Below are 56,727 nucleotides of genomic sequence, written 5' to 3'. Positions count from 1 at the left end.
CGAGGACGCCGCGCTCCTCCAGCGCCCCGACGGTCAGCCGCATGGACTGCGGGCGGACCCGCTCGGCGCGGGCCAGGGCGGCGATGGTCGCCTCACCGTCGGTGTCGATGCGGCCGATCACCGCGCGCTGGGTCGGGGAGAGCTCGCCATGGGGCGAGGCGGCGCGCATCTGCCGCATGAGCAGCGAAACGGCGGCGCCCAGCTCCGTCGCGAGATGTTCGTGGTCCTTTTCCGGCATACCTTCAGCGTAGGAGATTGACAGGCAAACTTGCAAGCTTGCCTGTCGATATTCCCGGAAGGCGCCCGGGCGCGCCACAGTGGAGATGGTCTTGCCACGGTGGGTGACGGGGCTTACGGTCACCTCCACACGCGTAGATCGCGCCGTGCACCGGGTCGTGGATCCCGCGTGGCCGCAGGCTGACGCATCGACAAAGGAGCAGCTCATGGCCGATGTTGTGCGTGCCGCACTGGTCCAGGCGACCTGGACCGGCGACACCGAATCGATGATCGCGAAGCATGAGGAGTACGCCAGAGCGGCGGCCGCGCAGGGCGCGAAGGTGATCGGCTTCCAGGAGGTCTTCAACGCTCCGTACTTCTGCCAGGTCCAGGAGCCCGAGCACTACCGCTGGGCCGAGCCGGTGCCCGACGGCCCGACCGTCCGGCGGATGCAGGACCTCGCCCGCGAGACCGGCATGGTCATCGTCGTCCCCGTCTTCGAGGTCGAACAGTCCGGCTTCTACTACAACACCGCGGCCGTCATCGATGCCGACGGTACGGTCCTGGGCTCCTATCGCAAGCACCACATCCCGCAGGTCAAGGGCTTCTGGGAGAAGTACTACTTCAAGCCGGGCAACGCCGGCTGGCCGGTCTTCGACACCGCCGTCGGCAAGGTCGGCGTCTACATCTGCTACGACCGCCACTTCCCGGAAGGCTGGCGGCAGTTGGGCCTCAACGGCGCCCAGCTGGTCTACAACCCCTCCGCCACCTCCCGCGGCCTGTCCGGCTACCTGTGGCAGCTGGAGCAGCCCGCCGCCGCGGTCGCCAACGAGTACTTCATCGCGGCGATCAACCGGGTCGGTGTCGAGGAGTACGGCGACAACGACTTCTACGGCACCAGCTACTTCGTCGACCCCCGGGGCCAGTTCGTCGGCGCCCTCGCCAGCGACTCCAAGGAGGAACTGGTCGTCCGCGACCTCGACTTCTCCCTGATCGACGAGGTCCGCCAGCAATGGGCCTTCTACCGCGACCGCCGACCCGACGCGTACGACGGGCTGGTGCAGCCATGACCCAGCACCCCCAGGACGCGGCGAGCCTGCACGCCCGCCACCAGGCCGCCCTGCCCTCCTGGCTGAGCCTCTACTACGAGCGGCCGCTCGAACTCACCCACGGCGAGGGCCGGCACGTCTGGGACGCCGAGGGCAACCGCTACCTCGACTTCTTCGGCGGCATCCTCACCACCATGACGGCCCATGCGCTGCCCGAGGTGACCAAGGCCGTCAGCGAGCAGGCCGGCCGCATCATCCACACCTCGACGCTCTACCTCTCCCGCCCCATGGTCGACCTGGCCGAGCGGATCGTGGCGCTCTCCGGCATCCCCGATGCCCGGGTCTTCTTCACCACCTCCGGCACGGAGGCCAATGACGCGGCCCTGCTGCTGGCCACCGCGCACCGCCGCTCCAACCAGGTCCTGGCGATGCGCAACAGCTACCACGGCCGGTCGTTCTCCACCGTCGGCATCACCGGCAACCAGAGCTGGTCGCCCACCAGCCTCTCGCCGCTCCAGACGCTCTATGTGCACGGCGGGGTGCGCACCCGCGGCCCGTACTCCGAGCTCGGCGACCGCGAGTACATCGCCGCCTGCGTCGCCGACCTGGAGGACATGCTCCAGCAGACCGCGGGCGGCGTCGCCGCGCTGATCGCCGAACCGGTCCAGGGCGTCGGCGGGTTCACCATGCCGCCGGACGGGCTGTACGCCGCCTTCCGCGAGGTGCTCGCCCGGCACGGCATCCTCTGGATCAGCGACGAGGTACAGACCGGCTGGGGCCGTACCGGCGACCATTTCTGGGGCTGGCAGGCGCACGCCGACAACGGCCCGCCGGACCTGCTCACCTTCGCCAAGGGCATCGGCAACGGCATGGCCATCGGCGGCGTGGTGGCCCGTGCGGAGGTGATGAACTCGCTCACCGCGAACTCCATCTCCACCTTCGGCGGCAGCCCCGTCACCATGGCCGCGGGCCTCGCCAACCTCAACTACCTGCTCGAACACGATCTGCAGGGCAACGCCCGACGGGTCGGCGGACTGCTCATCGAACGGCTGCGGGCGGTGACCGCCGGCCTCGACCTCGTACGCGAAGTGCGCGGCCGCGGCCTGATGATCGGCGTCGAACTCGTCCGTCCCGGCACCGACGAGCGCGCCCCGGAGGCCGCGTCACTGGTGCTGGAGGCCGCCCGCGAGCGCGGCCTGCTGATCGGCAAGGGCGGCCAGGGCGGCGCCTCGCTGCGCATCGCGCCCCCGATGACGCTGACCGTCGCCGAGGCGGAAGAGGGCGCGACGCTGCTCGCGGACGCGCTCCAGGCGACGCAGGGGGTGCTGGCGCCCTCGTAGGTGCGGCGCTCCGGAAGCGTGCGGCCGGGGCCGGGTTCCGAGCTCCGGCTCCGGCCGTTGCGCGGGGCGGGCCGGGCGGAACCCTGCGGACACGACCTACGCCCGACCCGCCGCCGCCCGCACCGTCTCCGCCACCAGGCGGAAGAAACTTGTGTGCGCCCGCCGGCTGCACGGGGCCTCCGGGTTCCACGGCAGCAGCCGGGCCCGGGCCTCGATCGCGCGCCAGTGCTCGTCGGTCCGGAGCTGCTCGGGCCGGGCGGCGTTGACCCGTACGTCCATCAGCACGATGTCCGGGTCCATCGCCGCAGCGTCCGCCCAGCCGACCGTGGACCAGTTCAGACCGGCACCGGCCGCCGGCGCCAGCAGGCCGACGCCGTGTTCGGCCAGCGCCCGCAGCTCCGGCCAGGAACCGGGCCGGGCCAGATGCACCCGCTCGGGGCCCGCGGGCGACAGCGCCAGCACCCGCGGCCGTACCGCACCGCCGGCCGCTTGCCGCAGGGCGTCCTCCGCGGCGTCCAACTCGCGGGCGGCGCCCAGGGGTTCGCCCCGGCCGAGCGAGCCGGCCAGCGCCGCGAACCGTTCGCGCACCTCGGCCAGGCTGCGGCCGGGGCCCACCGCGACCGTGGCGAGCGGGACATGGGCCTCCAGCTCCTCCGCCGCCTTCTGCGCCAGCCCGTAGACCTGCTCGCCGTCATAGGTCACCGCCACCACCAGGTCCGGCTCCGCCGCCAGCAGGGCGTCCGGGTGCAGGGCGTGGCCCGCACCGAGGTAGGGGATCTCGGCGAGCGGCAGCTCCCCGCTCTTGGCGGGGTCGGGGGCGGCGCCGTCGTGCGCGGACCCGAACAGCCCGACGGGCCGTATGCCGTGGTCCCACAGCGTCGCCCCCGCCTGTATGTACGCCACGATCCGGTACGGCCGCTCCCCGGCCACCGCGAGGCGCCCCCGGTCGTCGGAGAACTCCCACGGTGTGCTCTGCTCCATGACCTGCCGCCTTCTGCGTCGTCCGTCCGGGTGCCGTACCGCTGCTCGCGAGGGTCCCCGCCCGCGTCGGCGGATATCTGCCCATCGCGCCACCCCCGCACCCCTCGGGGCCCGGCCGCGGGCCCGGCGGCCGGCCCGCGTTCAACCGTCCAGCTGATCGTGGGCGCAACACGAAAGTCTCCACTGATCAACGGTCACGGTATTGCCACCGTGGGTGACATGCTTCTACGGTCTCCCTCTCGGCCGGAATCTACGGGTGTAGACGGGGCAGTGGCTCGGTGGCTGCCCCGGCTCACGCCCCAAGTTCGGATGGGCCAGGCGATGCCGGGCTGTCTGGCAGTCCTGCTGTCCTTCGAATGCGATGTGAAGGGACTTCTCGGGAATGACTCGGACTCTCATCACCGGCGGCCTTGTGATCACTGCCGCTGAGGAGATGCATGCGGACGTGCTGGTCGAGCATGGTCGTGTGGAGGCGGTGGCGACACCGGGCAGTCAGCAGTGGACCGCCGATCGCGTCCTCGACGCTTCGCAGAAGTATGTGATCCCGGGCGGGGTCGACGCGCACACGCACATGGAGTTGCCGTTCGGCGGCACCTTCGCGTCGGACACGTTCGAGACCGGTACGAAGGCGGCGGCGTGGGGCGGGACGACGACCATCATCGATTTCGCGGTGCAGTCGAAGGGCACGGCGTTGCGGTCCGGCCTGGACGCCTGGCATGCGAAGGCCGACGGCAACTGCGCGATCGATTACGCCTTCCACATGATTGTGTCCGACGTAAATGAGTCGACGCTCAAGGAAATGGACGGTCTGGTCGCCGAAGGCGTGAGCTCGTTCAAATTGTTCATGGCGTATCCGGGGGTCTTCTACTCCGACGACGGGCAGATCCTGCGCGCCATGCAACGGGCCGGCGAGAACGGCGGCCTGATCATGATGCACGCCGAGAACGGCATCGCGATCGATGTGCTCGTGCAGCAGGCCCTGGCGCGGGGCGAGACCGACCCGCGGTATCACGGAGAGGTCAGGAAAGCGCTCCTGGAGGCCGAGGCGACGCATCGCGCGATCAAGCTGGCCCAGGTCGCGGGGGCGCCGCTGTATGTCGTGCACGTGTCGGCGCAGGAAGCCCTCGCCGAGCTGGCGCGCGCTCGCCACGACGGCCTGCCGGTGTTCGGCGAGACCTGCCCTCAGTACCTGTTCCTGTCGACGGAGAACCTCGCCGAGCCGGACTTCGAGGGCGCGAAGTACGTCTGCAGCACGCCGCTTCGGCCGCGCGAGCACCAGGCGGCGCTCTGGCGGGGCTTGCGTACGAACGATCTCCAGGTGGTGTCGACGGACCACTGCCCGTTCTGCTTCGCCGGGCAGAAGGAGCTCGGTCGTGGCGACTTCTCCAAGATCCCCAACGGGATGCCCGGCGTCGAGAACCGTATGGACCTGCTCCACCAGGCGGTCGTCGACGGCCATATCTCCCGCCGCCGCTGGATCGAGATCGCCTGCGCGACACCGGCCCGGATGTTCGGCCTGTACCCGAAGAAGGGCACCATCGCGCCGGGCTGCGACGCCGACATCGTGATCTACGACCCGCACGCCGAGCAGACCGTCTCGGCGGCCACGCACCACATGAACGTCGACTACTCGGCATACGAGGGCAAGCGCCTGACCGGACGGGTGGAGACGGTCCTCTCGCGCGGCGAACTCGTCATCACCGAGCGGGAGTTCACGGGCAGCGTCGGGCACGGCGCGTACACCCCGCGCGGAACCTGTCAGTACCTCAACTGAGGAACCACGGAGGGGACCACCATGGACTTCGGACTCGTTCTGCAGACCGACCCGCCGGCCTCCGAGGTCGTGAGCCTCATGAAGCGCGCGGAGGCAGGGGGATTCACGCACGGCTGGACGTTCGACTCGTGCGTGCTGTGGCAGGAGCCGTTCGTCATCTACAGCCGCATCCTGGCCGAGACGAGCCGCCTCACGGTAGGCCCGATGGTCACGAACCCGGGCACCCGTACCTGGGAGGTCACGGCCTCCACCTTCGCCACCCTCAACGACATGTACGGCAACCGCACCGTGTGCGGCATCGGCCGCGGCGACTCCGCGATGCGGGTGGCGGGCCGCAAGCCCCACACGCTCGCGCGGATCAGCGAGGCCATGAAGGCCATCCGGGCGCTCGGGCGCGGCGACGAGGCAGACCTCGGCGGCGGCACGATCGTGAAGTTCCCCTGGGTGCGCGAAGGCGCCCAACTGCCCGTCTGGATGGCGGCGTACGGTCCGAAGGCGCTCAAGATGGCCGGCGAGGAGGCTGACGGCTTCATCCTGCAGCTTGCCGACCCGTTCCTCACGGAGTGGATGGTGAAGGCGGTGCGCGAAGCCGCAGCGGCGGCAGGCCGTTCCCCCTCCGATGTCAAGATCTGTGTCGCGGCCCCCGCGTACGTCACCGAGGACTCGCCCGAGGCGCTCGCGCACGCGCGCGAACAGTGCCGCTGGTTCGGTGGCATGGTCGGTAACCATGTAGCCGATCTGGTGTCCACGTACGGCGCGGACTCCGGCCTGGTCCCGCAGGAGCTGACGGACTACATCAAAGCCCGCGAGGGCTACGACTACGCTCACCACGGCCGCGCCGGCAACCCTGACACCACGTTCGTCCCCGACGAGATCGTGGACCGCTTCTGTCTCGTCGGCCCGGCGTCCGCGCACGTGGAAAAGTTGCGCCGGCTGCGGGAGCTGGGCGTCGACCAGTTCGCGCTGTACGCGATGCACGACGCGAAGCGAGCAGTGATCGACGCGTATGCCGGTGACGTCATTCCCGTGATGCAGGCACCGACGGCGAGTCGGGACTCGGGCCGTCCTCGGGCCCGAAAAGGGCGTGCAGGGTGACCAGGCGATTGACCCTCACGTGTTGCAGCGCAACTGCCGTGGCCCGGTTCGCATCTCCCGAGGCGATCGCCTCGTAGAGCCGCTGGTGCTCCTCCAGCAGGTGGCTCCACTCACGGTTCTGCCTGGTGATCCACCGCATACGGCCTTCAGCGGTGTGCAGGGCCTTGGCGATCGCGCTGTTGTCCGCCAGCGCCAGGATCTGCTCGTGGAATCGGTTGTTGATCTCAAAAATCTCGGCCATCGCCTGCCGCTGGGTAGCCTTCGCCGCCTGGTCCAGCAGAGCCCGCAACGTCTCAAGATCGTGGGGGGACGCGCGGTCCGCGGCCAGCCCGGCGATGTAACCCTCCAGCGCTTCCCGGAGCTCGAAGAGCTCATCCACGTCCTTGCGGGTGAGCCGGCGTACGACAACACGGCGCGCGGACTCCGCGGTGAGAAACCCCTCCGCCGTGAGGATCCGGATGGCTTCCCGGACGGGCAGGCGCGAGACGCCGAAGAGCTCGGCGACTTCCCGCTCGACCAGACGGCTGCCCGGCTCCAGCTCACCGTTGATGATGCGCTCTCGTAGCTCGGTGTGGACGCGTTCGCGGACGGCCGCCAAGGGCTGCGGCGGCTGTGCAGCAGCGGACACCTCTCACTTCCCGTCGATGGTGCGGTGACCCTCAGGTCCGTTACCACATGGTAGTTGCCGCGTGGCGGCCACCACGAGGCCGGGGCGCCCCGAAATCGCCGGACGACTCCATTGACCGGCTGCCGTGAGGGGTGCATCATCGGCCTAAGTTTGGGATCCCAAAATTCGCCAAGGTGACGCCTTGCGCCCATGTGACATCCTCGATCCGCTCTGCACGGAGGCGTTCGTCCATGAATCCCATCGAAGGTGCCGTGCCCGGCACCGCCACCCCGCCCCCCGACCCGAGACTCCACAACGCGGACCTGGCTCCTGCGACAACAGGCCAGCGCAAGTGGAAGGTCTTCGACCTGTTCGCCATGTGGATGTCCGATGTGCACAACCTCGGCAACTACACCTTCGCCGCCGGTCTGCTGGTGCTGGGCATGAGCGCGTGGCAGATCTTCTCCTCGCTGCTGGTCGGCTTCGTGATCATCTACATCGGCATGAACCTCATGGGACGCCTGGGCCAGCGCACCGGTGTGCCCTTCCCCGTGGTGGCCCGTATCAGCTTCGGCGTCTGGGGCGCCAATATCCCCGCACTGATCCGAGCCGTCATCGCCATCATGTGGTACGGCATCCAGACCTACCTGGCTTCCGTGGCCGTCAATGTCCTCCTCCTGACCGCCGACCCTTCCCTGAGGTCATTGACGACGCGCAGCTTCCTCGGCCTGAACGAGCTCGGCTGGATCTCGTTCCTCGCTCTCTGGGTCCTTCAGGCGCTGATCATCAGCCGCGGCATGGAGGCCGTCCGTAAGTTCCAGGACTTCTGCGGACCGGCCATCTGGCTCGTGATGATCGTGCTGGCCGTGTGGATCATGATGAAGGCGCACTGGCACATCTCGCTGACCAGCAGCCTCAAGCACATCTCGACCGGTGAGCAGGTCCGGATGTGGTTCGGCGGTGTCGGGCTGATCCTCTCCACCTACGGCACCCTGATGCTCAACTTCTGCGACTTCGCACGCTTCGCCCCGGACGAGCGAACGGTGCGGCGCGGCAACTTCTGGGGCCTGCCGATCAACTCCTCGGCCTTCGCCCTGGTGTCGGTGATCGTCACGGCGGGCAGCGTGCAGGTGTTCGGCACGGCCATCACGGATCCCGCCGAGTTGATCGCCAAGGTAGGGAACCCCGTCGTCCTGGTCATCGGCGCGCTGACCTTCGCGATCGCCACCATGGGTGTCAACATCGTGGCCAACTTCGTTTCGCCCGCCTACGACCTGGCCAACGTCTATCCGAAGCGGATCTCCTTCAAGGTCGGCGGCATGATCAGCACAGTGGCCGCGCTCCTCGTCCTGCCGTGGAACCTGTTCTCCAACCCGGTCGTGATCAACTACTTCCTCGGCGGCCTGGGCGCCTTCCTCGGCCCCTTGTACGGCGTGATGATGGTGGACTACTACCTGATCAAGCGCGGCCGGGTCGACGTCGACCGACTCTTCGTCGCTGACGCCTCGTCACCGTACTTCTACCGCAAGGGCTTCAACCCCAGGGCGCTGATCGCCTTCATCCCCACCGCCGTCCTCAGCGCGGTGATCGCCCTGGTACCGGTCTTCTCTCCGATAGCGGCTTACTCCTGGTTCATCGGCGCGGCCAGTTCCGCGCTGCTGTACCGGCTGGTGGCCGACCGTCAGCCCGCCACGGTTCCTCTGGTCCCGGCGGTGGAGAGTGAGCATGCCTGACAAGACGCGCATCCTGGTCACCAACTGCAATACCACGGTCGCGATGACCGAGGAGATCTGCGCCGGTGCCCGGGCGGCAGCCGGCCCAGGCACCGAGATCGTCGGCCTGACCCCGTTCTGGGGGCCGGAGTCGGCCGAGGGGTGGGTGGACAGCTATCTGTCCGCCGCCGCCGTGCTCGATCTGCTGCGCGACGTCGACGAACCCTTCGACGCGCTGGTCATGGCGGGCTTCGGCGAGCACGGCCGGGAAGGTGCCCGGGAACTGCTCGACGTCCCGGTGGTCGACATCACCGAGGCCGCCGCCCACCTCGCCTGCTTGCTCGGGCGGCGCTACGGCGTGGTCACCACGCTGGAGCGTTCCTGCGGCCAGATCGAGGACAGTCTGCTCACCGCCGGCGTCGCCCAGCACTGCGCGGCCGTCGTCGCCACCGGCCTGGGCGTACTGGAACTCGCCGACGAAGCAAGAGCACTGGCCGCCATCACCGCCGCCGGCGCCCGCGCCCGCCAGGCCGGGGCCGAGGTACTGGTGCTGGGCTGCGCCGGCATGACCCGGTTGGTGCGGACCGTCGCATCGGACCTGGGCATGCCCGTCGTCGACGGCGTCGCCGCGGCCGTCAAACTCGCCGAGTCCCTCGTCGGCCTGGGTCTGTCCACCAGCCGTGTCGGCTCCTACGCCAAACCTCTGGCCAAGCAGCGACAGTGGGGTCTGCCCCCGACCACGTCCGGGGGGTGCCAGGGTCCGGCCCGAGCATAGGCGTTGTCCATGGCCCGTGCCCGTCGGTACGTGGATGACTCGACCGGGAGCCAGGAGGGACGCCCATGTGCGTCTCAACTGGCTCCCCCCACGACGGAGTTCCTCGCCCCGGCGCACGACCTGAAGGGCGATCAGAAGACGGAATGAACTGCTGGGCCTCATGGATATCGAGGTCCGCGTCACGAGTGAGGCGCCCGGCATGTTGCGGAATGTCGGCTGCCCGTTTGCCGTATGGTTCAGAGGCCGCGGACGCCTGGTAGCCTCCGCCTGTTCAGAGATGAGCAAGGGAACCGGTAGTCCGTTACTTGCCGCGCCGAACGGTCCTCTCCCGGGACGAACTCGTCATCGACCGGCGGAAGTTCACCGGGCACGCGGGACACGGCCAGTACATCCCGCGCGGCACCTGCCAGTACCTCATCTAAGGAGCCCGCCGTGGACTTCGGACTCGTTCTGCAGGCCGACCCGCCCGCTTCCGCCGTCGTGTCCCTGATGCGCCGCGCCGAGCGCAACGGCTTCCGTTACGGCTGGACCTTCGACTCGGCCGTGCTGTGGCAGGAGCCGTTCGTCATCTACAGCCGCATCCTGGACCACACGGAGCGGCTGATCGTCGGCCCGATGGTCACCAACCCCTCCACCCGCACCCCCGAGGTCACCGCCTCCACCTTCGCCACCCTCAACGAGATGTACGGCAACCGCACCGTCTGCGGCATCGGACGGGGCGACTCCGCGATGCGGGTGGCCGGACGGCCGCCCAACACCCTGGCGCGGCTGGGCGAGGCGATCGGCGTCATCCGCGACCTCGCCGAGGGACGGCCGGCGGACGTCGGCGGCCACCGGGTCCAGATCCCCTGGATCCGGAACGGCAAGCTGCCGGTCTGGATGGGCGCCTACGGCCCCAAGGCCCTCGCCATGGCGGGCCGGCTGGCCGACGGCTTCATCCTCCAGCTCGCCGACCCCTTCCTCACCGAGTGGATGGTCAAGGCCGTACGACAGGCCGCGGCGGACGCCGGACGCGACCCGGCCGAGGTCACCATCTGCGTCGCCGCACCCGCCTATGTGGGCGACGACCTCGACCACGCCCGCGCGCAGTGCCGCTGGTTCGGCGGCATGGTCGGCAACCACGTCGCCGACCTCGTCGAACGCTACGGCGAGCACTCCGATCTGGTGCCGGAGGAGCTGACCGAGTACATCAAGGCCCGGGAGGGGTACGACTACGCCCAGCACGGCCGGGCCGGCAGCCCGCACGCCGACTTCGTCCCGGACGCCGTCATCGACCGTTTCTGTCTGCTGGGTCCGGTCGCCGCACACCGCGAGCGGCTGGAGCAGCTCAGGGCGCTGGGCGTGGACCAGTTCGCGGTCTACGCCATGCACGACGCCAAGGAATCCACCATCGACGCCTACGGAGCAGAGCTCATTCCCGCGTTCGCCTGAACGGGCGCCGGGGCACGGTGCCGTGTGGCCGTGCGGCCGCGGTGTCCGGTCGCACGGCCGGTCACCGCGAGCCGCCCGCCCCGCCGCCCGGCAGCCGGCGGCCCGTACCCGTACGAAAGGCCCCCGTATGCCCGCGACCCCCTCACCCGTGCCGCCGGACCTGCCCATAGCGCCGCCCGGGCAGCTCACCGCCCCGGACGGCCGCGTCGAACCCGCGCCGGGCGCCATCGCCCCGCACGGCCGCTACGTCAACGACGACCTGCGGCCCGTACCCCTGGCCGAACGGCGCTGGACCACCTACAACTTCACCGCCCTGTGGGTCGGCATGGCGCACAACATCCCCTCCTGGACGCTCGCCTCCGGCCTGGTCGCGCTCGGCATGGACTGGCTGCAGGCGGTGCTGACCATCGCGCTGGCGAACCTCGTCGTCCTCGTCCCGATGCTGCTCACCGGGCACGCCGGCCCGAAGTACGGCATCCCCTTCCCCGTCCTGGCCCGGGCCTCGTTCGGGCTGCGCGGCGCCAATCTGCCCGCGCTGGTGCGTGCCGCCGTGGCCTGCTGCTGGTTCGGCATCCAGACCTGGATCGGTGGCCAGGGCATCTACATCCTGCTGGGCAAGATCTTCGGCGGTGGCTGGGCGAAGGCGGCGCCCATCGGTGGCTACCCCTGGACCCTCTGGCTCTGCTTCCTGGTCTTCTGGGCCGTCGAACTCGCCATCATCCACCGGGGCATGGAGACCCTGCGCCGCTTCGAGAACTGGGCCGCGCCCTTCGTCCTCGTCGGCGCGCTGGTGCTGCTGGGCTGGATGGCGGCCAAGGCCGGCGGGTTCGGCCCACTCCTGGACCAGCCGAGCGCCCTGGGCTGGGGCCACGACTTCTGGAAGGTCTTCTTCCCGTCCCTCATGGGCATGATCGGCTTCTGGGCGACCTTGTCGTTGAACATCCCCGACTTCACCCGCTTCGGCGCCGGACAGCGGGCCCAGGTCTGGGGGCAGTCCCTGGGTCTGCCGACCACGATGACGGCGTTCGCTCTGCTCTCCGTACTGGTCACCTCCGGCTCACAGGCGGTGTACGGGGCGCCGATCTGGGATCCGGTCACCCTGGCCGGCAAGTCCGACAGCGTCTTCGGCCTGCTCTTCGCCCTGGTCACCGTCCTGATCGCGACGATCTCGGTCAATATCGCCGCCAACGTGGTCTCGCCCGCCTACGACCTGGCCCATCTGGCGCCGAAGTTCATCGACTTCCGCAGGGGCGCGCTGATCACCGGCGTGGTCGGCGTGATCATCATGCCGTGGAAGCTCACTGCCACCCCCGAGCTGTACATCTTCACCTGGCTCGGGGTGGTCGGCGGCCTGCTCGGCACGGTCGCCGGCATCCTCATCGCCGACTACTGGATCATCCGGCGCACCGTCCTCGACCTCGCCGGCCTCTACCGCCCCGGTGGCCGCTACTGGTACGCGGCCGGCTGGAACTGGCGGGCCGTCCTCGCCTTCGGCGTCGGCGGCCTGCTCGCGGTCGGCGGCTCGTACTCCCAGCCCGGCAAGGGCCCCTTCCCCGCCGACGGTCTGATCCCGTTCCTCCAACCCCTGGCCGACTACGGGTGGGCGGTCGGGTTGGGCACCGCGCTGACGCTCTACACCTTGCTCATGAGCACGGCGTACGGGCGCGGAGGCCGGTCGGCCTGAACCCGCCCAGGCGGCGACTCTGGCCCCGCTGCCGGCGGCCCCGGCTCCGCCACCGGCGGCTCCGGCCCCGCTGCCGGCAGCCCCCGGGCCCCGCCCGCCCCGCCGCCCGGGTCGGGGAACGAGGGAATACCCCTCGACACAGGGCAGTTGTCGGGTACAAGGGGGACCCCGACTGCCGGCCACTACACCCGGCCACCGCACAGGGCACACGTCGGCCCCCTCCTGCGCATGGCGCATTCCGGGAGGGGGCCGTTTGTGTTCCGGCGTACGCGCTTACGCGGGGAAGTCCCCCGCCTGTACGCCGGCGACGAACGCTGACCACGCTGCCGGCTCGAACATCAGGGCCGGCCCCTTGGGGTCTTTGCTGTCCCGGACGGGAACGGTGCCGTGGGCGCCTGCATGAGCCGGGGACCACTCCACGCAGTCGCCTCCATCTTGGCTGCTGTAGCTGGACTTGACCCACGGGTGTATCAGGGGGGTCACGATGCCTCCATTAGCTGTTGGATCATCCGGGCTGACGCGTCACGCGAGAGGGCTGAAGCGGTGAGTACATCGTAGGACCGGGAGAGGAGCCGCACCGTGGAGGCATCATCGATGATGGTTCCTGATCTGATGCCCTCCGTGTAGATCACGGGCGGCCCGTCCGGGGTGGTCAGAATGGACATGGAACCGTCCATGAGCCCGTGAGTCTCCGCAGACAACGGCATCACCTGTAGCACGGTGGTTCGCTGGGAGCCGTGGGCGAGCAATGCGGAGAGCTGTTCCCGCATCACGTCTGGGCCTCCGACGTTCCGCCGAAGCACGGACTCACAGATGACCACGGAGAAGTCCGGCGGGGAAGTGCCCTTCAGCACTCTCTGTCTCGCCATTCGTGCCCGGACCAGCGTGGCCACTTCTTCGTCACTGGCCCGCGGGTCGCCCTCCCGGAGAAGGGCCCGCGCGTATGGCGCCGTCTGCAGGAGTCCAGGCACCACCGTGGGTGACCATGCGGAGATGCTGACCGCCTTTGGCTCCAGCTCGATTCGCCGGCGGGAATGCATTGGGAACGATTGGGCGGTGATCTCCTCGTACAGCCGCTTGAACAATCCGTCTGTCGAAAAGACCTGGTCCAGCCGAGCCGGGAGGTCCGGAGGGATCGGCCCCACGCATGTCTCCACGCGGCTGATGGTGCTCTTTGAAGTGCGGACCATTCTTGCCAGTTGCGTCTGGTTCAGCGGCCCGTCCGGGTGCAGCTCCCTGGCGCTCCGGCACTCCTCGGCGAACTGCCGACGCGGGTCGTATGCGCCCTCTGCGCCCCCTGCTTCATCTCCGTTACAGCCCATAACTCCCCCTGACCATTGACCTGGTCACTCGCGGTGGTGGCAGCGTTTGAGCCGGTCAACGGCGTACGCAAGTGCCAGCCTGACCAACACCCAGGTTGGGCGCTGAACCCCTCTCACAGTAGCGATTTTTGCCCCACTCTTGTCACCAACCAGACGCACAGAGTGAGGGGTTCGGATGACTGAGCGAACAGCTTCAGCGTCCACTGGTGACCCGGCGGTGGCTGCGCGATGAGTGCCCGTGAGCGCGTGATGCCGGCGGTCGTGTTGGCCGGCTCGAAGTTGGAGCCCGTCCCGGTTCAGGGGTGCAACGTGTGCGAGCCCTGCGGCCAGGAGCGGGAGGTGGCACGGCGGGCGGGCCGTTCGCTGGAAGTCCGGAGCCTTAACGGGGTGATCGCGGGCCACCCGCACGGAAGGGAGGTGAGGGGGTGATCACGACGGAGGCACCACCCGGGTTCTGCATGTCGCCCAAAGAGATCACGACAGGGAGCGTCGTCTTCGACCAGGCGGAACTCCAGCGGGCACGGATGCGGGGTATGCCGTGAGCTGCCCGAAGTGCATCGACCTGGAACGGGAGTTGGCGGCGGCCGAAAAGGCCGGCGACCAGAGCCGTGCCGTGGACTGTCGGGTGTTGCTCCGGCGTCACCCCCAACACGATGGCGTACCCGTGGAGGCGGGCGCGCGTTCCCAGAGGGGAGAGGGCAGGAATGAGCAGGCCACTGGGCGCCCGCAAGCCTGGGGGTGACTGACTGACAGCGGCAGTCGGCCGGCACAACTACCAGTGAAAGCAACAACATTGGAGGAAACGTGATCACGATCCTTTCGAACGACGGTGGCGACAAGCTCCCGGGGGAGCCGTACCCCGGCCCTCATCAGCCCCCGTCCCCCGACGGTGGCCCAGGTCAGCCCAACCCGCCCAAGGCGGCCTGACCCAGTGACCACCGACGCACCAAAGGAGCGCCCCAGCCTCGACGAGCTGGGGCGTGCCCTCATGTCTACAGGGGCCCTTTCCTCCGACTGGGCTCCCTCGTACGCGGCCGTCCCGCGTTCCACCGTCCTGCCGGACCTCATGTGGCCGTTCGACATGGCGGTCGGTCGGAGCGTTGCCGTGTCCAAAGCGGACGACCCTGCCAAGTGGCGGGAGTTCGCGGAATCCGACGTACCGATCGTCACGCAATGGGACGACGGGAAGCACACCGGCACCGAACCGGGACACGTTCCGACCAGCTCCGCGTCCATGCCCTCCGTGGTGTTCCGGATGCTCCAGGACCTGGACCTCCAGCCCGGCCACAAGGTCCTGGAAATCGGCACCGCCACGGCCTGGAATGCGTTGCTCATGGCCCACCGTGCGGGGCCGGGGTGCGTGACCACGGTGGAGGTGGACCGGGCGGTGGCCACGGCCGCCATGGCAACGGTGGAGCGCTTGGGAATCCCCCTCCACGTCGTCCACGGCGACGGGTCCCAGGGGTATCTGGAAGGGGCGCCGTATGACCGGGTCATCGCTACGTGCGGGCTCCGTTCCCTCCCGTTCGCGTGGGTGGAGCAGTGCCGGCCGGGGGGTGTCATCGTCGCCCCCTGGGGGACGAACTACAGCCACGCCGACGCGGTGGCCCGCCTGGTGGTCGCGCCCGACGGTGCCAGCGCGTCCGGCAGATTTACCGGACCCGTGGAGTTCATGAAGCTCCGGTCCCAACGGTTCGTCGCCCGGCCCCACTCCGAGTACGTCACGGGGAGCGTGGCGGACGGCGTCGAATCCTCCACGACGATCACCGAAGCGGAGTTCGTCGGGGAGCAATTCGGCCCGGAGCGGTTCGCCATGGGCCTCCGCGTCCCGCAGTGCTCGTACATCGTGGCGAACAAGCACGAGGGCGCGCTGCCGGTCTGGTTCTACAGCCTGAATGACCGGTCCTGGGCCTGTTGCATGTTCCGCGACGGGGACACCGCGCGCGTCTGGCAATCCGGCCCGCGCCGGATGTGGGACGAAGCGGAAGCAGCGTTCCAGTGGTGGGACGGCCATGGCCGTCCGGACCCATCGCGGTTCGGTCTGACCGTGACCGCCAAGGGCGAAAGGGTGTGGCTGGACGACCCGGCCAACTCCTGGACCCTTTGAGACCGGCCCTGTCCGTGCTTTACCCCCGTGGAGCATGGGCGGGGCCTTCGCCCTGCTCTCCGTACTGGTCACCGCCGGCTCACAGGCGGTGTACGGGGCGCCGATCTGGGATCCGGTCGCCTGATCCCGCCCGGCTGGCGGCGCCCGCCACGCCCCGCCCATCGGCAGTCCCGGCCCCGCTCCGCCCATCGGCAGTCCCCGGCCCCGCACCGCACCCGGGAACCGGGGGAATACCCGTCCACGCAGAGCAGTTGTCGGCTACAGGGGGACCCCGGCTGCCAGCCACTACACCCGGCCACCGCACCCGGCCCACCCCACAGGGAGGCAGCACCGTGCACGGTGAATACTAGGTGCCGGGCGGCAAGCGCGTGGTGGTCGACCTCGATGTCGTGGACGGCGCGCTGCGCCATGTGCGCGTCTCCGGGGACTTCTTCCTGGAGCCCGACGAGGCGCTGTCCGGCATCAACCGTTCCCTGGAGGGCGTCGCCGCCGACACCGACGCCCGCGTACTGGTGGCCCGGATCGACGCGGCACTCCCGGCCGGTGCCGTGCTGTTCGGCTTCAGCACCGAGGCCGTGGGAATCGCCGTGCGCCGCGCGGTCGCGGGCGCCACGGACTGGACCGACCACGACTGGCAGATCCTTCACGACGGACCCCAACACCCCGCCTTCCACATGGCGTTGGACGAGGTCCTGACGGCCGAGGTCGCGGCGGGCCGCCGCCCGCCGACGCTGCGGGTGTGGGAGTGGGACCGCCCCGCCGTGATCATCGGCAGCTTCCAGTCGCTGCGTAACGAGGTCGACCCCGGGGGAGCCGAGAAACACGGCGTGACGGTCGTGCGGCGGATCTCCGGCGGAGGCGCCATGTTCGTCGAGCCGGACAGCACCATCACGTACTCGCTGAGCGTGCCGGAGACCCTGGTCCACGGGCTGTCGTTCGCCGAGAGCTACGCCTATCTGGACGACTGGGTGCTGGGCGCGCTCGGCGACATGGGGATCACGGCCTGGTACGAGCCGCTCAACGACATCGCGACGGACGCCGGGAAGATCGCGGGGGCGGCGCAGAAGCGGGTGGTGGCGGGCGCCGGGGCGGTGCTGCATCACGTGACGATGTCGTACGACATCGACGCGGAGAAGATGGTCGAGGTGCTGCGGATCGGCCGGGAGAAGCTCTCGGACAAGGGCATCGCCAGCGCCGGCAAGCGGGTGGACCCGCTGCGGCGCCAGACCGGACTGCCGCGCGCCGAGGTCATCGACCGGATGATCGCGTCGTTCCGGGCGCGCTACGGCGGGTCGGACGGCACGGTCTCGGACGCGGAGCTGGCACGTGCCCGGGAGCTGGCCGAGCACAAGTTCAGCTCCCGGGAGTGGACGGCGCGCGTTCCGTGACGGGGTGAGCCAGGGGACGGCGACGGGCACTGCGTACGGGCTCCCGGCCCCGCCTCAGATGCCCGCCGCCAGCCCTTCCAGCAGCTTCGGCAGGGCCGTGCCGATCGGCTCGCGGATCACCTCGTCGGCGATCTCGTCGTACGGGGTCGGCTCGGCGTTGACGATGATCAGCCGTGCGCCGTGGTCGGCCGCCACCCCGGCGAGCGAGGCGGCCGGCTGTACTTGCAGTGTGCTGCCGACGGCAAGGAAGACCTCCGCCGCCTTCGCCACACCGAGGGCGGTCCCGAGCACCTGCGGATCCAGCCGCTCGCCGAACATCACCGTCGCCGACTTCAGAATCCCGCCGCAGACCAGACACGCCGGATCGGGCTCGCCCGCGGTCACCCGGGCCAGCGCCTCCTCCATGGACGACCGTGCATGACAGCGGGTGCAGACGACCGCCCGTACGGTGCCGTGCAGTTCGAGCACCTTGCGTGCCGGCACCCCGGCGAGCTGGTGCAGCCCGTCCACGTTCTGCGTGATCACCCGCACCGGCGTCCCGGACCGCTCCAGCCGGGCCACCGCCTCGTGCCCGGCATTCGGCTGCGCCCGGAACGCCGGGCTCTCCTGCCGCATCCGCCATGAGCGCCGCCGGATCTCCGGATCGCTCATGTAGGCGTCGTACGTGACGAGCTTCTCCGCCTCCGGGTCCCGCCGCCACAACCCGTTCGGCCCGCGGTAGTCGGGGATCCCGGAGTCGGTGGAGATCCCCGCTCCGGTGAGGATCGCGACGAGGGGGCGGCGGGGCGGCTGGTCGGGGGACACGTCGGTGCCGGTCATGGGGCCGAGGGTACGCAGGAGGGCCGGTGCGAGCGAGGGGATTTGGGTGGTGGGGTGGTGGCGTGCCGCGGGCAGCCGGGTTGCTCTGGATTTCAGGATGTGACGGAATCTACCGTCGGCTCGTCAAGCCGCAGTTGGACCTGAGGAAATCGGAGGAGCAGCAGCATGAACTCGGAACTGCCGGATCTTGACCCGCTGTCCCCTGCCGACGAGATGGCGCTGCGGGAGCGGAGCCAATTCACTTCGCTGCTGCTGGGCGGCGGTGTACTTGTCCCCGTGGGGCTGGTGGCCGTATCGGTGATGACGGGTATGCACCTCTGGCCGACCCTGCTGAATCTCGGCGGCATGTACGGCGGGCTGTGGGTGATGATCCGCGGCTGGCGCGAGGAGCGCGAGCGGTTGGTGACCCTGGGCGGGTGGTGCATGGCGGCGTCGCTTGCGGTCTGTCTGGGGGTGCTGTGGCTCCTGAAGTGAGGCTCCTGAGGCCGTCCGCCCGTGACACCCGACACCGCCCCGCCCGGACTTCCGCGGCCTTCGTACCTCGTCCCGCCCCACCGACCGAGGAGTCACCGTGTTCACCACCCGCCCGACCCTCCAGGGCACCTTCGGGATGGTTTCCAGTACGCACTGGCTGGCCACCCAGTCCGCGATGGCTGTGCTGGAGGACGGCGGCAACGCCTTTGACGCGGCGGTGGCCGCGGGGTTCGTGCTGCATGTCGTGGAGCCGCATCTGAACGGGCCGGCGGGCGAGGTGCCGATCATCCTGGCGCCCGCCGACCAGCCGGTCCGGGTGCTGTGCGGCCAGGGCCCGGCGCCGGCCGGTGCGAGCGTGGCGCACTACACCGGCCTCGGACTCGACCTGGTGCCCGGCACCGGGCCGCTCGCCGCCGCGGTCCCCGGTGCCTTCGACGCCTGGATGCTGTTGCTGCGCGACCACGGCAGCAAGTCCCTCGCCGAGGTGCTGCGGTACGCCGTCGGGTACGCGGAACACGGCCATCCCGCCGTGGAGCGGGTCGGCGAGGCCGTCGAGACGGTCCGTGCGCTCTTCGAGACGGAGTGGACCTCCTCCGCCGAGATCTACCTTCCGGGCGGCAGGTCCGTCGCCCCCGGCGGGCTGCTCAGGAACCGTCCGCTGGCGGCCACCTGGCGCCGGCTGATCGCGGAGGCGGAGGCGGCGTCGGCCGGCCGCGAGGCGCAGCTCGACGCCGCCCGCCGTATCTGGCGCGAGGGGTTCATCGGCGAGGCGCTCGCCGGCTTCGCGGCCCGCCCGGCCATGGACACCTCCGGTGAACGCCATGCGGGCACCCTCACCGGCGACGACCTGGCCGCCTTCTCCGCCACCTATGAGGCACCGGTCACCCACGACTGGAACGGCTGGACCGTCGCCAAGGCGGGCGGCTGGTCCCAGGGTCCCGTTTTCCTCCAGCAACTCTCCCTATTGCCACCGGAGTTGCCCGCATACGGCAGTCCCGAGTACGTCCACCTGCTCATCGAGGGCGGCAAGCTGGCGATGGCCGATCGCGAGGCCTGGTACGGCGACGCCCAGGAGGTGCCGCTCGACACCCTCCTCAGCGGCGACTACAACGCCGCCCGCCGGGCCCTCATCGGCGCGCACGCCTCGTACGAGCTGCGGCCCGGCAGCCCGGACGGCCGCACCCCGCGGCTGAGCAAACACGCGGTGGCGGCCGCGGCGGGTGCGGACCGCTTCGGCGCGGCGGGCGGCTCCGGCAGCGGAGCGGGCGAGCCGACCGTCGGGGGCGGCGGGCCCGGCGGGATGCCCACGGCCCCCGCGCCCGGCAAGGCGCCCGCGGAGGTCGCCCCCGGCTCGGTTCCCCCGGAGGTCGCCCCGGAGATCGACCGGGACGGCGGCGCGCGAGGCGACACCTGCCCCATCGACCGGAACGGCGCCACGCGCGGCGACACCTGCCACATCGACGTTGTCGACCGCTGGGGCAACCTCGTCTCCGCCACCCCCTCCGGCGGCTGGCTGCAGTCCAACCCCGTCGTCCCGGAGCTCGGCTTCCCGCTCGGCACCCGGCTGCAGATGGCCTGGCTGGAGGAGGGCCTGCCGAATTCCCTCACCCCGGGCCGCCGCCCCCGCACCACCCTCACCCCGTCCCTGGCGCTGCGCGACGGGGTCCCGGTGATGGCCTTCGGGACGCCTGGCGGGGATCAGCAGGACCAGTGGCAGGTGCACTTCTTCCTGGCCGTGGCGCTGCGCGGGGCGGTCCGCGGCGGGCTCGATCTGCAGGGCGCCATCGACGCCCCGAACTGGCACCAGGACTCCTTCCCCGGATCCTTCTTCCCCCGCGGGATGCGGCCGGGGAGCGTGACCGTGGAGTCCCGGATCGGCCGGCGGACCATCGATGAGCTGCGGCGGCGTGGGCACCGGGTCACGGTGGGTGACGACTGGTCCGAGGGGCGGCTGTGTGCAGTGGCCCGGGATCCGGAGCGCGGTGTGCTGTCCGCGGCGGCGAATCCGCGGGGGATGCAGGGGTACGCGGCCGGGCGCTGAGGCGGCCGGTGCGGGGCGCGGCCGGGGCCCTGGGAGCCGGCTCCGTGCCGTGCCCTCCGCGGCGTCCGGAGTTCACCTGGAGTCCAGCTGCCGTGTCAGTGGCTCATGGTTCGATGGATGCATGATCGAAGCACTTCGTACCCACGATGCGGGAGAAACCACGGATATCACCGATGCTGTTGCCATGACCTTCTCGCCGGACTTGTCGGGGCTGGACCTGGCCGCCGTAGAGGCCGCCATCCGCCGCGCCGCGGCCGAGGAGATCATGCCGCGCTTCCGGCAGCTGGCTGCCGAGGACATCGTCGAGAAGAACGGCCCGCACGACCTCGTCACGGTCGCCGACCGGCGCGCCGAGGAGCAGCTCACCGCCGCCCTGACGGACCTGCTGCCCGGCTCCCGGGTGGTCGGCGAGGAGGCGGTGCACGCCGATCCCACCGTGCTCGACGCGCTGCACGGCGACGCCCCCGTCTGGATCGTCGACCCGGTCGACGGCACCCGCCAGTTCGTGCACGGCGACCCCGGCTTCGCCACGCTCGTCGCGCTCGCCCACCGCGGTGAGCTGCTGGCGTCGTGGACGTACGCCCCCGCGCTCGGCCTGCTGGCCGTCGCCCGTCGCGGCGCCGGCGCCCAGCTCAACGGCGTACCGCTGCACACCGGCAGCCCGGAGCCCGGCGCCGTCCTCCATGTGGCCACCTCCCACTACGACTTCACCGATGACGACCAGAAGCGGGTGCTCGCCGTTCTGGACACCGCCGGCGTCGCGCCGCGGCCCTGTGGCTCGGCGGGTCTGGAGTATCTGCACATAGCCCGCGGCGAGCTCGACGCCATCGCCTTCAGCTGGGAGAACGCCTGGGATCACGCGGCCGGGCTGCTGCTGGTCCAGGAGGCGGGCGGCGCGAGCGGCACGGTCGCCGGGCAGCCGTTCCGGATCGCGGGCGGCAATGCGCTGCCCTTCACCGCGGCGCGGGACGCCGAAACGGCGCGGCGTATCCTCGAACTGCTGGCGGCCGCCAACTGATCCTCACCGACGAGGGTCGGACGTGAGGGGAGTGGCGTAGTGCCGAGGATGCTCGATGCCGTGGTGATCGGGGCGGGACCCAACGGCCTGACGGCGGCCGTCGAACTCGCCCGCCGGGGCATGTCCGTGGAGGTCTTCGAGGCCTGCGACACCATCGGCGGCGGTGCCCGCACCGAGGAGCTGACCCTCCCCGGCTTCCGCCACGACCCCTGCTCGGCGGTGCACCCCACGGGCGCGGGCTCACCCGCCTTCGCCGCCATGCCGCTGGACCGCTACGGCCTCGAATGGCTGCACCCCGACCTCCCGATGGCGCACCCCTTCCCGGACGGCACGGCCGCCGTGCTCGCCCACTGCGTCGGTGAGACCGCCATGTCCTTCGGACCGCGCGACGCCGGCACCTACCGCAGGCTCGTCGCGCCCTTCGTCGGCAAGTGGGAGGCGATGGCCCGTGACTTCCTGCGCACCCAGTGGCTCGGCCTGCCCCAGGACCCGCTGACCTACGCCCGCTTCGGCCTGGTCGCGATGCAGCCGGTCATCCTGCTCAACCGCCGCTTCCAGGACGAGAAGGCCCGCGCGCTGCTGGCCGGGCTCGGTGCGCACGCCAACGCCCCGCTCAGTGGCTTCGGGACCTCCGGCATGGCCCTGATGTTCGCGCTCGCCGCCCACGCCCACGGCTGGCCGGTGGCCCGCGGCGGCTCCCAGGCCATCTCCGACGCCCTCGCCGGGCTGCTGCGCGCCCATGGCGGCGCGGTGCACACCGACTTCGAGGTCAAGCGGCTGGACGACCTGCCGCCGGCCCGGGCGTACGTCTTCGACACCTCACCGACCGCGCTCGCCCGGATCGCCGGGCTGGGCAACGCCTACCGCGACGTGAAGTACGGCCCCAGCGTCTTCAAGGTCGATTACGCACTGTCGGGCCCGGTGCCGTGGACGGCCGCGGAGGCCCGCCGCGCCGGCACCGTGCACATCGGCCCCACCAGCGGCGAGATCGCCGCCTCGCTGAACGCCGCCACCCACGGCCAGGACCCGTCCCGCCCCTTCCTGATCACCGCTCAGCCCAGCCTGATCGACCCCACCCGCGCCCCCGAGGGCAAGCACACGTTCTGGGCGTACGGCCATGTCCCGAACGGCTGGGAGGGCGATGCCACCGAGGCCGTCGAGCGGCAGATCGAGCGGTTCGCGCCCGGTTTCCGCGACCTGGTCCTGGCCCGCGCGGTGGCCGGCCCGCCGCAACTCGCCGTCCGTAACGCCAATTACGTGGGCGGCGACACCGCCACCGGCTCCGCGGCCGGCCTGCGGCTGCTCATCCGCCCCAAGCTCGCCCGCGTCCCGTACGAGACCGCCCACCCCGCCGTCTTCCTCTGCTCGCAGGCCACCCCGCCCGGCCCCGGTGTCCACGGCATGTCCGGCCACTACGCCGCCAAGGCGGTCTGGCGGCGGCTGCGCGGACACCGCCGCTGACCGGCCCCGCACAACCGCCCGCCGGCCGCGGACACGCCGTAGGGTCGGACACCATGAGCACCTCCCGCACCTCTCTCACCCTCGTCCAGGGCGATATCACCGAACAGGCCGTGGACGCCGTGGTCAATGCCGCCAACTCCTCGCTGCTCGGCGGCGGGGGAGTGGACGGCGCGATCCACCGGCGCGGCGGCCCCGAGATCCTCGCCGAGTGCCGCGCCCTGCGCGACGGCCACTACGGCGGCGGGCTGCCCACCGGCCGGGCCGTCGCCACCACCGCCGGCCGGCTGCCCGCGCGTTGGGTCGTCCACACCGTCGGGCCGGTGTACGCGAAGAGCGAGGACCGCAGCGACCTGCTCGCCTCCTGCTATCGCGCATCACTGCAGGTCGCCGGCGAGCTGGGCGCGCGGACGGTCGCCTTCCCGGCCATCTCCACCGGCATCTACGGCTGGCCGCTCGCCGACGGCGCCCGCACCGCCGTCGCCACCGTCCGCGCCGCGGTCGACGCGGCCCCCGATACCTTCGACGAGATCCGTTTCGTCGTGTTCGACGACAGCGCGCGGGAGGCGTACGAGGCGGCCCTGAACGAGACCGGTAGCTGAGGAAGCTCGCCGCACCGGGACCGGGACCTCGAACCGCCCCGCCCCAGGTGGTCCGACCTCGATGTCGGATTCTCGCCAGCCGGAGCGCGCCGGCTGGGGAATCCTTGAGGGCATGCACACCGACACCGAGCGCTGCGTGCGCGCCGTGCAGTCCAAGGACGCCCGCTTCGACGGCTGGTTCTACACGGCGGTGCTCACCACCCGTATCTACTGCCGGCCCAGCTGCCCGGTGGTGCCGCCCAAGCCGGAGAACATGCGCTTCTACCCGAGCGCGGCCGCCGCCCAGCAGGCCGGATTCCGGGCCTGCAAGCGGTGCCGGCCGGACGCCAGCCCGGGGTCCCCGCAGTGGGACGAGCGGGCCGACCTGGTCGCCCGCGCCATGCGGCTGATCGCCGACGGCATCGTCGACCGCGAGGGCGTCCCCGGACTCGCGGCCCGGCTCGGCTACAGCACCCGGCAGATCGAGCGGCAGCTGCTCGCCGAGCTGGGGGCCGGGCCGCTGGCCCTCGCCCGCGCGCAGCGTGCACAGACCGCCCGGCTGTTGGTGGAGACCACCGCACTGCCGATGGCCGAGGTCGCCTTCGCCGCCGGATTCGCCAGCATCCGTACCTTCAACGAGACGGTGCGGGAGGTCTTCGCGCTGTCCCCGACGGAGCTCCGGCTGCGCGCGCGGCCCGGCCCCCGTACGGCGGCGCCCGGCACGCTGGCGCTGCGGCTGCCCTTCCGGCAGCCGCTGAACCCCGACAACCTCTTCGGACACCTCGCCGCCACCGCGGTCCCCGGCGTCGAGGAGTGGCGGGACGGCGCCTACCGCCGGACCCTGCGCCTCCCCTACGGGCACGGCATCGTCGCCCTCACGCCCCGCCCCGACCACATCGACTGCCGGCTGTCCCTGACCGATCTGCGGGATCTGGCCGGCGCCATCGCCCGCTGCCGCCGGATGCTGGACCTCGACGCGGACCCGGAGGCCGTCGACGGGCTGCTCCGCGAGGACCCCCTGCTGGCGCCGCTCGTCGACAAGGCCCCCGGCCGCCGGGTCCCGCGGACCGTCGACGCCGACGAGTTCGCCCTCCGCGCCGTACTGGGCCAGCAGGTCTCCACCGCGGCGGCGCGCACCCACGCCGGGCGGCTGGTCCGTGCGCACGGCGAGCGGGTCGACGACCCGGGCGGCGGCCTCAGCCACCTCTTCCCGTCCCCCGCCGCGCTCGCCGGGCTGGACCCCGAGTCGCTGGCGATGCCCCGCACCCGCCGGGCCACCCTCACCGGCGTCATCGCCGCCCTCGGCTCCGGCGCGCTGCAACTGGGCGTCGGCAGTGACCGCGAAGAGGCCCGCGCACAGCTCGCGACGCTGCCGGGCATCGGCCCCTGGACCGTCGAATGCATCGCCATGCGCGGGCTCGGCGACCCGGACGCCTTCACCCCAACCGACCTCGGACTCCGCCGCGCGGCCGCCGGCCTCGGCCTGCCGGCCACCCCCGCGGCCCTCGTCCGGCACGCCGCCCTCTGGCGCCCCTGGCGCGCCTACGCGGTCCAGTACCTCTGGGCGACCGACGACCACCCCATCAACCATCTCCCGACGAACTGAGCCCACCGGCCCACCGCTTCCGACGAACTGAGCCCACCGCCTCCCGACGAACTGAGCCCACCACCATGACCGTGCACACCGCCGAGCCCGGCGCCCCCGTCACCCACACCGTCCTGGACGGCACCCCGGTGGGACCGCTCACCCTGGTCGCCGCCGGGACCGCCCTCACCGGCCTCTACATGACCGACCAGCGCCACCGCCCGCCCCAGGAGAGCTTCGGCGACCCGGCGGACCCCGGCGCACCGCCGTTCGCCGCGGCCATCGCCCAGCTACGGGCCTATTTCCGCGGCGAGTTGACCACCTTCGACCTGCCGCTCACCCTGCGCGGCACCCCCTTCCAGCGCCGCGTCTGGGCGGCGCTGTGCACCATCCCGTACGGCGAGACCCGCTCGTACGGGCAGCTCGCCGAGGCGCTCGGTGTCCCCACCGCGGCCCGCGCGGTCGGCCTGGCCAACGGGCGCAACCCGGTCGGCATCATCGTCCCCTGCCATCGCGTCGTCGGCGCCGACGGCAGCCTCACCGGCTACGGCGGCGGCCTCGACCGCAAGCGCCGGCTGCTCGCCTTCGAGCGGTCGGACGAGGCGCTGTTCCCGGCCGGGGCATGCGGCTGAAGGGTGCTCGCCGGGGGAGGGGCCCGTGGGGGCCTGGCGGGGAGCCGGCACTGCGCGGCGCCGAGTACGGCTACCGGTCCGATCCGACGGACGGCCCCTCAGCCGACCCCTCGACCGTGTCCTCGACTGGTCCCTCGGTTCCCACCACCGCCCGCACCTCGCCCACCAACCCCTCCGCTTCCCGCACCGAGCGCGCCAACTCCTCCTCCGTGCCGCCGAGTCGGGCGAGCAGCGCGCTGGCGCGGGCGCCGAAGCCGGGCGGCGTCTGCGGCAGCGCCGCGGCCGCCGCGAGGGCGCCCTTCTCGTTGAGACACCAGACGCGGTGGTGGGCGTGCAGCGCCTGCACGAGGTGGCCGACGGCCCGGGAGAGGCACAGCGACGCATGCAGCACGTCCCGGGACGGGGACGACTTGGCCGCCATCGCCGCCGAGAACCCCGCGTCCCAGACCGCGGCGCCGGTCAGCGCCGTGCGCAGGGCCTCCGGGTACTGCCGGGTCTGTTGCCGCAGACGGGCCAGTTCCCCGTCGGTGTCGGCGAGCACCCGGCCCAGCGCGGCCTCGCCCGGATAGGCGGGGGACCAGAAGCCGAGGGGGTGGCCGGCCTGGGCGCCGATCTCGAAGCGGCCCGCGCGGCACTCCTCCCACACCCGCCACACCCGGTCGGTATCCCGCAGGATCCAGTCCACATGGCGGCCGTCGGGCAGCACCAGCCAGGCGCCGCCGTTGACCCACGGGCCCCAGGCACCGGGTGCGTACACCTCGACGGGGCCGCCGGTCAGCTCCGCGGCCAGCGCCTCCAGCGCGGCCAGATCCGGCTCGCCGCGGTAATAGACGCCCAGATCCCAGTCGGAGTCCGCCCGGTGCGTCCCGCGGGCCCGGCTTCCCCCGAGCATCACCCCGACGACTCCCCGTACCTGTACGAGGCGGGCGGCGATGTCTTCCATGGCGGCAGGCTACGGGCGCCACGCGCCGGCGCTCACCTCATTTTCGGGGCTCCGGCAGCCCCGGACGGCGGCACCCCGTCCTCCAGTTCCGCCGGACCGCGGCCGTCCGCCAGGGCCTTCAGCGCGGCGCCGAGGCGCAGCGCCATCTCCCGGCTCACCAGCGTCTGGGCCTCGTCCCAGTGCACCAGGCGCCAGGACAGCAACTCCTCCTCCTGGAGCCGGATCGCCGCGAACCGGTCGGCGTCCAGCACCCCGCCGTCGTAGAGGTACGACACCAGCGGCGGCCGGTTCGTGCCGCGTACCCAGTCGACGGCGAGCAGTGCGCCCGGCTCGATGTCCAGACCGATCTCCTCGGCGGTCTCGCGGCGGGCGGCCTGGCGCGGCGATTCGCCCTGGTCCGACTCGACGGTGCCGCCCGGCAGGATCCAGGTGTCGCGGTAGTTGGGCTCCACCAGCAGGAGGCGGCCCTCCGCGTCGCGGAAGATGACCCCCGCGCCCGCGAGGACGCGGGGCAGGCCGGCGATGTAGGAGGCGTAGTCCATGGTCGTCACGGCGTGAGCCTACGGCTTGACCGGCGGTTCTTCGAGGGCGCGCCGCGGGCGCCCGGCGGCACCGCCCTCCGGTGTGCCCTGTTCGACGGGCGGCGCTCCGGATAAGGTCACAGCGGCGCGACTGCCAGTACGGAAGCAAGGGGAAACACGGTGGCGGACGCAGCAAGGACACCCTCAGCACATGTGCTGATCGCCGCGGACAAGTTCAAGGGCTCGCTCACGGCCGTCGAGGTCGCCGAGCACGTCACGGCCGGTCTGCGGCGCGTGCTCCCCGGTCTGGACGTGGCCGCCGTCCCGGTCGCGGACGGCGGCGACGGCACGGTCGCAGCCGCACTCGCGGCCGGCTTCACCCGGCACGAGGCCCAAGTCACCGGCCCGACCGGCACCCCCGTGACGGCCACCTTCGCCCTGCGTGGCGACGGCACGGCCGTGGTGGAGATGGCGGAGGCATCCGGGCTGCAGCACCTCCCCGACGGCGTCTTCGCGCCCCTGACGGCGAGCACGTACGGCACCGGTGAGCTGCTGCGCGCGGCGCTCGACGCGGGCGCGACGACGATCGTCTTCGGCGTCGGCGGCAGCGCCACGACCGATGGCGGCGCGGGGATGCTCGCGGCGCTGGGCGCGCGCCTCCTGGACGCGGACGGCGAGCCGGTCGCCCCCGGCGGCGGCCCGCTGCGCGAGCTGGCCACCGCCGATCTGTCCGGCCTGGACCCCCGGCTGGCCACGACCCGGATCGTGCTCGCCAGCGACGTCGACAACCCGCTCACCGGCCCGAAGGGCGCCCCGGCGGTCTACGGCCCGCAGAAGGGCGCGAGCGAGGCGGACGTGGCCACGCTGGACGCCGCACTGGCGCACTACGCCGAGGTGCTGGCACAGGCGGTCGGTCCGCGGGCCGCGGACGTGGCCCTGGCGCCCGGCGCGGGCGCCGCGGGCGGCATCGGCTACGGCGCGCTGGTCGCGCTGGACGCGGTGTTCCGGCCGGGCATCGAGGTGATGCTCGACGTCCTGGGCTTCGCCCCCGCACTGGCCCGGGCCACCTTCGTCATCACGGGCGAGGGCTCGCTCGACGCCCAGACGCTGCACGGCAAGGCGCCGGCCGGGGTCGCCGCGGCGGCCCGTGCGGCCGGCCTGGAGGTGGCCGCGGTCTGCGGCCGGCTCCAGCTGACGCCGGAGGCCCTGCAAGCGGCCGGCATCCGGCGCGCCTACGCCCTGACGGATCTGGAGCCCGATCCGGCCCGCTGTATGGCCGAGGCGGGGCCGCTGCTGGAGCGGGCGGCCGAGCGCCTGGCGCGCGATTTCCTGGTCTGAGGCCGCCGCCGCACATGCCGAGAGCCCCGGGCGAATGATTCGCCCGGGGCTCTGTGGGTGTGCGGAGTGCTCCCTTAGGGGAGCTGCGCGGCGCGCGATTCGGCGCGCGACTCGCGGCGGTTGTCGCGGAAGGTGTTCACCCTCCGGGCCGTCGCGAACAGCGGGATCATCGCGCCCATGACCACCTGCAGGGCGCAGCCGGTCTGCAGCAGCAGCTGACCGCCGGGGGCGTCCAGCGCCCAGGCCGCGAGCATGCCCATGCTGAGCACGATCCAGCTGAGCATCGCCACCGCGAGCCGGCCCCGCGGCTTGGGGTATTCGACCCGGCTCACCATCAGCCAGGCCACCCCGATGATCGCCAGCAGCGTCGGCAGGAACGGCAGCTCCAGCAGCACGATGGCGACGACGGTCAGGGCGCCGAACGGGCTCGGCATGCCCTGGAAGATGCCGTCACGCAGCGTGACGCAGGAGAACCGGGCAAGCCGGAGCACCACCGCCAGCAGCACCACGACCGCGGCGACCACCGACACCCGCTGGTGCGCGTCCTGGGCGACCATGCCCCAGGTCACGACGAAGTACGCGGGCGCCAGCCCGAAGCTGATCAGGTCGGAGAGGTTGTCGAGCTCGGCCCCCATCGCCGAGGCCCGGAGCTTGCGCGCCACCAGCCCGTCGAAGAGGTCGAAGACCGAGGCGAACAGCATCAGGATCACGGCCATCGCCGCGCTGTGCCGGGCCATCCCGCCGTCCTCGGTGCCCGTCAGATGCGGGATGAGCACCCCGGTGGTCGTGAAGTACACGGCCATGAAGCCGCAGATCGCGTTGCCGAGGGTGAGGGTGTCCGCTATTGACAGCCGCGTGGACAGCGGCATGTCGTCGTCCTCATCGGTCTCGGGCGCCCAGCCCGCCTGAGTCTCGGGATCAATCACGGTCAAGGCGAGTCACCCCCGCGGTGGTGGCCTGGCCGACCTCGACCGCAGCCTCGACGCCTTCCGGGAGGTAGACGTCCACGCGCGAGCCGAAGCGGATCAGACCGATCCGCTCGCCCTGTTCGACCTTGGTGCCCTCGGGCACGTAGGGGACGATGCGGCGGGCCACCGCGCCGGCGATCTGCACCATCTCGATGTCGCCGAGCTCGGTGTCGAAGTGCCACACGACCCGCTCGTTGTTCTCGCTCTCCTTGTTGAACGCCGGGACGAACCCGCCGGGGATGTGCTCCACGGACGTCACCGTGCCGGCCAGCGGCGCGCGGTTGACGTGGACGTTCAGCGGGCTCATGAAGATCGCGACGCGGGTGCGCCCGTCCTTCCACGGCATGATGCTCTGCACCACGCCGTCGGCCGGGGAGATGACCCGGCCCTGAGCGATCTCCCGCTCGGGGTCGCGGAAAAACCACAGCATGCCCGCCGCCAGTGCGGTGGTGGGCACGGCAACGGCGGCCCAGCGACCCGACCGGCGGGACCGGGCGAGGCTGATCGCTGCCGTGGCAACGGTCGGCAGGAGCCACGGCGACGCTCCGCGCGCGAGGCGGACGCGACCGCGTGGTGCAGAGGATTGGCTGTGGGGCATGGATGACCTTCGTAGCGGAGGATGCCGCGTAGGGATACGGGGGACGGCGGCTTTCCGTGGATGCTATCGGTTGCGAGCGGCAACTGGCCAAGAGCCAGAGCCAATCCGTGGCCGAAGAACCATGACGGGGTGTGATCTTCGTCTAGACCAAAGCACTCCAAACGGGACGTTCACCCCTGGATCCGGTACTCCTCGAGTAGCCGGCGACCAATGATCATTTTCTGGATCTCGGCGGTACCTTCACCGATCAGGAGCATCGGGGCCTCGCGGTAGAGGCGCTCGATCTCGTACTCCTTCGAGAAGCCGTAGCCGCCGTGGATACGGAACGCGTCTTCCACCACCTCCTTGCAGTACTCGGAGGCCAGGTACTTCGCCATGCCCGCCTCGAGGTCGTTTCGCTGCCCCGAGTCCTTTTTGCGAGCGGCGTTCACCATCATTGCATGGGCCGCTTCGACCTTTGTCGCCATTTCCGCCAGTTTGAACTGAATGGCCTGGTGCTGGGCGATCGGCTTGCCGAAGGTGTGTCGCTGCTGCGCGTACGAAACGCCCAGCTCGAACGCGCGCTGGGCGACACCGCATCCGCGCGCGGCCACATTGACCCGGCCGACCTCGACGCCGTCCATCATGTGATAGAAGCCACGTCCGCTCTCGCCGCCGAGCACCCGATCGGCCGGGATCCGCAGCCCGTCCATGATCAGCTCGGTGGTGTCGACGCCCTTGTAGCCCATCTTGTCGATCTTGCCCGGAATGGTGAGGCCCGGCCGCACCTCACCGAAGCCGGCCTCCTTCTCCACGAGGAAGGTCGTCATCGACTTGTGCGGGGCGGTGCCCTCCGGGTGACCCTCGTCCGTCCGGCACAGCACCGCGACCAGCGTCGAGGAACCGCCGTTGGTGAGCCACATCTTCTGGCCGTTCAGAACGTATTCGTCGCCGTCCCGCACGCCCTTGGAGGAAATGGCCGAAACGTCGGACCCCAGCGCCGGCTCCGACATCGAGAAGGCGCCCCGGATTTCGCCGGCCGCCATCTTCGGCAGGAAGTAGTCCTTCTGCTCCTGCGTGCCGTGCTGCTTGAGCATGTACGCCACGATGAAGTGCGTGTTGATGATGCCCGAGACGCTCATCCAGCCGCGGGCGATCTCCTCGACGGTCAGCGCGTAGGTGAGCAGGGACTCACCCAGACCGCCGTATTCCTCGGGAATCATCAGGCCGAACACGCCGAGTTCCTTCAGGCCCTCGACGATCTGCGTCGGGTACTCGTCGCGGTGTTCCAGCTCCGTGGCGACCGGCAGGATCTCCTTGTCCACGAAGTCGCGGACGGTGGAGAGGATTTCCCGCTGGATGTCGGTCAGGCCCTCGGTCTGCGCGAGACGGGTCATGGCTACTTCTCCTTCTTGGCCGTCGGGGCCTTAAGCTCCGGGCGGCCGGGCTGTTCGCCGCCGCGCTCCTTGATGTAGGTGGCGGTGGGGACCATGACCTTGCGCCGGAAGACGCAGATCAGGGTGCCGTCCTGCTTGTAGCCCTTGGTCTCGACGTACACGATGCCGCGGTCGGACTTGGACTTCGACGGCGTCTTGTCGAGCACCGTCGTCTCGCCGTAGATCGTGTCGCCGTGGAAGGTGGGCGCCACATGCTTCAGCGACTCGATCTCCAGGTTGGCGATGGCCTTTCCGGAGACATCGGGCACCGACATGCCCAGCAGCAGGGAGTAGATGTAATTGCCGACGACGACGTTCTTCTTGAAGTCGGTGGTCTGTTCCGCATAGTTGCTGTCCATGTGCAGCGGGTGGTGGTTCATGGTGAGCAGGCAGAAGAGGTGGTCGTCGTATTCGGTGACGGTTTTTCCGGGCCAGTGCTTGTACACATCGCCGACGGTGAACTCTTCATAGGTACGGCCGAACTGCATGGTGCTTATGCCTCCGGGGCCTCGAACTTGGACGTGCGGATCATGCCGGCGGCCCGGCCCTTGCCGGCGACGACCAGCGCCATCTTCCGGCTCGCCTCGTCGATCATCTCGTCGCCGAGCATCGCGGAACCCTTGGCTCCGCCCGCCTCCGAGGTGTGCCACTCGTAGGCGTCCAGGATCAGCTCGGCGTGGTCGTAGTCCTCCTGCGACGGGGAGAACACCTCGTTGGCGGCCTCGACCTGACCGGGGTGCAGCACCCACTTGCCGTCGAAGCCGAGGGCGGCGGCCCGGCCGGCGACCTCGCGATAGCCGTCAACGTTCTTGATCTGAAGGTAGGGTCCGTCGATCGCCTGCAGATCGTAGGTACGAGCCGCCATCAGAATGCGCATCAGAATGTAGTGATAGGCATCCGCCCCATAGCCGGGCGGCTGCTCGCCGACCACCAGGGACTTCATGTTGATCGACGCCATGAAGTCGGCCGGGCCGAAGACGATGGTCTCCATCCGGGGCGAGGCGCCGGCGATGTCGTCGACGTTCACCAGGCCCTTGGCGTTCTCGATCTGGGCCTCGATGCCGATCCTGCCGACCTCGAAGCCCATGGTCTTCTCGATCTGCGTCAGCAGCAGGTCCAGCGCCACGATCTGCTGGGCGTCCTGGACCTTCGGCAGCATGATGCAGTCGAGATTCGTCCCCGCACCCTCGACGACCGTGATGACGTCCCGGTACGTCCAGTGCGTGGTCCAGTCGTTGACCCGCACGACCCGCGTCTTGCCGGTCCAGTCGCCCTGGTTCAGCGCCTCGACGATGTGGTGCCGGGCGCCTTCCTTGGCGAGCGGCGCACAGGCGTCCTCCAGGTCCAGGAAGACCTGGTCGGCCGGGAGCCCCTGGGCCTTCTCCAGAAAGCGCGGATTGCTGCCCGGGACCGCGAGACAGGAGCGGCGCGGGCGGCCGCCGGGCGGGCGGTTCGCCTGGGTCATGCGGGGACCTCCAGAGGGTCGAGCCGGTTCGCTGTCCGGATCTCGTCGACGATACGGCCGATGATCTCCGTAATACCGAAGTCCTTGGGGGTGAAGACCGCCGCCACTCCGGCCTCCCGCAGTGCGGTTGCGTCGGCGGAGGGAATGATGCCGCCGACGATGACGGGTATGTCGTCCACGCCGGTGCGCCGCAGCCGCGCCAGCACGTCCGGCACCAGCTCGGCGTGCGAGCCGGACAGGATCGACAGCCCGACGCAGTGCACGTCCTCGGCGACCGCGGCCGAGACGATCTGCTCCGGGGTGAGCCGGATGCCCTGGTAGATCACCTCGAAGCCGGCGTCCCGGGCCCGTACGGCGATCTGCTCGGCGCCGTTGCTGTGCCCGTCCAGGCCGGGCTTGCCGACCAGCAGCCGCAGCTTGCCGCTGCCGAGTTCGGCGGCGGTCTTGGCGACCTTCTCGCGGACCGCGGCGAGCGGGCTGCCCTCCTCGGCGGCGACCGCCAGCGGGGCGCTGGAGACGCCCGTGGGGGCCCGGAACTCGCCGAAGACGTCCCGCAGCGCCCAGGCCCACTCGCCGGTCGTCACCCCGGCACGGGCACACTCCACGGTGGCCGCGAAGAGGTTGCCGTCACCGGCCGCGGTCTTCTTCAGGACCGACAGCGACTCCTGGGCGCGCGTCTCGTCGCGGTTGTCCCGCCAGTCGTGCAGCGCCTTGACGACCCGTGCCTCGTTGGCGGGGTCGACGGTCATGATGGCCGTGTCGAGATCGGCGGTGAGCGGGTTGGGCTCGGTGCCCTCGAAGCAGTTGACGCCGACGATCTTCTCCTCGCCGGCCTCGATCCGGGCCCGCCGCTCGGCGTGCGCGGAGACCAGCTGCGACTTGAGGTAGCCGGACTCCACGGCGGCCATCGCGCCGCCCATCTCCTGGATCCGCTCGATCTCGGCGAGGCAGTCGGTTACCAGGGCGTCCACCTTGGCCTCGATGACGTGCGAGCCGGCGAAGATGTCCTCGTACTCCAGCAGATCGCTCTCGTGCGCCAGGACCTGCTGGATGCGCAGCGACCACTGCTGGTCCCAGGGCCGCGGCAGCCCCAGCGCCTCGTTCCAGGCGGGGAGCTGCACGGCCCGGGCGCGGGCGTCCTTGGAGAGCGTGACGGCCAGCATCTCCAGCACGATCCGCTGGACGTTGTTCTCCGGCTGCGCCTCGGTCAGACCGAGCGAGTTGACCTGGACGCCGTAGCGGAACCGGCGTTGCTTCTCGTTCTCGATGCCGTAGCGCTCACGGGTGATCTTGTCCCAGATGCGGCCGAAGGCGCGCATCTTGCACATCTCCTCGACGAACCGGACCCCGGCGTTCACGAAGAACGAGATACGGGCCACGACATCGCCGAACTTCTCCGGCGGCACCTGCCCGGAGTCGCGCACCGCGTCCAGCACCGCGATGGCGGTGGACATCGCGTAGGCGATCTCCTGGACCGGCGTGGCGCCCGCCTCCTGCAGGTGGTAGCTGCAGATGTTGATCGGGTTCCACTTGGGGATGTGCGCCACCGTGTACGTGATCATGTCGGTGGTCAGCCGCAGCGAAGGCCCCGGCGGGAAGACGTGCGTCCCGCGCGAGAGGTACTCCTTGACGATGTCGTTCTGCGTCGTCCCCGACAGCTTGGAGATGTCGGCGCCCTGCTCCTCGGCGACCACCTCGTACAGCGCCAGCAGCCACATGGCCGTCGCGTTGATGGTCATCGAGGTGTTCATCTGGTCCAGGGGGATGTCCTGGAACAGCCGTCGCATGTCACCGAGGTGGGACACCGGGACCCCGACCCGGCCGACCTCGCCGCGGGCGAGGATGTGGTCGGGGTCGTATCCGGTCTGCGTCGGGAGGTCGAACGCGACCGACAGGCCGGTCTGGCCCTTGGCGAGATTGCGCCGGTACAGCTCGTTGGACGCCTCGGCGGTGGAGTGGCCGGCGTAGGTCCGCATCAGCCACGGACGATCCTTCTGACGCTCAGTCATATCAGGCCCGTATCCTCGTGGTTCCGACTGTCCGAGCCGGCTCAGACGTTCCGGAACCGGTTGATGGCGTCGAGGTGCTTGGCGCGCATTTCCTCGTCCCGCACGCCCATGCCCTCCTCGGGGGCCAGTGCCAGCACGCCGACCTTGCCCTGGTGGAGGTTGCGGTGCACGTCGTACGCCGCCTGCCCGGTCTCTTCGAGGGTGTACGTCTTCGACAGGGTCGGGTGGATCTTGCCCTTGGCGATCAGACGGTTGGCCTCCCACGCCTCGCGGTAGTTCGCGAAGTGCGAGCCCACGATCCGCTTGAGCGACATCCACAGGTAGCGGTTGTCGTACTCGTGGTGGTAGCCGGAGGTGGAGGCGCAGGTGACGATGGTGCCGCCCTTGCGCGTGACGTAGACGGAGGCGCCGAACGTCTCGCGGCCGGGGTGCTCGAAGACGATGTCCACGTCCTCGCCGCCGGTCAGCTCGCGGATCCGCTTGCCGAAGCGCTTCCACTCGCGCGGGTCCTGGTTGTGCTCGTCCTTCCAGAACTTGTAGCCCTCGGCGTTGCGGTCGATGATCGCCTCGGCGCCCATCTTCCGGCAGATCTCCGCCTTCTGGTCGGAGGAGACCACACAGATCGGGTTGGCACCGCCGGCCAGTGCGAACTGGGTGGCGTACGAGCCGAGTCCGCCGCTGGCGCCCCAGATCAGGACGTTGTCGCCCTGCTTCATCGCCGCGCCGTTCTGCGAGACGAGCTGGCGGTAGGCGGTGGAGTTGACCAGACCGGGCGACGCCGCCTCTTCCCAGCTCAGGTGCTGGGGCTTGGGCATCAGCTGGTTGGACTTGACCAGCGCGATCTCGGCCAGGCCGCCGAAGTTGGTCTCGAAGCCCCAGATGCGCTGCTCGGGGTCGAGCATGGTGTCGTTGTGGCCGTCGGAGGATTCCAGCTCCACGGACAGGCAGTGCGCGACGACTTCGTCGCCGGGGCCCCAGGCGTTGACGCCGGGGCCGGTGCGCAGGACGACGCCGGCCAGGTCGGAGCCGATGACGTGGTACGGCAGGTCGTGCCGCTTGGTGAGCGGGGAGAGCCTGCCGTAGCGCTCCAGGAATCCGAACGTCGACACCGGCTCAAAGATCGAGGTCCACACGGAGTTGTAGTTCACGGAGGAGGCCATGACGGCCACCAGCGCCTCGCCCGGGCCCAGCTCGGGCACCGGCACCTCGTCGACGTGCAGTGACTTGCGGGGGTCCTTCTCCCTGCTGTCGAGGCCGGCGAACATCTCGGCCTCGTCCTTGTGCACGGTCACCGCGCGGTAGGACTCGGGGATGGTCAGGCCGGCGAAGTCGGCGCTGGTGGTGTCAGGCGCGAGGATTGCGTCCAGGATTTCGTTCACGGGGTGCCTCCGGCGGTTGGGGCCTCCCCTGCTCGACCGAAGCGGAGAGCGTGGGGAACCGTTGAGGGAACGGCTTTGGGGGGAACGTCGGGGGTGGTGCGGAGGTGGTGCCGTCGGTTCGGCCGGGGGCGGCGCCGTGTCCGCCGCCTCTGCTGGGATTGCAGAGCCGTCGGCCGCGGTGCCTGGCAGCGCTGTGGTGAGCGCGGTGCCCAGCGGCTGCTGGGGGTGCCTGTGACGCAGGCGTCCGGGCGGGCAGCCACGTAGGGCTGGTGGGACAGCCGGCGCGCGTTGGTTCTCTGCGCGCCGGCCGCCCGGACAACTTCAAGGTATGACACCGCGTGCCAGTCGACAAGACACTGAGTGCCAAGAATTTCTCTCAGATGTCATCCGGACGGCACGCATGAGCAAAAGAAGGCCGATGAGGGGCCTGACGGTGACGCAGAGAAATGCCCGCAACGCACAGCGTGTGCGGGGTCGGGGTTAGACCATCCGTGTCGCGGCCCGGCCGGGCCACGGGCGCCGGGCCGCGATGTCCGTCCGATCCGGTCGGAGGACCGTTACTTCCGCTCGGTGAGCGCCTTGCGGATGGTGCGCATGACCTCGTCCAGCGGGGCGTCCGTACGCGCCACCGCCACCAGCACCTCGCCCTCCCGCGAGACGGACGCCGGGGGCTGCTCACCGCCGGTGCGGCCGGCGCCGATGCCGGCGCCGAAGGTCTCCCGGACGATCTCGAAGGCATGGTCGAGCTGGGCCTCGACATCGCCCTGGGCGTCGGCCCGCAGCCAGCGCCGCAGTACGTGGTTGTGCGCGGTGACCACGGCGGACGCGGCGACCTCGGCGAGCAGCGGGTCGTCATCGCCCTCGCGGTGTGCGCCCTCGTCGAAGTGGCCCAGCAGATAGCGGGTGAACAGCCGCTCGTAGCGGGCCACCGAGGCGATCTCCGCCTCCCGCAGGGTAGGGACCTCGCGGGTCAGGCGGTAGCGGGCCACCGACACGGCCGGGGAGGCCGCGTACATCCGCATGACCTCCTTGATGCCGCGGCAGACCGTGTCGAGGGGGTTCTCGTGCGGCGGAGCGGCGTCCAGGACGGCCTCCGCGCGGACGAGGGTGTCGTCGTGGTCGGGGAAGATCGCCTCTTCCTTGGAGCGGAAGTGGCGGAAGAAGGTGCGCCGGGCGACGCCCGCGGCGGCCGCGATCTCGTCGACCGTCGTCGCTTCGTAGCCCTTGGTCGCAAACAGCTCCATCGCCGCGGCCGACAATTCACGGCGCATTTTGAGCCGTTGCGCCGCCGCCCGGCGGGTGCCGGGAGTGACGGTGTCGGACGTGTCGGACGACTGCGGGCGAGCGGGCTGGGACATGTGGGGACGGTACTGCATATTTACGCGGCCTGCGGCATGAGGTGGTGCCTTCGCCCCGGTGAGCGGGGGTGGACCGCCGTCCGGTTCCAGCAGTCCACCCCACCCTCCCCCGGCGTCGCCGGGGTGCCGCCAGGCGTCACCGCCGGGCGTACTCACGGAAGCCGCGGCCGGTCTTGCGGCCGAGGCAGCCGGCCGCGACGAGGTGCTCCAGCAGCGGCGCCGGGGCCAGCCCGGGGTCGCGGAACTCGGCGTGCAGCACCTTCTCGATGGCCAGGGACACGTCCAGGCCGACCACGTCGAGGAGTTCGAACGGGCCCATCGGGTAGCCGCCGCCGAGCTTCATGGCGGCGTCGATGTCGTCCAGCGACGCGTAGTGCTCCTCGACCATCTTGATCGCGTTGTTCAGGTACGGGAACAGCAGCGCGTTCACGATGAATCCGGCCCGGTCGCCGCAGTCCACCGGGTGCTTGCGGACCTTGGCGCAGACCGCCCGCACGGTGGCGTGCACATCGTCCGCGGTCAGGACCGTGCGGACCACCTCGACCAGCTTCATGGCGGGCGCCGGGTTGAAGAAGTGCATCCCGATGACGTCCTCGGGGCGCGAGGTGGCGCGGGCGCAGGCCACGACCGGCAGCGAGGAGGTGGTGGTCGCCAGGATGGCGCCCGGCTTGCAGACCTTGTCCAGCGTGCGGAACAGCTCCTGCTTGACCGCCAGATCCTCGGCCACCGCCTCGACCGCCAGATCGACGTCCGCGAACGCCTCGAGCGCCCCGGCCGGGGTGATCGACGCCAGGGTGGTGTCCCGGGCCTCGGGGGTGAGCCGGCCCTTGTCCACGGAGCGGCCCAGCGACTTGGCGATCCTGGCCTTCGCCTTCTCCGCCTTCTCCAGGCTGCGGGCGGCCAGCACGACCTTGAAGCCCGCCTTGGCGAAGACCTCGGCGATACCGCTGGCCATCGTCCCGGAGCCGGCCACGCCGACGCTGCTGACCGTACGCCCGGCGGCGAGCTCATCGGCGGCCGCCGGGCTCTCCGCGTCCGGCACGGTGGTACCGCTGCCCGGGGCGTCGTACGTGTAGAAGCCGCGGCCCGCCTTGCGGCCGGTCAGCCCCGCCTCGGCCAGCTGGCCGAGGATCGGTGCCGGGGCGTGCAGCCGGTCCTGGGACTCGGCGTACATCGCCTCCAGGACGGTCCGGGCGGTGTCCACGCCGATCAGGTCGAGCAGGGCCAGCGGGCCCATGGGCAGGCCGCAGCCGAGCCGCATCGCGGCGTCGATGTCCTCGCGGGTGGCGTACCTGGCCTCGTACATCGCGGCGGCCTGGTTCAGATAGCCGAACAGCAGGCCGTCGGCGACGAAGCCGGGGCGGTCACCCACCGCGATCGGGTCCTTGCCCAGGTCACGGGCGAGCTCGGTGACGGCCGCGACCGCGGTCGGCGCGGTGAGGACCGAGGAGACCACCTCGACCAGCTTCATGGCCGGTGCGGGGTTGAAGAAGTGCACACCGAGCACCCGCTCGGGGCGCTGCGAGTCGGCGGCCAGCCGGGTCACGGAGAGCGCGTTGGTGCCGGTGGCGAGGATGGTGTCGGCCCGCACCACGGCGTCCAGCCCGGCGAAGACCTGCCGCTTGAGCTCGTAGTCCTCGGGCACGACCTCGATGACGAGATCGGCGTCCGCGGCCGCCTGCAGATCGGTGAAGGTGCGGAACCGGGCGAGGATGTCCTGCCGCTCCCGCTCCGTGATCCGCTCGCGGGCGACCGCACGGGCCGTGGCGGCTTCGAGGGTGGCGACGGCCTGCCGGGCGGCGGCTTCGTCGGTGTCGATGCCGATGACCTCGCGGCCGGCGCGGGTCAGGACCTCGGCGATACCGGTGCCCATGGTGCCCAGGCCGACGACGGCGATGGTGGAAAGGGACAAGGGGGAGGGGGGAGTTGAGAGATCAGGGGTGGACTGAGGGCCCATCGCGAGACTCCTGAGGGTGTTCCCCTGAGCGCAGGGGAGAAGTGACGACTGAGGGGTAGCCGCGCGGCCGCGGTGCCCTGGCCATACGCCGCGGCAGGCAGGCGGCGGTGTGCCGCGAGGAGCCACGGCGCTGCGGGCAGCGCCGGCGGTGGGGGAGCTGCGGCGGGCCCTGTCCCGGGGCCGTGCCGTGCGCTCCGTGCTGTTGTCGTGCTGTGCCGAACCGACTTCACTCTGTGGCGGCTGCGTCACCAGGCCGCCCGAGCAGGGGTGCTGCTCGTTCCAGCAGGTTAACCGGTGAGTAACCCGAGCGCCAGGGGTGGCGCGGGTCATTAGTCTGTGGTGCAGGTCACGCCGCGAGAACCGGGGCGGACCGGCGGGAGGGGAGCGGCAAATGGAAGACGAATTCCACGAGTTGACGGACCGGGTGCGGGCCGAACTCCGCTCCCCACAGGATCTGATCGCCTACGAACGGTTGCTGGGGCTGGCCCGCAAGAACAGCCCGGCCGGACGCGAGGAACTGGCCCGGATGCTGGTCGCCGTGGAGCGTCCGCTGTGGGCCAGGGAGATCGCCGCGTTCATCCTTGGCTGCGCCGGCGACAAGCGGGCCTTCGAGACGCTGGTGCTGTTACTGAACTACCGCGACCCGGTGCGCTGCGCCACCGCTGCCTACGCCCTGGCCCGGCTCGGCGACCCCCGTACCGCCCGCGCCGCGGCCGCGCTGGCCACCAACCCGCTGCGCACCGCCTATGCGCTGCACCCGGTCCGGCTGCTCGCCGAACTCCGGGCGCCGCAGTCCGTCCCCGCGCTGATCGCGACCCTGGAGCGGCTGCTGACCCCGCACAACCCCTACTGGCGGGTGGCGCTCGCCTGTGTCGAGGGCCTGGGCGCGCTGGGCGACCGGCGCGCCGTCCCCGCCCTCACCGCCGCCGTCGCCCATCCGCGGCTGGCGGCCGCCGCCGCGGCGTCGCTCGCGCGGCTGGGGGTGCATGAGGATGCGGTGGCGGAGGACGGGGCCGAGGCGGCGGGTGGGCCGGGCGACGGGCAGGACGACGGGTCGCACGGGAGCGCAGGCCGCGGAGCGGGCCGGGCCCCCGGCGCGGAGCGGGGCGCGGGGCCGGGTGGCGGTGAGGGGCTTCCCCACTAGCCGGCCGCCGGGCCCGGCCGTCGTGCGAGGCCGGGGGCCCGGCGAGCCCGTCCCGCGACACAAGGACGCCGGGCCGCTCCGGCCGCCGGATGTCAGTGCCGGGGTCTATAAGTGGTGACCATGACCCCAACGCCGCTGCACTGGAAACTCGTCGTCGACGCCCACGACCCGCACGCCCAGGCCGACTTCTGGGCGGAAGCGCTCCACTACGAGGTCGAGGACCACAGCGCCCTCATCGGCAAGCTCCTCGGCCTCGGCACCATCCCGCCCGAGATCCTCCTCGACCACCACGGCCGGCGCGCCTGGCGGGATGCGGCGGCCGTACGCCACCCCGACGACCCGTACGACACGGAGAGCGGCACGGGACGGGGGCGCCGGCTGCTCTTCAACCGCGTCCCGCAGTCGGAGAAGAAGACGGCCAAGAACCGCCTGCACCTCGACCTGCACGGCCCCGCGGGCGAGCGGGACACCGAGGTCGAACGCCTCCGCGCCCTCGGCGCCCGGGTGGAGGGCCAGGTCAAGGAACCGGGCGCCGAGTGGGTGGTCATGACGGACCCGGAGGGCAATGAGTTCTGCGTGCACTAGGCGACTGGGGTCCGCCTGCCCGGGACTGCCGCTATCGGCCTGCGTCGTCCCCAGCTCACGGGCGCGCGCCTGCGGCACGCGGTCGGAGAGGCCCGGCCCTACCCGCCCCCAAGGACCAGCGACCGCCGGTAGCGCAGCTCCGGGACGCTGACGCCGCCCACCTCGTACGCCTCCTCGGCGCCGTCCGGTACGAAACCGGCCCGCTCGTAGAAGCGCTGGGCGCGGGTGTTGCCGCGTACCACCCACAGGTACAGCGTGTGGAAGCCGTGCGCCCGGGCGCGGGCGGTGCCGGCGGACATCAGGGCGCGTCCGATGCCGGTGCCGATCAGGCCGGGGGCCACGTAGATGGCGAGCAGTTCGCCCGCGGTCGGCCGGGGCGCGGGCAACTCCTCGGCTCCCGGGGCGATATCGGGGTCGCGGGCCGGACCGACGCACGCCCAGCCGACGACCTCGCCGTCCCGCTCGGCCACCAGGTCCGACACCTCCGGGGACCGGCGCCCGAACCACGACCGCCGCCGCTCGGCGTCCGCCGCCACGCTCATCGCGTCCAGGTACGCCTGTGGCATCAGCCCGCGGTAGGCCGCCTGCCAGCCGTGGACCCGCACCGCGGAGACGGCGTCGACATCGGCCTCGGTCATCTCCCGTATCCGTACGGGGTGCGGCGGCTGCGCGGGGGCGCGCTCAGAAGTCCTCTCGGTCCCATCCATGCCGGAGAGGTTAGGGGGCACGTCAAGGGGGTTTCCGAGTCAGAGCAGGGTCAACTGGGTCGGTTCCGCGGGGTGGTGGGAGGCCTCGTCGCCGGGGCTTCCGGCCGGTCCGGGAGTGGTGTCCGGTGGCGGGAGCCGGCGGGCCTCGCCGGGGCGGGCGGGGCCGATGCCGTACTCCGCGGCGAGTTCATGGACCTGACGGGTGATCCGGCGCTGGTACCACTTCGGGGCGTAGGCGCCGTCCGCGTACATCGTCACGTAGCGCCGCACCAGATGCGGGTGGTGGCGCCCCAGCCAGGCCATGAACCACTCGCGGGCGCCGGGCCGCAGATGCAGCACGAGCGGGGTCACGGAGCCGGCGCCGGCCTCCGCGACGGCGCGCACCGTGGCCCGCAGCTGCTCGGGGGAGTCCCCGAGGAACGGGATTACCGGCGCCATCAGCACCCCGCAGGGGATGCCGTGCGCGGTGAGGGTGCGGACCACCTCCAGGCGGCGCTCCGGGGCGGGGGTGCCGGGCTCGACCGTGCGCCACAGCTCGCGGTCGAGGAAGCCGACGGAGACGGAGATGCCGATGTCGGTGACCGCGGCGGCCTGCTGGAGCAGCGTCAGGTCCCGGAGGATCAGCGTGCCCTTGGTGAGGATCGAGAAGGGGTTGGCGTGGTCGCGCAGCGCCGTGAGGATGCCGGGCATCAGGCCGTAGCGGCCTTCCGCGCGCTGATAACAATCGACGTTGGTGCCCATCGCTATGTGGTCGCCGCGCCAGCGGCGGGCGGCCAGCTCGCGGCGCAGCAGCGCCGGGGCGTTGACCTTCACCACGATCTGGGAGTCGAAGCCCTGCCCGGTGTCCAGGTCGAGATAGCTGTGCGTCTTGCGTGCGAAGCAGTACACGCAGGCATGGCTGCAGCCGCGGTACGGATTCACGGTCCATTCGAACGGCATCCGGGAGGCGCCCGGGACGCGGTTCACGATCGAGCGGGCGTGCACCTCGTGGAAGGTGATCCCACGGAATTCGGGGGTGTCGACCGTCCGGCTCACGACGTCCGCACCGAACAGGGCGGACGGGCTTTCGCCGAGATTGTCCCAGCGCATCGGGCCTCCTTCTGGATCCTGTCGATCCCCCCGGGGCAACAATAGAACAAACGTTCCCATGCTGTGTGTCAACCCTGGATTTGGGCGGGTCACCCAGGGGTGGTTGGCTTGGCGGTGCACCGCAGGGCGGTCAGCCGAACTACCGGAGGGAAACGCACATGGGGCAGGTCGAGGCCACGACGCAGCGCGAGATCGCGGCGGACCCGGAGGACGTGTTCGACGCGCTCGCCGACTACAGCGGCACGCGTCAGAAGCTGCTGCCCGAGCACTTCAGCGAGTACGAGGTCCGCGAGGGCGGCGACGGCAAGGGCACCCTCGTCCACTGGAAGCTCCAGGCCACGAGCAAGCGGGTGCGGGACTGCCTGCTGGAGGTCGACGAGCCGACCGAGGGCCAGCTCGTGGAGAAGGACCGCAATTCTTCGATGGTGACCACCTGGGTCGTCACCCCGGCCGGTGAGAAGCGCAGCAAGGTCGTCGTCACCACCACCTGGACGGGCGCCGGCGGTATCGGCGGATTCTTCGAGAAGACCTTCGCGCCCAAGGGGCTCGGCCGGATCTACGACGCGCTCCTCGCCAAGCTCGCCCACGAGACGGAGAAGTGATCGGTCCGGTCACGCCGTCACCTCGCGCGCCTGCCGTCACACTCACCGGTTCGGGTGGTTTCCGGTGAGTCGACGTGTGCGGCCCGCCGGATCGCCTCCTTGCGGAAAGCCCAGATGGGAGCCCAAGAGGCGCGCCGCGCACCGTACTTGACGTCCGTTCCCGCCCTGCACGCACCCATTCGCCGCGCTTGATCGGTGTTGTCGCCCAATGCGAGAAATTGGGCGGCAACAGGCGTGACGAGGGGAGCAGCACGTGGGCGGGACCACCCTGGGCGAACGGGTCGAGCGGACCGGTCCGCCCGCAACGGGCACCACAGCGGGCACCACGGCGCCTCCGGCGCGGCCGGCCGTGCACCACCGACCCGGCGGCCCCGGCCTCAGCCTCGACCCTGGCCCCGGCCCCGGCGCGGTGGTGCCGCCCGGCCCCCGCCGCCTCCGCCTGGTCCTCCTCGGCCTGCTGCCGGCGCTGCTGCTCGCGGCCCTCGCCCCGACCGTCGTCGTCCCCGCGCTCCCGGAGATCGCCGGCGAGCTGCACGGCCCGGACACGATGTCCTGGCCGGTGACGTCCTGCCTCCTCGCCGCCACCCTCGCACTGCCCCTCTTCGGCAGGCTCGGTGACGCCTTCGGCCGCAAGCCCGCCCTCCTCCTCGCCCTCCTCCTCTTCACCGCCGGCTCGGCGCTGGCCGGCTGGTCACGGACGATGGACGAACTCGCCCTCTTCCGGGCCGTCCAGGGCGCCGGCAGCGGTGGGATCGTGATCGGCATCCAGGCGCTCGTCGCCGAGGTCGTACGGCCCCGGGCCCGCGCTCGCTCCATGGGCCTGATCGGCGCGGCCCTCGGGCTCGCCTCGGTGGCCGGGCCGCTGATCGGCGGCCTCTGCACCGACCGTGCCTCCTGGCGTTGGTGCTTCGCCCTCAACGTCCCGTTCGGTGTGCTGGCACTGCTGCTGACCGCCTTCGTACTGAAGCTGCCCCGACCGGCCCGCCGCGCCAAGCCGGACCTCGCCGGAGCGCTGCTGCTCGCCGCCTTCGCCACCTGTCTGGTCCTGCTGACCAGGTGGGGCGGCACCGCGTACGCCTGGGACTCGCGGGTCGTGCTCGGCCTCGGCGCCGGCGCGCTCGGCACCGCCCTGCTGTTCGTCGCCGTCGAGCACTTCGCCGCCGAACCGCTGCTCCCGCTGCGGCGGTTCCGCGACCCGGCCTTTTACGTCACCGGTCTGATCGGAGCCGCCGTCGGCCTCGCGCTCTTCGGGGCGGCCAGCTATCTGCCGGTCTTTGTGCAGAGCGCCGAGGGTGCCACCGCGTCCGGGCTGCTGATGCTGCCCCTGACGGGCGGCATCGTCCTCGCCTCCCTCGTCTCCGGCCGGCTCCTCCGCCGCACCGGGCACCGCCGGGTCTTCGCGGTCCTGGGCTGCGCGGTGGCCGCAGTAGGGATGTGGCTGCTCTCGCGGATGCCGGAGGACACCCCGCGCGAGGTCTCCAGCCTCTGGACGGGCCTCCTCGGCGTCGGCCTCGGCTGCGTCCTGCCGGTGCTGGTGCGCGCCGTGCGGAACCCCGTACGCAACGCCGGCCTCGGCACCGCCACCCGCACCACCCGCACCACCCACACCACCCGCTCCGTCCGGCAGCTCGGCGGCAGCGTCGGCCCGGCCCTCTTCGCCACTCTCGTGGCCGACCGGCTGGCCCGCCGGCTCGGCGACCGGCTGCCGCGGCCGGCCCCGCCGCCCGCTCCGGAGTCGATCACCCCGCTCCTGGTGCGGGCGCTGCCCGCCTCGCTGCGCGACAGCTATGCCGCCGCGTCCGCGCACGTCCTGCCGGGGCTCTTCTGCTACCTCGTGCCGGTCCTCGTCCTGGGCCCTGTGCTCGCCTTCTTCCTGAAAGAGAAACCCCTGGTGTCCCACGCCCCGCATGCTCCGCAGGCCTCCACCACCCCGCAGGCGCCGTACGGTGACCCGGCCGACCCCGCCGCCGTACCGCAGGCACGTACCGCGACGGCCACCGATGCCGTCAACTCCCGTGATTCCGGGCCTGCTTACCCCCGTGCGCATCGGCACACCGCAGGGCCGCCCGCCCCGGCCGGCGTCCCGGTCTGCGGCACCGTCCAGCACCACGACGGCAGCATCGTGCCGCGCGCCGCGCTGACCCTCATCGATGTCGCCGGCCGGCAGATCGGCCGCGGTGCCACCGGCGAGGACGGCCGGTACGCGCTGAGCACGCCGGGCGCCGGCTCCTATGTGCTGATCGCGGCGGCGGGCGGGCACCAGCCGCAGGCCGTCACCGTCACCGTCGGCGAGCGACCGGTCGAGCTGGACGTCGTGCTCGGCGGCGCGGGGCGTCTCGCGGGCACCGTGACCACCGCCGACGGCACTCCCGTACGCGATGCCATGGTCACCCTCACCGATGTCCGCGGTGAGGTGGTCGCCACCACCCGCAGCGGGCGCGAAGGCGGCTATGTCATCGGGGATTTGGTGGCCGGCGAGTACACCCTGGCCTCCAGTGCGCCGGCCTTCCGGCCGGCCGCCCTGCCGGTGACCGTCCAGGCGTCCCGGGAGACCCGCCAGGACATCGAGCTGGCCGGCGGCGCGGTGCTGCGCGGGACCGTACGGGCCGGCGGCGGGCGGACCGTCGAGGACGCCAGGGTCACGCTGCTGGATGCCGCCGGCAATGTCGTCGACACCGCGATCACCGGCTCCGACGGGCTGTTCCGCTTCGTGGACCTGTCGGCCGGTGAGTACACCGTCATCGCCGCCGGATACCCGCCGGTGGCCACCGTCCTGCAGGTGGCGGGCGGCGGCCGCACCGAACGCGATCTCCAGCTGGGGCACGAGGACTGAGCCGGTCGCGCGGCGGCCCGGTGTGCGCGGTGCACGGGCCCGCCCGCGGCGCGCACACCGGCCGCCGCACCGGGGCGAGTTGGGCGTACCGGCCGCCCGTACGCCCCCCGGCCTCATGAGGGCCGTCGCGGCCGGCCGGGCAGGAGGGCGGGGGCCGGGTCGAAGCGCAGTCGGGTGAGCAGTGGGCAGTCGTTGCGGAGCAGCGGGAGGGCCGTGAGGCGGGGCGCGAGACGGCCGAGGAGGCCGCGGCCCGCGGGGAGCGGAATGCCGGACACCTCGCCGATGGCCGGATGGGCCGTGCGCAGCTCGGGCCGCTCGGCCGCGTCCATGCCCCAGGGCATCGGGGGCAGACGATGGCCGCCGAGCCCCTTCGTACCGCTGCGGGTTCGGGCGCTGAACCGCCGCGAGACGGTGTCGAAGACCATGGTGCCGCCGGGAAACGCCTCGGCGCAGGCGCCGATCAGCCGGGTCGCCTGCGCCGGCTGCAGATACATCAGCAGGCCCTGAGCGGTCACCAGCACACCGCGTGCGGCGTCGATCTGCGCCGTCCACCGGCTGTCGCGCGCGTCGCAGGCGACGAGGTGCTGCCGGGAGCCGTGCGGCAGTACGCGTCTGCGCAGCGCCAGCGGATCGGGGAGGTCGACGGTGACCCAGCGGGCCCGGCCGTTGTCCACCCGCCAGAACTGGGTCTCCAGGCCCTCGCCGAGCGCGACCACGGTGCCGTCCGGATGGGCGGCGAGGAACTCGCGGACCACCCCGTCGAAGGCGAGGGCGCGCAGCGCGATGGCCTGCGCCAGCCAGGGCCGGGGGGCGCCCAGCCGCTCCAGGAAGGGGAATTCGAGCTCGGCCATGAGCTGGACGGCGCGCGGGTCGGGCAGCACCGTGTCCGGGCGGGCGGCCTCGGCGGCGCGGTGCTGGAGTGTCCACAGCGCCGTCTCGGGAACTCCCGTGAGGTCCGCCTTGACGCGCCGTGGCGCCGCGTCCCCGTCGGGAGGGGGCGTGGGGCGGGGAATGGACGGGGAGGACGGTTCGTGGCCCGTCGTGTGCACTGCCTCGATCATGTGGCGTTGATATCGGCGGCCGGGCCCTGACCGGGGCCGATCGGGGGGCCGGTCACCCTGGGGGGTGCTAAGTCGTACCGCACGCTGCCGGGCCCGGCCTGGTGCAGGTGGTCCGCCCGCACCAGGTCCGGTCGGTGCGGTCAGCGCGCCAGATCGCGATGGACGACCCGGGCGGCGTTCTCGATGGTGTCGACGCCGTAGTCCATGGTGTGGCTGCCGGTGGAGAGGACGGCCATGCCGTAGTCGTGGCTGCTGCCGGTGAAGGCGCCGACACTGTTCACCCGCCAGCCGCCCTTCTCGCGCGGCAGCCAGCCGTTCTTGACGTGCACGGCCGCGCCGGCCGGGGCGCCGGCGGGCGCCCCCCACCGCTGCTCGGGGACGACCCGGTGCATCAGATCGAGCGCATAGCTCCGGGAGTGCTCGGTCAGCACCGGGGTGTCCGTGGTGAGCAGCCGCATCAGCGTCAGCTGGTCGTGGGCGGTGATCTGGGTGAGGCCCCAGGCCCCGCCCTTGCCCGGGACGGTGTCCCGCATGGCGGCCAGCGACAGGAAGTGCTGGACGCCGGCGGGGCGGACCCGGTGCCAGAGGGCGGTGGTGGCGTCGTTGTCCGACTTGGTGATCATGTCGGTGGTCAGGTCCACCTCGTGCGGCGTCAGCTTGCGGTGCGCCTCCTCGGCCTTCCGCAGCAGGGCGCCGAGCACGGTGACCTTCACCACACTCGCCGAGTCGAAGTGGGTGCCGCCCTTGAATTCGCAGCTGGTCTTGGTGGTCCGGTCGTAGACCGCCATGGCGGAGGCGCCCTGGCGCCCGTCGAGGGCGCCGGCGAGGTCCCGGGACAGCGCCGGCGCCAGGCCCGGCTTCTTCGACGTGCATACGACCTTGGATCCGCCCACGGGGGCGCTGGCGGTCTCGGCCGAGGCCGGGGTCGCCGAGGTGAGCACCGTGAGCAGCGAGCCGGCCGCCACGACCGCGGCCAGCCCGCGCCGTGTGCAGGTCGATATGCGTGATCCGTGCATGAAGGTGGTCCTGTCCCGCTGGGTATCGAAGGCCCCGCTCTCGGGCGGCCGGCCTCGCGCGACCGCCTCGGCTGCGGGTCTCGGCAGCCGTGCGTCGGCCGGCTTCCCGGTTCATGGGTCACGGTGACGATACGTGGCGGGGGTGCGGACACCTCAGGGAATTGGGGCGGAAATGTCCGTATTCGACGAGGGTGTCGGGGTGTGACATTCGCCAAATCAGGGGGGTGGCGGCGGAGGTACTCCTAGGGGCGTGGCAGCGGGGTGCGGGGGCGGGGGACAGCCGCGCGTGGGCGGCGGCGGTTGACGGCCGCGCGGCGGCGGCGTGCCCCGGCGATCAGCTGGCGGCTGCGGAGGGCCATCTCGATCTCGAAGCGGGTGCGCGGGTCGCGGAGGCGGGCGCCGAACAGCTTCTCCAGCTGACGCATCCGGTAGCGCACCGTCTGCGGGTGGATGCTGAGCGCCTTGGCCACCTCCGGGGCCCCCATGCCGCTGAGCCAGGCCAGCAGGGTCGCCTCCAGGCGCTCGCAGCGCTCCGGCGTCAGCCCGGCGAGCGGGCTGAGCCGGCGGGCTATCAGCGTGTGGGTCAACGACTCGTCCTGGAGGAGCAACAGGGAGGAGAGGTGGTCGTCGACGAACACCACGCCGGCCTCCGGGCCGTCGTGCACGGACGCCAGATCCAGCAGCCGGGACGCGGCGCGCACGGAGGCGGTGGCCTCGTGCGGCGACACCGCATGACCGACGACGGCCGCGCGGTGGCGCAGCACGCCCTTCAGCCTGGCCCGCCCTTCCTTGCCGTCGGCGAGGGAGGCGGGGATCAGCAATCCCGGTGCCTCGCCCGGCGCGCTGACGAGGCAGTCGCCGAGCGCGGACGCCACGAGATGGATGTCCGTGTCGCTGCGCAGCATGACCGCACGCACCTTGTCGGGCAGCGGGTTGCCGCTCCGGAGCACGTTTTCGATCAGTCGGGTGACCTGTTGGTGACCGCCGCGTTCCAGGACTTCCTTGAAGCCTGGATTGCGTTCGCAAAGGGTTTGCGCGATCAGTTCGGTCAGGATCGCGAGTTGGTCTTCTTCGCTGTCGGCTCGTCCGTCACCGCACTGCGGTAACCGGACGCCGTTCAGTACTTCGCTCACCATTCTGCCTCTGTCTCATCGCATGGAAGGCTGGTCCGGCAATTTTCTACCCCACCTGGCACGTGCCGTCGGCAGTTGACAGGACTCGTTCAGAAGTCCTTTCGGATTCCGTCTGAAGTCCTTGCGCTTTGCGACAGAAACTGTTTGAGATGCGGCGCGACACGAGCGTACCGCCCCATCCGCCCCTCAGGAATCCCTTCTTCCGCTACGCCGGGATCACGCTGAGTGGTCAACGGGCCGTTTGCGAACGGCACTGGACGGGGCGTCACCCCCAAGGGCCCAGGCGGGACTGGCCAATCCGTTCGGCGGCTTCGACACTGTGGGGGATCGTGCGGACCGACTCGTGGCTGCGATAGGACTGGTGACTGTGAAGATCCTCATCTCCGCGGACATGGAGGGCGCCACCGGTGTGACCTGGCCCGCCGATGTGCTGCCCGGTACGCCCCAGTGGGAGCGCTGCCGCGCCATGTTCACCTCCGACGTCAACGCGGCGATCGCCGGCTTCTTCGCCGGCGGGGCCGACGAGGTCCTCGTCAACGAGGCGCACTGGACGATGCGCAACCTGCTGCTGGAACAGCTCGACGAGCGCGCCGAGATGCTCACCGGCCGGCACAAGTCGCTGAGCATGGTCGAGGGGGTGCAGCACGGCGATGTCGACGGGATCGCCTTCGTCGGCTACCACACCGGGGCCGGCACCGAGGGCGTCCTCGCGCACACCTACCTCGCCAACACCCTCACCGGCGTCTGGGTCGACGGCACCCGGGCCAGCGAGGGTCATCTGAACTCCCTCGTGGTCGCCGAGTACGGCGTACCGGTGGTGCTGGTCACCGGCGACGACCGCACCTGCCAGGACGCGCTGGGGTACGCCCCGCAGGCGCCCGCGGTGGCGGTCAAGGACTATGTGTCGCGCTATGCGGCGGTCTGCCGGCCGCCGGCCCGTACCGCGGCCGACATCCGGGCCGCGGCCGAAAAGGGCGCCGCGCTGGCGGTACGTCATGAACCGGTGCGCGGCGGGCCGTTCCGCTTCGAGCTGGAATTCGACGCCGAGCATCTGGTGGGCGCGGCGACCTGTGTGCCCGGCGTGGAGCGCAGCGGCGAGCGCCGGGTCGCGTATACCGGTCAGGACATGTACGAGGCCATCCGGTGCTTCAAGGCGGTCACCACCGTCGTGTCGTCCGCAGTGGAGGAGCAGTATGGCTGAGCGGGAAAGAGCCGGGGAGCCGGCCGCCGGCCACGCCGGTGTGGACATGCGGGCGCTCGACGAGGTCGTCGAGTTCACCTCCGAGCTGATCCGGATCGACACCAGCAACGCCGGTGACGGCACCTGCCGGGAGCGGCCGGCCGCCGAGTACGCCGCCGAGCGGCTGGCCGGTGCCGGGCTGACGCCGACCTTGCTGGAGCGCAGCCCGGGCCGGACGAACGTGGTCGCCCGGATCGAGGGCACCGACCCCGCGGCCGACGCCCTGCTGGTGCACGGCCATCTCGACGTGGTGCCCGCCGAGCCCGCCGACTGGCAGGTGCACCCCTTCTCCGGGGAGGTCCGCGACGGTGTGGTCTGGGGCCGCGGCGCCATCGACATGAAGAACATGAACGCGATGGCGCTCGCCGTCGTCCGCCGCTGGGCCCGCAGCGGCGTGCGGCCGCGGCGGGACATCGTGCTGGCCTTCACCGCCGACGAGGAGGCCAGCGCCGAGGACGGCTCGGGCTTCCTCGCCGACCGGCATCCCGGGCTCTTCGAGGGCTGCACCGAAGGCATCAGCGAATCCGGGGCCTTCACCTTCCACGCGGGCGGCGGCATACAGCTGTATCCGGTCGCGGCGGGGGAGCGCGGCACGGCCTGGCTGAAGCTGACCGCCCACGGCCGGGCGGGACACGGCTCGAAGGTCAACCGCGAGAACGCCGTCAGCCGGCTGGCCGCGGCCGTGACCCGGATCGGTGCGCACGAGTGGCCCGTCCGGCTCACCCCGACCGTACGGGCCGCGCTGCGCGAACTCGCCGCGCTGTACGGCATCGACACCGAGACCGAGGCGGCCGGCCTGGACGTCGACACCCTGCTGAGCGCGCTCGGCCCGGCCGCCGGGCTGGTCGAGCCGACGGTCCGCAACAGCGCCAACCCGACGATGCTGGCGGCCGGTTACAAGGTCAATGTGATCCCGGGCTCCGCCGTGGGTTACGTCGACGGACGGGTGGTCCCCGGCGGCGAGGCGGAGTTCGAGGCCACCATGGACGAGCTGACCGGGCCGGACGTGGACTGGGAGTACCACCACCGCGAGGTCGCGCTGCAGGCCCCTGTCGACTCCCCGGCGTTTGCCGCGATGCGGGCCGCGATCGAGCGCTTCGACCCCGACGGCCATGTCGTGCCGTACTGCATGTCCGGGGGCACGGACGCCAAGCAGTTCTCCCGGCTGGGCATCACCGGCTATGGTTTCTCGCCGCTGAAACTGCCCGAGGGGTTCGACTACCAGGCGCTCTTCCACGGCGTGGACGAGCGGGTGCCGGTCGAGGGGCTGCACTTCGGCGTCCGGGTGCTCGATCACTTCCTGCGCACGGTCTGACCGGCCGGTGCCCTGCCCGACCGTGGAGAGGACAACAGCATGGTGACGACGGCTCCGTACGGCACCTGGACGTCCCCGGTGGACGCCCGGACGGTCGCCGTGCACGACGGCCGGCCGGCCTTCGTCGGCATGGTCGGCGACGAGGTGTGGTGGACGGAGCCGCGGCCCGCCGAGGGCGGCCGGCGGACGCTGGTCCGCCGGCGGCCGGACGGGGCCGAGGAATCGGTGCTGCCGGCGCCCTGGAACGTCCGCAGCCGGGTGCTGGAGTACGGCGGCCAGCCCTGGGCCGGTACGGACACCGAAGAGGGACCGCTGATCGTCTTCAGCAACTTCGACGATCAGCGGCTGTACGCCTGCACACCGGACGGCGACCCCGCACCGCGCCCGCTCACCCCGCACTCCGCGGTCGGCGGCGGACTGCGCTGGGTCGATCCGGTGCTCCGCTGCGACCTCGGCGAGGTGTGGTGCGTCCTGGAGGAGTTCACCGGCGAGGGGCCGACCGAGGTGCGCCGGGTGCTCGCCGCCGTACCGCTCGACGGCTCGGCGGCCGAAGACCGCACCCGCGTAAGGGAGTTGAGCGATGACCGGCACCGTTTCGTGACCGGTCCGCGGATCTCCCCCGACGGCCGGCGGGCCGCCTGGATCGCCTGGGACCACCCCCGGATGCCCTGGGACGGCACCCTGGCCATGGTGGCCCGGATCAGCGCCGAGGGCACCTTCGAGGACGTCCGGCCGGTCGTCGGTGACCTCGGGTCCGCCGCGTCCGGGGACGGTGAGTCCGTCGCGCAGGTCGAGTGGGCGGCCGACGGCTCGCTGCTCTTCGTCTCGGACCTCAGCGGCTGGTGGGAACTCCAGCGCATCGACCCCGACGCGGCGGACGACGGCGTGGTGGCGAGCCGGGCGCTGTGCCCCGCCCGGCAGGAGGAGTTCGGCGGCCCGCTGTGGAACGTCGGGCAGCGCTGGTTCCTGCCCCTGGACGACGGCACCCTCGCGGTGATCCACGGCCGCGGCTCCACCGCCCTGGGCATCCTCGATCCGGTGACCGGCGAACTCGTCGACGCGGCCGGCCCGTGGACGGAATGGACGCCCACCCTCGCGGTGCACGGCAGCCGCGTGCTGGGGATTGCCGCCGGCCCGCACAGCTCGTACGAGCTCGTCGAGCTGGACACCTGCACCGGCCACGCCCGGGTGCTGGCCTGCCGGCACGTCGATGTGCTGGACCCCGCCTACCACCCCCGGCCGCGGAGCCGTACGTTCACCGGACCCGACGGCCGGGACATCCACGCGCACATCCATCCGCCGCACAACCCCGACCACGTCGCCCCGGACGGCGAACTGCCGCCCTACGTGGTGTGGGCACACGGCGGCCCCACCGGCCGTGCCCCGCTCGTGCTCGACCTGGAGATCGCCTACTTCACCTCCCGGGGCATCGGCGTCGCCGAGGTCAACTACGGCGGCTCGACCGGCTACGGCCGGGAGTACCGCGAGCGGCTGCGCGGCCGCTGGGGCGTGGTCGATGTCGAGGACTGTGCGGCCGTCGCCCGCGCACTGGCCGACGAGGGCAGCGCCGACCGCGCCCGGCTGGCCATCCGCGGCGGCAGCGCCGGCGGCTGGACCGCCGCCGCCTCGCTGACCACCACCGACCTCTACGCCTGCGGCACCATCAGCTATCCGGTCCTGGACCTGACCGGCTGGGCGACCGGCGGGACCCATGACTTCGAGTCGCAGTATCTGGAGTCGCTGATCGGGCCGTTCGCCGAGGTGCCCGACCGCTACCGCGAGCGCTCGCCGCTGCACCGCGCGGACCGGATCGCCGTGCCGTTCCTGCTGCTCCAGGGCCTGGACGATGTGATCTGCCCGCCCGCACAGTGCGAGCGGTTCCTCGCCGCGGTCGCCGGGCGCGGGGTGCCGCACGCCTATCTGCCGTTCGCCGGGGAGGGACACGGCTTCCGCCGCGCCGAGACCATGGTGCGTGCCGTGGAGGCCGAACTCGCCCTCTACGCCCAGACCTTCGGCCTGACCCGCAGCGATGTCCCGGCGCTGGAGCTGCGCGGATGACGGCGGCTCCGGCGGTCCGGCCGCCGCGGCTGCGGCCCGGCGACCGGGTGGCGGTGGTGGCGCCCAGCGGCCCCCTCGTGCCGGAGCGGCTGGACCGCGGGCTGGACGTGCTCCGCGGCTGGGATCTCGACCCGGTGCCCGCACCCCATGTCCGCGGCACCCACGCCACCCTGGGCTACCTCGCCGGCACCGACGAGGAGCGGGCCCACGACCTTCAGGCGGCCTGGTGCGATCCGTCCGTCAAGGCGGTGTTCGCGGCGCGCGGCGGCTACGGCGCCCAGCGGATGGTCGACCTGCTGGACTGGGCCGCCGTCCGGGCCGCGGCCCCCAAGCCGCTGATCGGCTTCAGCGATGTGACGGTGCTGCACGAGGCGTTCGCGGTGCGCGCCGGGGTGGCCACGCTGCACGGTCCGGCCGTCGCCGGCGAGGTCTTCCTGAAGGACGACGCCACCCGCGCGCACCTGTGGCGCACGCTCTTCGCGCCGGAGACCGTCCGCATCCTGGCCGCGCCGTCCGCCCGGCCGCTGGTGCCCGGGCGGGCCCGCGGGGTCACCCTCGGCGGCTGTCTGACCATGCTCGCCACCGAGCTGGGCGCGCCGCGGGCCAGGCCCGACGCGGCGGGCGGCCTGTTGCTGCTGGAGGACGTGGGGGAGCCGCCGTACCGCATCGACCGGGCACTCACCCAACTCCTGCGGGCCGGCTGGCTGGACGGCGTGGCCGGGATCGCCCTCGGCTCCTGGGCCCGCTGCGGCCCCTACGACCGGGTCCGGGAGGTGCTGCTGGACCGGCTGGGCGGGCTCGGGGTGCCGGTGGCCGAGGAGTGCGGCTTCGGGCACGGGGACACGGCGCTGACCGTGCCGCTGGGCGTCCCCGCCGAGCTGGACGCGACGGCCGGCACGCTCGTCCTGGAGACCACGGCGACGGTGTGACCCCCCGGCCGATGCCTCGTCAGCACCGCCCCGACCAGGTCCGATGACGTGAGCGACCGCCTTCATCCGCCCCGGGTGGCGCTGAACTGACGTCCTAACGGCAACGCGTGCCCGGTGCCTTGCATCGCTCTCAGCGGTGTCCCAGCATGAGCGCGCCGCCGCCGACCGGTCGGCGGCGGTGTGGGGAGGTCCTGGTGCCCAGCGTGTCCCGAGCGGTGTCCCGCCCCGTGCGCCGCCTGCCCCTCGCCCTGCTGGCCGGCACCGCGCTCGTCGCGCCGTTCACGCTGACCCCGCCCGCCCCCGTGGCCGCCGCCGGCCCGTACACCGTCACCGCGCTCAAGGTCACCGTCCGGGCCGGCGACCGTAACTGCACCCTGGACACGGACATCTACCGCCCGTCCGGAGTCGACGCCGCCCACCCGGCGCCCGCCGTGCTGACCACCAACGGCTTCGGCGGCAGCAAGGCCGACGGCTCGACCGACGGCCCGGCCAAGGCCCTCGCCGCCCGCGGCTATGTGGCGCTGGCGTACTCCGGCCTCGGCTTCGGGAAGTCCGGCTGCCCGATCTCCCTCGACGACCCGGGGATCGACGGCCGGGCGGCGAGCGGGCTGGTGGATCTGCTGGCCGGCACCCGTACGGCCGACAACGGGACCCGGCTCGACTACGTCTCCCAGGACGGCCCCGGCGATCCGCGGGTCGGCATGATCGGCGCGTCCTACGGCGGGGCGGTGCAGCTCGCCACCGCCGCCGTCGACCACCGCGTCGATGCGCTGGTCCCGCTCATCACCTGGCACGACCTGTCCTACTCCCTCGCGCCCAACACCGCGGACCCTCCGCAGGGGCGCGACGGAGGGCTGCCTGGTGCGTACAAGTGGCAGTGGACGAACGGGTTCTTTCTGATCGGCGAGGCGCAGGGGCTGCTCCATCCCGACCTCGACCCGTCGCGGACCGGCGGCGCCGGCTGTCTGCACTTCG

General features: G+C 71.6%; 49 protein-coding genes (2 of these 49 cut by a window edge). 27 read left to right on the top strand and 22 right to left on the bottom strand.

Annotation, left to right across the window (positions count from 1 at the left end; translation table 11 throughout):
• Positions 1-238: the 5' portion of a MarR family winged helix-turn-helix transcriptional regulator gene (locus CPH93_RS05795; protein WP_093486402.1), read on the bottom strand. 194 nt of this gene lie to the left of the window's left edge; 238 of the gene's 432 nt are visible here — the first part of the coding sequence; it begins with the start codon at positions 236-238; its stop codon lies off the left edge, out of view.
• A 205-nt stretch (positions 239-443) separates the two neighbouring features.
• Between CPH93_RS05795 and CPH93_RS05790 the strand changes: the two genes are divergently transcribed.
• Positions 444-1,286 (top strand): nitrilase-related carbon-nitrogen hydrolase, encoded by an 843-nt coding sequence (locus CPH93_RS05790; RefSeq protein WP_093486404.1) that lies wholly within the window; start codon positions 444-446, stop codon positions 1,284-1,286.
• Positions 1,283-2,605 carry an aspartate aminotransferase family protein gene (locus CPH93_RS05785; protein ID WP_173909727.1) on the top strand — a complete coding sequence of 441 codons (1,323 nt, stop codon included), beginning with the start codon at positions 1,283-1,285 and terminating at the stop codon, positions 2,603-2,605. The genes CPH93_RS05790 and CPH93_RS05785 overlap by 4 nt, the downstream gene beginning before the upstream one ends.
• A gap of 96 nt (positions 2,606-2,701) precedes the next feature.
• On the opposite strand, the gene CPH93_RS05780 is transcribed toward CPH93_RS05785, so the two are convergent.
• Positions 2,702-3,586, bottom strand: a complete 885-nt coding sequence (locus CPH93_RS05780; protein WP_093486408.1) for an ABC transporter substrate-binding protein — start codon at positions 3,584-3,586, stop codon at positions 2,702-2,704.
• 382 nt (positions 3,587-3,968) lie between these two features.
• On the opposite strand from CPH93_RS05780, the gene hydA reads away from it, so the two are divergent.
• Positions 3,969-5,360 (top strand): dihydropyrimidinase, encoded by a 1,392-nt coding sequence (gene hydA / locus CPH93_RS05775; protein ID WP_093486410.1) that lies wholly within the window; start codon positions 3,969-3,971, stop codon positions 5,358-5,360.
• Between the two features lie 21 nt (positions 5,361-5,381).
• Complete coding sequence (locus CPH93_RS05770) at positions 5,382-6,455, top strand: TIGR03842 family LLM class F420-dependent oxidoreductase (protein ID WP_093649251.1); 1,074 nt, start codon at positions 5,382-5,384, stop codon at positions 6,453-6,455.
• Here the strand turns inward: CPH93_RS05770 and CPH93_RS05765 are convergent.
• On the bottom strand, positions 6,379-7,083 hold the full coding sequence (locus tag CPH93_RS05765) for a GntR family transcriptional regulator (RefSeq protein WP_093486414.1): 705 nt from the start codon (positions 7,081-7,083) through the stop codon (positions 6,379-6,381). The two genes, CPH93_RS05770 and CPH93_RS05765, sit on opposite strands and share 77 nt — an antisense overlap.
• Before the next feature lie 230 nt (positions 7,084-7,313).
• Between CPH93_RS05765 and CPH93_RS05760 the strand changes: the two genes are divergently transcribed.
• The 4 genes from CPH93_RS05760 to CPH93_RS05745 all read left to right on the top strand — a co-directional run bounded on the left by CPH93_RS05760 (position 7,314) and on the right by CPH93_RS05745 (position 12,664).
• On the top strand, positions 7,314-8,795 hold the full coding sequence (locus CPH93_RS05760; RefSeq protein WP_093649252.1) for an NCS1 family nucleobase:cation symporter-1: 1,482 nt from the start codon (positions 7,314-7,316) through the stop codon (positions 8,793-8,795).
• Complete coding sequence (locus tag CPH93_RS05755) at positions 8,788-9,549, top strand: aspartate/glutamate racemase family protein (RefSeq protein WP_093486418.1); 762 nt, start codon at positions 8,788-8,790, stop codon at positions 9,547-9,549. The genes CPH93_RS05760 and CPH93_RS05755 overlap by 8 nt, the downstream gene beginning before the upstream one ends.
• A 432-nt stretch (positions 9,550-9,981) precedes the next feature.
• A complete protein-coding gene (locus tag CPH93_RS05750) occupies positions 9,982-10,980 on the top strand; it encodes a TIGR03842 family LLM class F420-dependent oxidoreductase (RefSeq protein ID WP_093486420.1) in 999 nt (332 codons plus the stop codon).
• A 127-nt stretch (positions 10,981-11,107) separates the two neighbouring features.
• Positions 11,108-12,664 (top strand): NCS1 family nucleobase:cation symporter-1, encoded by a 1,557-nt coding sequence (locus CPH93_RS05745; protein ID WP_096212167.1) that lies wholly within the window; start codon positions 11,108-11,110, stop codon positions 12,662-12,664.
• 273 nt (positions 12,665-12,937) lie between these two features.
• Here the strand turns inward: CPH93_RS05745 and CPH93_RS05740 are convergent, their stop codons facing one another.
• A complete protein-coding gene (locus CPH93_RS05740) occupies positions 12,938-13,147 on the bottom strand; it encodes a DUF397 domain-containing protein (protein ID WP_096212166.1) in 210 nt (69 codons plus the stop codon).
• Positions 13,144-13,821 carry a DUF5753 domain-containing protein gene (locus CPH93_RS05735; protein WP_331716981.1) on the bottom strand — a complete coding sequence of 226 codons (678 nt, stop codon included), beginning with the start codon at positions 13,819-13,821 and terminating at the stop codon, positions 13,144-13,146. Before CPH93_RS05735 ends, CPH93_RS05740 begins: the two co-directional genes overlap by 4 nt.
• A 1,153-nt stretch (positions 13,822-14,974) precedes the next feature.
• On the opposite strand from CPH93_RS05735, the gene CPH93_RS05720 reads away from it, so the two are divergent.
• Both CPH93_RS05720 and CPH93_RS05715 read left to right on the top strand, forming a co-directional pair.
• Positions 14,975-16,093: a protein-L-isoaspartate(D-aspartate) O-methyltransferase gene (locus CPH93_RS05720; RefSeq protein WP_443031456.1), complete on the top strand. Its 1,119-nt coding sequence runs from the start codon at positions 14,975-14,977 to the stop codon at positions 16,091-16,093.
• Between the two features lie 350 nt (positions 16,094-16,443).
• Positions 16,444-17,481, top strand: a complete 1,038-nt coding sequence (locus tag CPH93_RS05715; protein WP_231977193.1) for a lipoate--protein ligase family protein — start codon at positions 16,444-16,446, stop codon at positions 17,479-17,481.
• 54 nt (positions 17,482-17,535) lie between these two features.
• Here the strand turns inward: CPH93_RS05715 and CPH93_RS05710 are convergent, their stop codons facing one another.
• Positions 17,536-18,300, bottom strand: coding sequence for an SIR2 family NAD-dependent protein deacylase (locus CPH93_RS05710; RefSeq protein ID WP_093486436.1), 765 nt, complete (start codon positions 18,298-18,300; stop codon positions 17,536-17,538).
• A gap of 165 nt (positions 18,301-18,465) precedes the next feature.
• Here CPH93_RS05710 and CPH93_RS05705 point away from each other — a divergent pair, with 165 nt between their 5' ends.
• The 7 genes from CPH93_RS05705 (at position 18,466) to CPH93_RS05675 (ending at position 26,089) form a co-directional block, all read left to right on the top strand.
• Positions 18,466-18,774 carry a hypothetical protein gene (locus tag CPH93_RS05705; protein WP_096212163.1) on the top strand — a complete coding sequence of 103 codons (309 nt, stop codon included), beginning with the start codon at positions 18,466-18,468 and terminating at the stop codon, positions 18,772-18,774.
• Between the two features lie 97 nt (positions 18,775-18,871).
• Positions 18,872-20,815 (top strand): gamma-glutamyltransferase family protein, encoded by a 1,944-nt coding sequence (locus tag CPH93_RS05700; RefSeq protein WP_096212162.1) that lies wholly within the window; start codon positions 18,872-18,874, stop codon positions 20,813-20,815.
• Positions 20,816-20,999: 184 nt separating this feature from the next.
• Positions 21,000-21,833 carry an inositol monophosphatase family protein gene (locus CPH93_RS05695; protein WP_096212161.1) on the top strand — a complete coding sequence of 278 codons (834 nt, stop codon included), beginning with the start codon at positions 21,000-21,002 and terminating at the stop codon, positions 21,831-21,833.
• Between the two features lie 39 nt (positions 21,834-21,872).
• Positions 21,873-23,294, top strand: coding sequence for a phytoene desaturase family protein (locus CPH93_RS05690; RefSeq protein ID WP_096212160.1), 1,422 nt, complete (start codon positions 21,873-21,875; stop codon positions 23,292-23,294).
• Positions 23,295-23,347: 53 nt separating this feature from the next.
• Positions 23,348-23,893, top strand: a complete 546-nt coding sequence (locus CPH93_RS05685) for an O-acetyl-ADP-ribose deacetylase (RefSeq protein ID WP_096212159.1) — start codon at positions 23,348-23,350, stop codon at positions 23,891-23,893.
• Positions 23,894-24,005: 112 nt separating this feature from the next.
• A complete protein-coding gene (locus CPH93_RS05680; protein WP_093486448.1) occupies positions 24,006-25,478 on the top strand; it encodes a DNA-3-methyladenine glycosylase 2 in 1,473 nt (490 codons plus the stop codon).
• Between the two features lie 65 nt (positions 25,479-25,543).
• On the top strand, positions 25,544-26,089 hold the full coding sequence (locus tag CPH93_RS05675; RefSeq protein ID WP_096212158.1) for a methylated-DNA--[protein]-cysteine S-methyltransferase: 546 nt from the start codon (positions 25,544-25,546) through the stop codon (positions 26,087-26,089).
• 70 nt (positions 26,090-26,159) lie between these two features.
• Here CPH93_RS05675 and CPH93_RS05670 read toward each other — a convergent pair whose 3' ends face one another.
• Positions 26,160-27,032, bottom strand: a complete 873-nt coding sequence (locus CPH93_RS05670; protein ID WP_096212157.1) for a DUF4037 domain-containing protein — start codon at positions 27,030-27,032, stop codon at positions 26,160-26,162.
• Positions 27,033-27,064: 32 nt separating this feature from the next.
• Positions 27,065-27,574: an NUDIX domain-containing protein gene (locus tag CPH93_RS05665; protein WP_173909953.1), complete on the bottom strand. Its 510-nt coding sequence runs from the start codon at positions 27,572-27,574 to the stop codon at positions 27,065-27,067.
• 192 nt (positions 27,575-27,766) lie between these two features.
• Here CPH93_RS05665 and CPH93_RS05660 point away from each other — a divergent pair, with 192 nt between their 5' ends.
• Positions 27,767-28,891 carry a glycerate kinase gene (locus tag CPH93_RS05660; RefSeq protein ID WP_096212155.1) on the top strand — a complete coding sequence of 375 codons (1,125 nt, stop codon included), beginning with the start codon at positions 27,767-27,769 and terminating at the stop codon, positions 28,889-28,891.
• Positions 28,892-28,965: 74 nt separating this feature from the next.
• Here the strand turns inward: CPH93_RS05660 and pssA are convergent, their stop codons facing one another.
• The 9 genes from pssA to CPH93_RS05615 all read right to left on the bottom strand — a co-directional run bounded on the left by pssA (position 28,966) and on the right by CPH93_RS05615 (position 40,040).
• A complete protein-coding gene (gene pssA / locus CPH93_RS05655; protein WP_173909726.1) occupies positions 28,966-29,823 on the bottom strand; it encodes a CDP-diacylglycerol--serine O-phosphatidyltransferase in 858 nt (285 codons plus the stop codon).
• Positions 29,810-30,457: a phosphatidylserine decarboxylase gene (locus CPH93_RS05650; RefSeq protein ID WP_093486458.1), complete on the bottom strand. Its 648-nt coding sequence runs from the start codon at positions 30,455-30,457 to the stop codon at positions 29,810-29,812. Before CPH93_RS05650 ends, pssA begins: the two co-directional genes overlap by 14 nt.
• 170 nt (positions 30,458-30,627) lie before the next feature.
• Positions 30,628-31,833, bottom strand: coding sequence for an acyl-CoA dehydrogenase family protein (locus CPH93_RS05645; protein ID WP_006602154.1), 1,206 nt, complete (start codon positions 31,831-31,833; stop codon positions 30,628-30,630).
• Between the two features lie 2 nt (positions 31,834-31,835).
• On the bottom strand, positions 31,836-32,360 hold the full coding sequence (locus CPH93_RS05640; RefSeq protein ID WP_093486460.1) for a MaoC family dehydratase: 525 nt from the start codon (positions 32,358-32,360) through the stop codon (positions 31,836-31,838).
• A gap of 5 nt (positions 32,361-32,365) precedes the next feature.
• On the bottom strand, positions 32,366-33,337 hold the full coding sequence (locus CPH93_RS05635; protein WP_093486462.1) for an HpcH/HpaI aldolase/citrate lyase family protein: 972 nt from the start codon (positions 33,335-33,337) through the stop codon (positions 32,366-32,368).
• Positions 33,334-35,346 (bottom strand): protein meaA, encoded by a 2,013-nt coding sequence (locus CPH93_RS05630; protein ID WP_093486464.1) that lies wholly within the window; start codon positions 35,344-35,346, stop codon positions 33,334-33,336. Before CPH93_RS05630 ends, CPH93_RS05635 begins: the two co-directional genes overlap by 4 nt.
• 41 nt (positions 35,347-35,387) lie before the next feature.
• On the bottom strand, positions 35,388-36,725 hold the full coding sequence (gene ccrA / locus CPH93_RS05625) for a crotonyl-CoA carboxylase/reductase (RefSeq protein ID WP_096212154.1): 1,338 nt from the start codon (positions 36,723-36,725) through the stop codon (positions 35,388-35,390).
• A 557-nt stretch (positions 36,726-37,282) separates the two neighbouring features.
• Positions 37,283-38,083: a TetR family transcriptional regulator gene (locus CPH93_RS05620; RefSeq protein WP_096215322.1), complete on the bottom strand. Its 801-nt coding sequence runs from the start codon at positions 38,081-38,083 to the stop codon at positions 37,283-37,285.
• Positions 38,084-38,219: 136 nt separating this feature from the next.
• Complete coding sequence (locus tag CPH93_RS05615; protein WP_096212153.1) at positions 38,220-40,040, bottom strand: 3-hydroxyacyl-CoA dehydrogenase family protein; 1,821 nt, start codon at positions 40,038-40,040, stop codon at positions 38,220-38,222.
• A gap of 391 nt (positions 40,041-40,431) precedes the next feature.
• On the opposite strand from CPH93_RS05615, the gene CPH93_RS05610 reads away from it, so the two are divergent.
• Complete coding sequence (locus CPH93_RS05610) at positions 40,432-41,184, top strand: HEAT repeat domain-containing protein (protein WP_096212152.1); 753 nt, start codon at positions 40,432-40,434, stop codon at positions 41,182-41,184.
• A 120-nt stretch (positions 41,185-41,304) separates the two neighbouring features.
• Positions 41,305-41,769, top strand: coding sequence for a VOC family protein (locus CPH93_RS05605; protein WP_096215321.1), 465 nt, complete (start codon positions 41,305-41,307; stop codon positions 41,767-41,769).
• Positions 41,770-41,867: 98 nt separating this feature from the next.
• Here the strand turns inward: CPH93_RS05605 and CPH93_RS05600 are convergent, their stop codons facing one another.
• Together CPH93_RS05600 and CPH93_RS05595 are read right to left on the bottom strand one after the other, a co-directional pair.
• Positions 41,868-42,407 (bottom strand): GNAT family N-acetyltransferase, encoded by a 540-nt coding sequence (locus CPH93_RS05600; RefSeq protein WP_096212151.1) that lies wholly within the window; start codon positions 42,405-42,407, stop codon positions 41,868-41,870.
• A gap of 108 nt (positions 42,408-42,515) precedes the next feature.
• Complete coding sequence (locus tag CPH93_RS05595; RefSeq protein ID WP_096212150.1) at positions 42,516-43,565, bottom strand: Rv2578c family radical SAM protein; 1,050 nt, start codon at positions 43,563-43,565, stop codon at positions 42,516-42,518.
• 158 nt (positions 43,566-43,723) lie between these two features.
• Here CPH93_RS05595 and CPH93_RS05590 point away from each other — a divergent pair, with 158 nt between their 5' ends.
• A complete protein-coding gene (locus CPH93_RS05590) occupies positions 43,724-44,167 on the top strand; it encodes an SRPBCC family protein (protein WP_093486478.1) in 444 nt (147 codons plus the stop codon).
• 253 nt (positions 44,168-44,420) lie between these two features.
• Positions 44,421-47,000 carry an MFS transporter gene (locus CPH93_RS05585; RefSeq protein ID WP_096212149.1) on the top strand — a complete coding sequence of 860 codons (2,580 nt, stop codon included), beginning with the start codon at positions 44,421-44,423 and terminating at the stop codon, positions 46,998-47,000.
• 113 nt (positions 47,001-47,113) lie between these two features.
• Here CPH93_RS05585 and CPH93_RS05580 read toward each other — a convergent pair whose 3' ends face one another.
• From CPH93_RS05580 to CPH93_RS05570, 3 genes are all read right to left on the bottom strand, one after another.
• Positions 47,114-48,061 (bottom strand): class I SAM-dependent methyltransferase, encoded by a 948-nt coding sequence (locus tag CPH93_RS05580; protein WP_197708737.1) that lies wholly within the window; start codon positions 48,059-48,061, stop codon positions 47,114-47,116.
• Positions 48,062-48,201: 140 nt separating this feature from the next.
• Positions 48,202-49,077, bottom strand: a complete 876-nt coding sequence (locus CPH93_RS05575; protein ID WP_093486482.1) for a serine hydrolase — start codon at positions 49,075-49,077, stop codon at positions 48,202-48,204.
• A 242-nt stretch (positions 49,078-49,319) separates the two neighbouring features.
• A complete protein-coding gene (locus tag CPH93_RS05570) occupies positions 49,320-50,213 on the bottom strand; it encodes a helix-turn-helix domain-containing protein (protein WP_231977192.1) in 894 nt (297 codons plus the stop codon).
• Positions 50,214-50,577: 364 nt separating this feature from the next.
• On the opposite strand from CPH93_RS05570, the gene CPH93_RS05565 reads away from it, so the two are divergent.
• From CPH93_RS05565 to CPH93_RS05545, 5 genes are all read left to right on the top strand, one after another.
• On the top strand, positions 50,578-51,411 hold the full coding sequence (locus CPH93_RS05565) for a M55 family metallopeptidase (protein WP_096212148.1): 834 nt from the start codon (positions 50,578-50,580) through the stop codon (positions 51,409-51,411).
• Positions 51,404-52,765 (top strand): M20/M25/M40 family metallo-hydrolase, encoded by a 1,362-nt coding sequence (locus CPH93_RS05560; protein ID WP_096212147.1) that lies wholly within the window; start codon positions 51,404-51,406, stop codon positions 52,763-52,765. The genes CPH93_RS05565 and CPH93_RS05560 overlap by 8 nt, the downstream gene beginning before the upstream one ends.
• Before the next feature lie 39 nt (positions 52,766-52,804).
• A complete protein-coding gene (locus CPH93_RS05555) occupies positions 52,805-54,823 on the top strand; it encodes a prolyl oligopeptidase family serine peptidase (protein WP_096212146.1) in 2,019 nt (672 codons plus the stop codon).
• Positions 54,820-55,752 carry a S66 peptidase family protein gene (locus CPH93_RS05550; RefSeq protein ID WP_096212145.1) on the top strand — a complete coding sequence of 311 codons (933 nt, stop codon included), beginning with the start codon at positions 54,820-54,822 and terminating at the stop codon, positions 55,750-55,752. Before CPH93_RS05555 ends, CPH93_RS05550 begins: the two co-directional genes overlap by 4 nt.
• 203 nt (positions 55,753-55,955) lie before the next feature.
• A protein-coding gene (locus tag CPH93_RS05545; RefSeq protein ID WP_096215319.1) for a CocE/NonD family hydrolase crosses the window boundary here: on the top strand, positions 55,956-56,727 show its 5' end (the start). 1,043 nt of this gene lie beyond the right edge of the window; the window shows 772 of its 1,815 coding nt (coding positions 1-772); it begins with the start codon at positions 55,956-55,958; the stop codon falls past the right edge of the window.

This window comes from Streptomyces sp. 2323.1 (genome assembly GCF_900221035.1).
Lineage (GTDB): Bacteria > Actinomycetota > Actinomycetes > Streptomycetales > Streptomycetaceae > Streptomyces > Streptomyces sioyaensis.
The sequence above is the reverse complement of the archived record's forward strand: the minus strand, read 5'-3'. Positions and strand labels throughout refer to the sequence as shown.

What these genes read in the sequence shown, in the direction of transcription:
- CPH93_RS05790 (WP_093486404.1), top strand. Translation starts at nt 444, where the DNA reads ATGGCCGATGTTGTGCGTGCCGCACTGGTCCAGGCGACCTGGACCGGC.
- CPH93_RS05785 (WP_173909727.1), top strand. Translation starts at nt 1,283, where the DNA reads ATGACCCAGCACCCCCAGGACGCGGCGAGCCTGCACGCCCGCCACCAG.
- CPH93_RS05780 (WP_093486408.1), bottom strand. Translation starts at nt 3,586, where the DNA reads ATGGAGCAGAGCACACCGTGGGAGTTCTCCGACGACCGGGGGCGCCTC.
- hydA (WP_093486410.1), top strand. Translation starts at nt 3,969, where the DNA reads ATGACTCGGACTCTCATCACCGGCGGCCTTGTGATCACTGCCGCTGAG.
- CPH93_RS05770 (WP_093649251.1), top strand. Translation starts at nt 5,382, where the DNA reads ATGGACTTCGGACTCGTTCTGCAGACCGACCCGCCGGCCTCCGAGGTC.
- CPH93_RS05760 (WP_093649252.1), top strand. Translation starts at nt 7,314, where the DNA reads ATGAATCCCATCGAAGGTGCCGTGCCCGGCACCGCCACCCCGCCCCCC.
- CPH93_RS05755 (WP_093486418.1), top strand. Translation starts at nt 8,788, where the DNA reads ATGCCTGACAAGACGCGCATCCTGGTCACCAACTGCAATACCACGGTC.
- CPH93_RS05745 (WP_096212167.1), top strand. Translation starts at nt 11,108, where the DNA reads ATGCCCGCGACCCCCTCACCCGTGCCGCCGGACCTGCCCATAGCGCCG.
- CPH93_RS05720 (WP_443031456.1), top strand. Translation starts at nt 14,975, where the DNA reads ATGTCTACAGGGGCCCTTTCCTCCGACTGGGCTCCCTCGTACGCGGCC.
- CPH93_RS05710 (WP_093486436.1), bottom strand. Translation starts at nt 18,300, where the DNA reads ATGACCGGCACCGACGTGTCCCCCGACCAGCCGCCCCGCCGCCCCCTC.
- CPH93_RS05705 (WP_096212163.1), top strand. Translation starts at nt 18,466, where the DNA reads ATGAACTCGGAACTGCCGGATCTTGACCCGCTGTCCCCTGCCGACGAG.
- CPH93_RS05695 (WP_096212161.1), top strand. Translation starts at nt 21,000, where the DNA reads ATGACCTTCTCGCCGGACTTGTCGGGGCTGGACCTGGCCGCCGTAGAG.
- CPH93_RS05685 (WP_096212159.1), top strand. Translation starts at nt 23,348, where the DNA reads ATGAGCACCTCCCGCACCTCTCTCACCCTCGTCCAGGGCGATATCACC.
- CPH93_RS05680 (WP_093486448.1), top strand. Translation starts at nt 24,006, where the DNA reads ATGCACACCGACACCGAGCGCTGCGTGCGCGCCGTGCAGTCCAAGGAC.
- CPH93_RS05675 (WP_096212158.1), top strand. Translation starts at nt 25,544, where the DNA reads ATGACCGTGCACACCGCCGAGCCCGGCGCCCCCGTCACCCACACCGTC.
- CPH93_RS05670 (WP_096212157.1), bottom strand. Translation starts at nt 27,032, where the DNA reads ATGGAAGACATCGCCGCCCGCCTCGTACAGGTACGGGGAGTCGTCGGG.
- CPH93_RS05665 (WP_173909953.1), bottom strand. Translation starts at nt 27,574, where the DNA reads ATGGACTACGCCTCCTACATCGCCGGCCTGCCCCGCGTCCTCGCGGGC.
- CPH93_RS05650 (WP_093486458.1), bottom strand. Translation starts at nt 30,457, where the DNA reads ATGCCCCACAGCCAATCCTCTGCACCACGCGGTCGCGTCCGCCTCGCG.
- CPH93_RS05645 (WP_006602154.1), bottom strand. Translation starts at nt 31,833, where the DNA reads ATGACCCGTCTCGCGCAGACCGAGGGCCTGACCGACATCCAGCGGGAA.
- CPH93_RS05640 (WP_093486460.1), bottom strand. Translation starts at nt 32,360, where the DNA reads ATGCAGTTCGGCCGTACCTATGAAGAGTTCACCGTCGGCGATGTGTAC.
- CPH93_RS05635 (WP_093486462.1), bottom strand. Translation starts at nt 33,337, where the DNA reads ATGACCCAGGCGAACCGCCCGCCCGGCGGCCGCCCGCGCCGCTCCTGT.
- CPH93_RS05630 (WP_093486464.1), bottom strand. Translation starts at nt 35,346, where the DNA reads ATGACTGAGCGTCAGAAGGATCGTCCGTGGCTGATGCGGACCTACGCC.
- CPH93_RS05620 (WP_096215322.1), bottom strand. Translation starts at nt 38,083, where the DNA reads ATGTCCCAGCCCGCTCGCCCGCAGTCGTCCGACACGTCCGACACCGTC.
- CPH93_RS05615 (WP_096212153.1), bottom strand. Translation starts at nt 40,040, where the DNA reads ATGGGCCCTCAGTCCACCCCTGATCTCTCAACTCCCCCCTCCCCCTTG.
- CPH93_RS05610 (WP_096212152.1), top strand. Translation starts at nt 40,432, where the DNA reads ATGGAAGACGAATTCCACGAGTTGACGGACCGGGTGCGGGCCGAACTC.
- CPH93_RS05605 (WP_096215321.1), top strand. Translation starts at nt 41,305, where the DNA reads ATGACCCCAACGCCGCTGCACTGGAAACTCGTCGTCGACGCCCACGAC.
- CPH93_RS05600 (WP_096212151.1), bottom strand. Translation starts at nt 42,407, where the DNA reads ATGACCGAGGCCGATGTCGACGCCGTCTCCGCGGTGCGGGTCCACGGC.
- CPH93_RS05595 (WP_096212150.1), bottom strand. Translation starts at nt 43,565, where the DNA reads ATGCGCTGGGACAATCTCGGCGAAAGCCCGTCCGCCCTGTTCGGTGCG.
- CPH93_RS05590 (WP_093486478.1), top strand. Translation starts at nt 43,724, where the DNA reads ATGGGGCAGGTCGAGGCCACGACGCAGCGCGAGATCGCGGCGGACCCG.
- CPH93_RS05580 (WP_197708737.1), bottom strand. Translation starts at nt 48,061, where the DNA reads ATGATCGAGGCAGTGCACACGACGGGCCACGAACCGTCCTCCCCGTCC.
- CPH93_RS05575 (WP_093486482.1), bottom strand. Translation starts at nt 49,077, where the DNA reads ATGCACGGATCACGCATATCGACCTGCACACGGCGCGGGCTGGCCGCG.
- CPH93_RS05570 (WP_231977192.1), bottom strand. Translation starts at nt 50,213, where the DNA reads ATGGTGAGCGAAGTACTGAACGGCGTCCGGTTACCGCAGTGCGGTGAC.
- CPH93_RS05560 (WP_096212147.1), top strand. Translation starts at nt 51,404, where the DNA reads ATGGCTGAGCGGGAAAGAGCCGGGGAGCCGGCCGCCGGCCACGCCGGT.
- CPH93_RS05555 (WP_096212146.1), top strand. Translation starts at nt 52,805, where the DNA reads ATGGTGACGACGGCTCCGTACGGCACCTGGACGTCCCCGGTGGACGCC.
- CPH93_RS05550 (WP_096212145.1), top strand. Translation starts at nt 54,820, where the DNA reads ATGACGGCGGCTCCGGCGGTCCGGCCGCCGCGGCTGCGGCCCGGCGAC.